This window comes from Bernardetia sp. MNP-M8, assembly GCF_037126285.1.
Taxonomy (GTDB): domain Bacteria; phylum Bacteroidota; class Bacteroidia; order Cytophagales; family Bernardetiaceae; genus Bernardetia.
On the sequence record NZ_CP147012.1, the window covers coordinates 1,384,112 to 1,441,782 of the forward strand.

46 protein-coding genes (2 of these 46 running past the window's edge) are annotated in these 57,671 nt (G+C 33.2%); 7 read left to right on the forward strand and 39 right to left on the reverse strand.

The genetic code is table 11. The features are described from left to right. The 4 genes from V9L04_RS05755 to V9L04_RS05770 form a co-directional block, all read right to left on the reverse strand. Nucleotides 1-1,212: the 5' portion of an OmpA family protein gene (locus tag V9L04_RS05755; protein WP_338793133.1), read on the reverse strand. 153 nt of this gene lie to the left of the window's left edge; 1,212 of the gene's 1,365 nt are visible here — the first part of the coding sequence; the start codon lies at nt 1,210-1,212; the stop codon falls past the left edge of the window. Nucleotides 1,213-1,345: 133 nt separating this feature from the next. Then, nucleotides 1,346-2,209 (reverse strand): hypothetical protein, encoded by an 864-nt coding sequence (locus V9L04_RS05760; protein ID WP_338793134.1) that lies wholly within the window; start codon nt 2,207-2,209, stop codon nt 1,346-1,348. Between the two features lie 313 nt (nt 2,210-2,522). Then, the gene (locus V9L04_RS05765; protein ID WP_338793135.1) at nt 2,523-3,476 is read right to left on the reverse strand and encodes a hypothetical protein; all 954 of its coding nucleotides are present in this window, start codon (nt 3,474-3,476) and stop codon (nt 2,523-2,525) included. Between the two features lie 314 nt (nt 3,477-3,790). Then, on the reverse strand, nt 3,791-6,694 hold the full coding sequence (locus tag V9L04_RS05770; protein ID WP_338793136.1) for an insulinase family protein: 2,904 nt from the start codon (nt 6,692-6,694) through the stop codon (nt 3,791-3,793). A 314-nt stretch (nt 6,695-7,008) separates the two neighbouring features. On the opposite strand from V9L04_RS05770, the gene V9L04_RS05775 reads away from it, so the two are divergent. After that, on the forward strand, nt 7,009-7,800 hold the full coding sequence (locus tag V9L04_RS05775) for a glucose 1-dehydrogenase (RefSeq protein WP_338793137.1): 792 nt from the start codon (nt 7,009-7,011) through the stop codon (nt 7,798-7,800). 106 nt (nt 7,801-7,906) lie between these two features. Here the strand turns inward: V9L04_RS05775 and V9L04_RS05780 are convergent, their stop codons facing one another. The 3 genes from V9L04_RS05780 to V9L04_RS05790 form a co-directional block, all read right to left on the reverse strand. Then, on the reverse strand, nt 7,907-8,908 hold the full coding sequence (locus V9L04_RS05780; RefSeq protein WP_338793138.1) for a putative sulfate exporter family transporter: 1,002 nt from the start codon (nt 8,906-8,908) through the stop codon (nt 7,907-7,909). A gap of 114 nt (nt 8,909-9,022) precedes the next feature. Next, nucleotides 9,023-9,913: an endonuclease/exonuclease/phosphatase family protein gene (locus V9L04_RS05785; protein WP_338793139.1), complete on the reverse strand. Its 891-nt coding sequence runs from the start codon at nt 9,911-9,913 to the stop codon at nt 9,023-9,025. Between the two features lie 138 nt (nt 9,914-10,051). Then, the gene (locus V9L04_RS05790; RefSeq protein WP_338793140.1) at nt 10,052-10,792 is read right to left on the reverse strand and encodes a hypothetical protein; all 741 of its coding nucleotides are present in this window, start codon (nt 10,790-10,792) and stop codon (nt 10,052-10,054) included. A 308-nt stretch (nt 10,793-11,100) separates the two neighbouring features. On the opposite strand from V9L04_RS05790, the gene V9L04_RS05795 reads away from it, so the two are divergent. Further along, nucleotides 11,101-11,721 (forward strand): RNA polymerase sigma factor, encoded by a 621-nt coding sequence (locus tag V9L04_RS05795; RefSeq protein WP_338793141.1) that lies wholly within the window; start codon nt 11,101-11,103, stop codon nt 11,719-11,721. Nucleotides 11,722-11,920: 199 nt separating this feature from the next. Continuing rightward, entirely contained in the window at nt 11,921-13,126 is a 1,206-nt protein-coding gene (locus tag V9L04_RS05800) for a tetratricopeptide repeat protein (RefSeq protein WP_338793142.1), read from the forward strand. Nucleotides 13,127-13,598: 472 nt separating this feature from the next. Here V9L04_RS05800 and V9L04_RS05805 read toward each other — a convergent pair whose 3' ends face one another. The 8 genes from V9L04_RS05805 to V9L04_RS05840 form a co-directional block, all read right to left on the reverse strand. Continuing rightward, nucleotides 13,599-15,584, reverse strand: a complete 1,986-nt coding sequence (locus tag V9L04_RS05805; protein ID WP_338793143.1) for a cbb3-type cytochrome c oxidase subunit I — start codon at nt 15,582-15,584, stop codon at nt 13,599-13,601. A 79-nt stretch (nt 15,585-15,663) separates the two neighbouring features. Continuing rightward, entirely contained in the window at nt 15,664-16,725 is a 1,062-nt protein-coding gene (locus V9L04_RS05810; protein WP_338793144.1) for a cytochrome c oxidase subunit II, read from the reverse strand. 371 nt (nt 16,726-17,096) lie between these two features. Next, a complete protein-coding gene (locus V9L04_RS05815) occupies nt 17,097-18,473 on the reverse strand; it encodes a quinol:cytochrome C oxidoreductase (RefSeq protein WP_338793145.1) in 1,377 nt (458 codons plus the stop codon). A gap of 187 nt (nt 18,474-18,660) precedes the next feature. Next, nucleotides 18,661-19,368, reverse strand: coding sequence for a cytochrome c (locus V9L04_RS05820; protein WP_338793146.1), 708 nt, complete (start codon nt 19,366-19,368; stop codon nt 18,661-18,663). 52 nt (nt 19,369-19,420) lie between these two features. Then, nucleotides 19,421-20,050, reverse strand: a complete 630-nt coding sequence (locus V9L04_RS05825) for a DUF3341 domain-containing protein (RefSeq protein WP_338793147.1) — start codon at nt 20,048-20,050, stop codon at nt 19,421-19,423. A gap of 56 nt (nt 20,051-20,106) precedes the next feature. Continuing rightward, nucleotides 20,107-21,510 (reverse strand): NrfD/PsrC family molybdoenzyme membrane anchor subunit, encoded by a 1,404-nt coding sequence (gene nrfD / locus V9L04_RS05830; RefSeq protein ID WP_338793148.1) that lies wholly within the window; start codon nt 21,508-21,510, stop codon nt 20,107-20,109. A gap of 120 nt (nt 21,511-21,630) precedes the next feature. After that, the gene (locus tag V9L04_RS05835; RefSeq protein WP_338793149.1) at nt 21,631-25,125 is read right to left on the reverse strand and encodes a TAT-variant-translocated molybdopterin oxidoreductase; all 3,495 of its coding nucleotides are present in this window, start codon (nt 25,123-25,125) and stop codon (nt 21,631-21,633) included. 30 nt (nt 25,126-25,155) lie between these two features. Further along, entirely contained in the window at nt 25,156-26,520 is a 1,365-nt protein-coding gene (locus V9L04_RS05840; RefSeq protein WP_338793150.1) for a c-type cytochrome, read from the reverse strand. A gap of 708 nt (nt 26,521-27,228) precedes the next feature. Between V9L04_RS05840 and V9L04_RS05845 the strand changes: the two genes are divergently transcribed. Next, nucleotides 27,229-27,384, forward strand: a complete 156-nt coding sequence (locus V9L04_RS05845; protein ID WP_014798305.1) for a hypothetical protein — start codon at nt 27,229-27,231, stop codon at nt 27,382-27,384. A 146-nt stretch (nt 27,385-27,530) separates the two neighbouring features. Here V9L04_RS05845 and V9L04_RS05850 read toward each other — a convergent pair whose 3' ends face one another. From V9L04_RS05850 to V9L04_RS05875, 6 genes are all read right to left on the reverse strand, one after another. Beyond that, nucleotides 27,531-28,295: a PspA/IM30 family protein gene (locus V9L04_RS05850; RefSeq protein ID WP_338793151.1), complete on the reverse strand. Its 765-nt coding sequence runs from the start codon at nt 28,293-28,295 to the stop codon at nt 27,531-27,533. Nucleotides 28,296-28,467: 172 nt separating this feature from the next. After that, the gene (locus tag V9L04_RS05855) at nt 28,468-28,890 is read right to left on the reverse strand and encodes a molecular chaperone Tir (RefSeq protein WP_338793152.1); all 423 of its coding nucleotides are present in this window, start codon (nt 28,888-28,890) and stop codon (nt 28,468-28,470) included. Between the two features lie 381 nt (nt 28,891-29,271). Then, a complete protein-coding gene (locus V9L04_RS05860; RefSeq protein ID WP_338793153.1) occupies nt 29,272-32,604 on the reverse strand; it encodes a S41 family peptidase in 3,333 nt (1,110 codons plus the stop codon). Nucleotides 32,605-32,830: 226 nt separating this feature from the next. Then, nucleotides 32,831-34,036 (reverse strand): sorbosone dehydrogenase family protein, encoded by a 1,206-nt coding sequence (locus tag V9L04_RS05865; RefSeq protein WP_338793154.1) that lies wholly within the window; start codon nt 34,034-34,036, stop codon nt 32,831-32,833. Between the two features lie 229 nt (nt 34,037-34,265). After that, nucleotides 34,266-34,697 (reverse strand): hypothetical protein, encoded by a 432-nt coding sequence (locus tag V9L04_RS05870; protein ID WP_338793155.1) that lies wholly within the window; start codon nt 34,695-34,697, stop codon nt 34,266-34,268. Nucleotides 34,698-35,449: 752 nt separating this feature from the next. After that, nucleotides 35,450-36,454 carry a zinc-binding dehydrogenase gene (locus tag V9L04_RS05875; protein ID WP_338793156.1) on the reverse strand — a complete coding sequence of 335 codons (1,005 nt, stop codon included), beginning with the start codon at nt 36,452-36,454 and terminating at the stop codon, nt 35,450-35,452. 220 nt (nt 36,455-36,674) lie between these two features. Here V9L04_RS05875 and V9L04_RS05880 point away from each other — a divergent pair, with 220 nt between their 5' ends. Continuing rightward, nucleotides 36,675-37,193 (forward strand): 3'-5' exoribonuclease, encoded by a 519-nt coding sequence (locus V9L04_RS05880; RefSeq protein WP_338793157.1) that lies wholly within the window; start codon nt 36,675-36,677, stop codon nt 37,191-37,193. Between the two features lie 250 nt (nt 37,194-37,443). Beyond that, nucleotides 37,444-37,830, forward strand: coding sequence for a hypothetical protein (locus V9L04_RS05885; RefSeq protein ID WP_338793158.1), 387 nt, complete (start codon nt 37,444-37,446; stop codon nt 37,828-37,830). A gap of 192 nt (nt 37,831-38,022) precedes the next feature. On the opposite strand, the gene V9L04_RS05890 is transcribed toward V9L04_RS05885, so the two are convergent. The 18 genes from V9L04_RS05890 to rplP all read right to left on the reverse strand — a co-directional run bounded on the left by V9L04_RS05890 (nt 38,023) and on the right by rplP (nt 55,690). Continuing rightward, on the reverse strand, nt 38,023-42,798 hold the full coding sequence (locus V9L04_RS05890; RefSeq protein ID WP_338793159.1) for a PKD domain-containing protein: 4,776 nt from the start codon (nt 42,796-42,798) through the stop codon (nt 38,023-38,025). A gap of 329 nt (nt 42,799-43,127) precedes the next feature. Beyond that, the gene (locus tag V9L04_RS05895; RefSeq protein ID WP_338793160.1) at nt 43,128-45,086 is read right to left on the reverse strand and encodes an OmpA family protein; all 1,959 of its coding nucleotides are present in this window, start codon (nt 45,084-45,086) and stop codon (nt 43,128-43,130) included. A gap of 799 nt (nt 45,087-45,885) precedes the next feature. Next, the gene (gene prmC / locus V9L04_RS05900) at nt 45,886-46,743 is read right to left on the reverse strand and encodes a peptide chain release factor N(5)-glutamine methyltransferase (protein WP_338793161.1); all 858 of its coding nucleotides are present in this window, start codon (nt 46,741-46,743) and stop codon (nt 45,886-45,888) included. 68 nt (nt 46,744-46,811) lie between these two features. Further along, on the reverse strand, nt 46,812-47,600 hold the full coding sequence (gene map, locus V9L04_RS05905) for a type I methionyl aminopeptidase (protein ID WP_338793162.1): 789 nt from the start codon (nt 47,598-47,600) through the stop codon (nt 46,812-46,814). A gap of 231 nt (nt 47,601-47,831) precedes the next feature. Further along, nucleotides 47,832-49,163 carry a preprotein translocase subunit SecY gene (secY, locus tag V9L04_RS05910; protein ID WP_338793163.1) on the reverse strand — a complete coding sequence of 444 codons (1,332 nt, stop codon included), beginning with the start codon at nt 49,161-49,163 and terminating at the stop codon, nt 47,832-47,834. A 182-nt stretch (nt 49,164-49,345) separates the two neighbouring features. Next, nucleotides 49,346-49,792 (reverse strand): 50S ribosomal protein L15, encoded by a 447-nt coding sequence (rplO, locus tag V9L04_RS05915; RefSeq protein ID WP_338793164.1) that lies wholly within the window; start codon nt 49,790-49,792, stop codon nt 49,346-49,348. A gap of 279 nt (nt 49,793-50,071) precedes the next feature. After that, nucleotides 50,072-50,251, reverse strand: coding sequence for a 50S ribosomal protein L30 (gene rpmD / locus V9L04_RS05920; protein WP_338793165.1), 180 nt, complete (start codon nt 50,249-50,251; stop codon nt 50,072-50,074). Nucleotides 50,252-50,363: 112 nt separating this feature from the next. Next, complete coding sequence (rpsE, locus tag V9L04_RS05925) at nt 50,364-50,879, reverse strand: 30S ribosomal protein S5 (protein WP_338769661.1); 516 nt, start codon at nt 50,877-50,879, stop codon at nt 50,364-50,366. 22 nt (nt 50,880-50,901) lie between these two features. After that, nucleotides 50,902-51,258, reverse strand: a complete 357-nt coding sequence (rplR, locus tag V9L04_RS05930; protein WP_338793166.1) for a 50S ribosomal protein L18 — start codon at nt 51,256-51,258, stop codon at nt 50,902-50,904. Between the two features lie 142 nt (nt 51,259-51,400). Continuing rightward, nucleotides 51,401-51,952, reverse strand: a complete 552-nt coding sequence (gene rplF, locus V9L04_RS05935) for a 50S ribosomal protein L6 (protein ID WP_338793167.1) — start codon at nt 51,950-51,952, stop codon at nt 51,401-51,403. Nucleotides 51,953-52,111: 159 nt separating this feature from the next. Next, nucleotides 52,112-52,510, reverse strand: coding sequence for a 30S ribosomal protein S8 (rpsH, locus tag V9L04_RS05940; protein ID WP_014798373.1), 399 nt, complete (start codon nt 52,508-52,510; stop codon nt 52,112-52,114). A 111-nt stretch (nt 52,511-52,621) separates the two neighbouring features. Continuing rightward, nucleotides 52,622-52,909, reverse strand: coding sequence for a 30S ribosomal protein S14 (gene rpsN, locus V9L04_RS05945; RefSeq protein WP_338793168.1), 288 nt, complete (start codon nt 52,907-52,909; stop codon nt 52,622-52,624). A gap of 205 nt (nt 52,910-53,114) precedes the next feature. Next, nucleotides 53,115-53,660, reverse strand: coding sequence for a 50S ribosomal protein L5 (gene rplE / locus V9L04_RS05950; protein ID WP_338793169.1), 546 nt, complete (start codon nt 53,658-53,660; stop codon nt 53,115-53,117). Nucleotides 53,661-53,662: 2 nt separating this feature from the next. Next, complete coding sequence (rplX, locus tag V9L04_RS05955) at nt 53,663-54,004, reverse strand: 50S ribosomal protein L24 (protein ID WP_338793170.1); 342 nt, start codon at nt 54,002-54,004, stop codon at nt 53,663-53,665. A gap of 116 nt (nt 54,005-54,120) precedes the next feature. Beyond that, on the reverse strand, nt 54,121-54,489 hold the full coding sequence (gene rplN / locus V9L04_RS05960) for a 50S ribosomal protein L14 (protein WP_014798369.1): 369 nt from the start codon (nt 54,487-54,489) through the stop codon (nt 54,121-54,123). Between the two features lie 173 nt (nt 54,490-54,662). Further along, on the reverse strand, nt 54,663-54,944 hold the full coding sequence (rpsQ, locus tag V9L04_RS05965; RefSeq protein WP_338793171.1) for a 30S ribosomal protein S17: 282 nt from the start codon (nt 54,942-54,944) through the stop codon (nt 54,663-54,665). Between the two features lie 46 nt (nt 54,945-54,990). Beyond that, nucleotides 54,991-55,203, reverse strand: a complete 213-nt coding sequence (rpmC, locus tag V9L04_RS05970; RefSeq protein ID WP_338793172.1) for a 50S ribosomal protein L29 — start codon at nt 55,201-55,203, stop codon at nt 54,991-54,993. A gap of 61 nt (nt 55,204-55,264) precedes the next feature. Further along, on the reverse strand, nt 55,265-55,690 hold the full coding sequence (rplP, locus tag V9L04_RS05975; RefSeq protein ID WP_338793173.1) for a 50S ribosomal protein L16: 426 nt from the start codon (nt 55,688-55,690) through the stop codon (nt 55,265-55,267). An 803-nt stretch (nt 55,691-56,493) separates the two neighbouring features. Between rplP and V9L04_RS05980 the strand changes: the two genes are divergently transcribed. Beyond that, a protein-coding gene (locus V9L04_RS05980; RefSeq protein WP_338793174.1) for an MBOAT family O-acyltransferase crosses the window boundary here: on the forward strand, nt 56,494-57,671 show its 5' portion. The gene runs 286 nt beyond the window's last position; 1,178 of the gene's 1,464 nt are visible here — the first part of the coding sequence; it begins with the start codon at nt 56,494-56,496; its stop codon lies off the right edge, out of view.

Sequence of the window (57,671 nt, forward strand, 5' to 3'; positions counted from 1 at the left end):
TCGTTCTTGTGAGAGTTTATAGTTTAAGGTTGCATCCCCTGCTGTGTCGGTATGACCTGAGAGTTCTATTCTGACAGCCTGATTTTCTTTCATAAATTCTACCAATTCAGAAATTCCTGTTGTATCACTAAAAATGGCTGTCGCTCTTTCAAAACCAATATGCAAACGAACAATGTCTCCCTTTTTTATAGATGTAGTTCCTAGTCTAAATTCTCCTTCAGGAAGTGTGTTGAGTTGGGAGAGTTTAACTAATCCTTGTCCAAAAGTTCCTGCCCAAACTGTTTTGTCTTGTGGGTTTTGCACTAATGTACTGACCATTGTAGAGGGAAAAGCAGAATTCTGAGGATTAAAAACAGTCCATTTGTTATTTTCAAAAAGAGATAATCCACTCAAAGAAGCTGCCCATAAGCTCTCCTTTGTTGGAAGCATGGTTCGGAATTGATAATGTACATCTTTAGATATGGTTTGTTTTTTATCTCCCACAAAAAACTGTGCTGTACTTTCTAAAGTTGAGCTGATTAATAACTCATTTTGAGGAGAAAATGCAATGGAGTTGATAGGCTGGTCTTTCAAAGAAGGATAAATTTTCAGACGATTATCTTCATCTAATGTATAAAGTCCTCGTTCTGTAGCTATCCATTTTGTATTTTCTTTATCGACAACTATTTCAAAGACTCGTGTAAATGCAATTCTTTCAACACTAATCAGAATTTTGAATTTAGAATCAATTCGAAATAATCCTTCTTCTTCTGTTCCTACCCAAATTGTTTTGTATTGGTCTTCTGTTATACAAAGGACTGTATTTTTATTAGATTTTGAAGGAACTTGCAAATGTGAAAAGTTTCCTGCTGCATCAATTTTATAAATTCCTGCTCCATACGTTCCGATATATTTATCGCCATCTTTTCCGATAGCAATACATTTTATACCATAATCTTTTAATTCTGAGTTTTTGGGTGTGTAGATTGTAGAATCTTTTTCAGACCAATGTACCAATCCACCTCCTGTTGCTATCCAAAGCGAATTATCACTTTTATCGAAAGCTAAATCATTGATAAAGTTGTGTGGAATAGAGGAGTTTTTATCATTATATGTATCAAAATGCCAAGTTGGTATGCTTTGAGCAAAGCTAGACAGTACAAAAAAAGTATAAAAAAACAATAGACAAACAACCTCTCTAAAGGTTGATAAGGGCAAAATATAGTTATTCATCACGAAGAAGAAATTAATTATTCAGTTTATAGGATAGGTAGTTTTATGATAGAATAACGTATTTTTTCTATCAATCTATATTTTATACAGATTTTTTGTTGTGCTTTAACCTACTAAAATAGCAAACAGAATGTTAATTTTTGATTGAAAACTTATATTTATCACTCAAAATTCTATCGCCATGGCGCACTTGAAAATAATATTTCTTTGCTCCGAATGTAGAAGCAGCTTGTTTCCATTCAACACGTTTGTATTCTGTATCAAAAACTTCATCCTGACAATAAACAGGTGCTTGGCTTCCTTCTTCAAACAAACAAAGTGTTAGTGTTGCTTGATTTGGGTTTCCATCTAACTTGAAGAAATTCAAATCTAAATCAATAATTACTTGTCCAATATCAGCTTGTGGATATGTACCATCTTCTTCTACCAAAAGTAACTTTGGGCTATACCCATTATCTTTTTTACGACTTGCTTCTAAATCTTTTTTATCTCTATAATAACAATCAAATTTATTGAAAGGAGGTATTTTATCGATAATATCTGTCAGTCCATCCATTACTTCATTTACTTCATTCATCTGCTTCAATTGCTTTATTTTATTAACAATGAACTCATTATCTTCACGGAGTTTGCGTTTTTCTTCTCTAATTTCGGCAACACGTTTGTCCTCTAACGCCAAATAACGATACTCTTTAAACTCTTTTTCTTTTTTAGATAAAGCTCCTTGATAACTTTTGATTGCCTTCTGAAGCTCTTGTGCTTTCCCCTTCAATTCACTTGCTTCCTCACTAGAAGATTCTCTGTTTTTGGCAAGGGCACGAATAGTTTGCTCTAATGTATCAATACGGCGTTTCATCGTTTCGATTTCGGTATCTTGTTCCTTGATAATTTCTCTTGATTCATTAAGAGCTTCTTCTTTTGTGTTGTTACAAGAAGTAAAAAACATACCCGAAAGTAAAAAAACAGGAAAGAATAAAAGGTAGATGTATTTTTGCATTGCGTTGAATTCAGATTTTAGAAAGGGAAGTTTTTATAGAGATAAAAATCTTTGATAGTAAATAGTTTTGTCGTATAAGAGACAAAGTTACTATTCGTTATGCGTTAAAAAAAATGTATATTCTTGTTTGAAAAAACTTATTTTTGAAATTTTTCACATTTTAACTCCAAAATACGCAAAATCTATTAGTTTGAAAATAAACTTTAAAGCTATTAGGGAAAATTTAATAAAGAAAAATCCTTTTTTGACAAAAACTATCAAAAAAGGATTTTTTTAGTTTAAAAAATTAGACATCACTACCTTCTAAAATATCTTATTTTTCGTTTTCAGAAGTAACTACAATTCGGACTCCATTTTCCTTTGTATCACTAATTGTTTTTATCTCATCATCTTTTATAGCTGAAGCTACATTTTCTTTACGTTTTGTAGTATCACCATCTCTAGGTGTTTGAAGAGGAACAGAACTAACAATTATCTTTACTTCTGAATTATCTTCTAAATTATTCTGAGTTTGAGATGATTTTTCATCTTGTCCATTCTGTAATGTTTTGGCAGAATCATACTCTAATAATTCTTCTATTGGAACTTTTGTATCTTCATACGTATCAACTTCATTGGTAGGTTTATCTTCTCCTAGAAAAGATTCAAATTTCTTATGAAAATCGTTGGCTCTTTTCATAAGTCCTTTTCTATATATCAACATAGTAGAAGAGGCTGTTTTGTTATAAATATAGTTTTTACGCTGTTTGAGAAGCCAATCCCACATTTGTTTTTTAGGTTGAGATTCAATGGCTTTTATGGTTTGTTGATTGAGTTTTCCTGTGACTTTTAGATTGGTAAAACCATCAGCTTTGAGTCTTTCTTGAAAATACCTAATTGAAACAGGTGCAGAATAATACATTTCAGCAAAAAAAGCAGCAATTGCCAAATCTTCAATGTTGTTTGCACCTGACATATACCAAAACTGCTCACGGATTTTGAAAACATCATCATCAGTCAAATATCTGAAACGCTGAACGGTTGAGGGAATTTGAAATGTATCTGCCATAGCCAAAAAAGTTTTCCACTCTACACTTCTACTCACATAACGATATGTAGTTACATCATCTGGATTTGGGCGAATGGTATCAATCCCTTCACCTGCATAATTTTCTACGTGAGTAATCCAAGCATTATAAGTTTGTTTGTGCGACTGACTGACTTTTATGATTCCATAAGCTGCCACCGAAGAAACTGAAGCGATAAGAAGTATGAGAAGCGTTTTCATTGGCTAATTATTTTAGTTCAAAAAATTAAGTTGTGCTATTTTGTCGTTTTATTTTTTTAACAAAAACGGTTTTTAGGTGGAAAAGTTTTTTTTATTGATTTGAATCCTACCATTTTATTGAAAAGTAACATCAACTTGAGATTAGAAATATATATGTCGTCGGTGAGACACCGACAACGGCAAGAGATAAATTGTTAGGAAGTCTACAGCTATAAAAAAAAGCACAATTATCATTTATAAAAAATAATAATTGTGCTTTTAGATTTACCAATTTGAATTTTTCATTATTGGTATTTCTACCAATATTTTTTTACTTACTCTCCTTTGTCTTCTTCTGTTGTAGTTTCAGGAAGTAGAACAGCTTTGATATATGCTTTTGTATCCAAATATTTTATAGCTGCATTTTTCACGTCTTCAACTGTCAAATCTTTCAAGATAGATTTATTTTTTTCTATACTTTCAGGAGTTTCATTATAATAATAAAGTCCTTGTAGCGTAGAAAGCCAGTATTTGTTTTGAGTTTGGTTTACTTCATTGGTGCGTTTTTCAGCTTCTTTGAATTTCTCTAAATCAGTAGCATCAATATCGCCATTGCGTAATTTATCTACCTCTTCGATAGAAGCTGCAATCAAATCATCAACATTTTCAGGCGCACAAGGGAATGTAATCATTACATTATAATTTGGAACAGGATATTTATCTACACTTGTATAAGCACCTGCTGAATAAACACCACCTTTTTCCTCACGCAATTTCTCAATAAGTTTGAAACGCAATAAACCTGCAAGAGCATTCAAAGCAACTTCATCTTTTGCATCATATTCTGTCATTTCTCCAGCAAAAGAAAGACGCACATTACTTTGTGGTTCTGAACCTTTTTTATAGATTTTTTCTACCATTCCTTTAGGCGAACGAGTACCCAAATCTTTGAAGTTTTCAGTTTTATCTGTTGATGGAAGAGTCGCAATATAGGTTTCTAAAAGTGACTTCATTTTTTCTTCATCAAAGTTTCCAATAAAGAAAAATGTAAAATCAGCAGCATTTGCAAAGCGTTCGTTATACATTTTGTAAGCTGATTGCCAACCTGTTTTTTCTAACTCTTCTACTTTTGGAAAACCACTACGAATACTTCCATTTGCCATTAATTGGCTGTACTGGTCATAGAAATAATAGTTTGGATTAGAAGCTAAGTTTTGATAAAAACCTTTTTGAGTAGCTACAAAAGAAGCAACAGCATCGTTATCTTGACGAGGATTAGTGAAATAAAGGTGCATCAGTTGAAGCGCAGTTTCTAAATCTTCTGGAGAAGTACTTCCTCTAAAACCTTCAGAATATTCAGAGATATAAGGACTAATACGAACCGTTTTTCCAGTCATAAATTTATCCATATCTGAGCCTGAAAGTTCTGCAATTCCAGATTGAGCAATAATAGAAGAAATATTAGAAACAGCTATGTAATCTTTATCTTCATACAAAGAATGTCCTCCCAAACTATAAGCTGAAACCAAAATTTCGTCATTTTTAAAGTCTGTTTTCTTCAAAATTACTTTTGCCCCATTCGAAAGCGTAAATTCTGTATAACCTATTTTATCGTTGGTCATTTCCTTTGTAATACTTCCTTTTTTAGGAATATTTGCTTCTTCGATAAGTGAACTAGCAATTTCTTTTTCTTCGTAAGGCTTTAAATCTGCGTTTGCAGCTTCATTCCAAATACTTACTAATTTTTCATCATTTGGAAGATTTACACCTTCTTTTTCCATTCCTGTTAAGATAGCAACTCTGTTTTCTTGAGTTATCCAACCTTTAGCCATTTTATTGACTTGCTCTAAAGTGATAGAAGGAAGATTTTTTTCTAAAAACTCATATTCAAACTTTGCACTTGGAATTGGCTGATTTTCTAGATAATTGTAAACATAATTCATTACAATTCTATTAGACTCTGTTTTGTCTTGTTCTTTATAGGCTTTTTCGTAGCGTTTAGAAAGTTGTTTTTTAGCTCTTTCTAACTCAGAACCCGTAAAACCAAATCTTTTCATACGTTCAAACTCTTGTGTAATTGTAGAGAGTCCTCCTTCGATATTATCTTCACGAAGTCCTGCATACAATTGAAGTGCATCCAAATCACGTCCAATCATATCGCCTTGAAAAGCAAAACTATATAAAAATGGAGGACTTGCTTGTTTTTGTAATTCTTCAAAACGAGCATTAAGCATTGTAGTAATAAGCTCGCTTGTATAATTTTCATTCAAATCAGCATAAGTCGTAACTGCTTTTTTAGGCATTTTGTAATACAATTGTAATTGAATTGCTGTTGCTTCTTTATCCGATACTACTTTTGCTAAAGGCTCTTTATTCAAAGGAGTTTTGAAATTTTTACGCTCTGCTGGATTTTTCACTTTCGGAATGCTTCCAAATGTTTCTTTGATTTTGGCTTCCATTTCTGCCACATCAATATCTCCAACGGCTACAATTGCCATAAGGTCTGGACGATACCATTTGTTGTAGAAATTACGGATAGTTTCATATTTGAAAGATTCCAAAATTTCTTTTTTACCGATTGGTAAACGTTCTGCATAATGTGAGCCTTTCAACAAAGTAGGAAAATATTGAGTACGCATACGCTCGTTTGCGCCTTTTCCTCTACGCCATTCTTCGATGACTACGCCACGTTCTTTGTCTATTTCTTCGTCTTCAAACAAAACGCCACTTGCCCAATCTTTCAAAATCAGCAAGCCTTTATCCACATAACCCACGCTATCTGTTGGGATAGGCAACATATAAACTGTTTCATCAAATGAAGTATAAGCATTCAAGTCAGCACCAAAACGAACGCCCATTGTTTCCAAATTATCAATCAAATCATTTTTCTTGAAATTTGTTGTTCCATTAAATGCCATGTGTTCGGTAAAGTGAGCCAAACCTTGTTGGTCTTCATCTTCCAAAATAGAACCTGCATTTACAGCCAAACGAAGCTCAACACGATTTGCAGGCATTGCATTTTTACGAATGTAGTATTTCATTCCATTTGAAAGTGTTCCCACTTTTACATTTTCATCAATTGGAATAGGCGTTTTCATTTCAGAACTTTTAGTATTCTTTTCTATTTTCTGTTCTGTTGTTGTATTTTGTGCATTTGCTGTTGTATAAGCAAAAGGAGTAGCCAAAAATAAGGCTGAAAGCGTGCCTACTTTTAGATAGGATTTTAATGAATATCTCATTAGTGAAAAAATTATAGTAGATGGACAATCAATTTATTTAAGAAAAATAAGAAAATTAATCCATTGAAAACTTATATAAAAATTAATAATTACAAAGGTAAAATTCTTTTCTTAAATAACAACTAAAAGTTTAGTTAATTTTTAGAAAATAGATTTACTTGATTTATTAATCACATTTTGTGATGTCTTCTATTTTTTTATTAAAAATTAAATTTATACAAAAAACATTGTTTTAAAATATACTGTTATACTTTTAGAATTATATTATTACCAATTCTATTTTTTATAAACTTTTAATTTAATTTTTCAAACTTATGTTTAGCTTAAAAGAAAAATCTATTATCATTACAGGGGGCGCAATGGGACTTGGCTATGCTACTGCCGAACTTTTTGCAGAGCAAGGCGCATACCTTACTCTAGTTGATTACAACGAAGAAAAACTAGAAGAAGCTAAAAAGGAACTTTCAAAGAAATATTCAGATGCGAAAATACTTACTGTAGTGGCTGATGTTTCGAAAGAAGATCAAGTAAAAAACTATGTAGATAAAACTATAAAAGAATATTCTCGCATAGACGGACTCTACAATAATGCAGGAATTGAAGGAGAGACAGCTTTACTTACAGAATACGACATGGATGCATTCAAAAAAGTAATTGACATTAATTTGATGGGTGTTTATTATGGAATGCGTTATGTAATTCCTGTTATGCAAAAACAAAAATATGGTAGAATTGTAAATGTAGCTTCAGTAGCTGGTATTCGTGGTGTCAAAAATGAAACACCTTATGTGGCTAGTAAGCATGCAGTCTCTGGTATGACAAAAAATGCAGCTTTAGAATATGGACAAGACGGAATTATGACAAATGCTATTGCCCCTGGTGCAATTGTAACACCTATGGTAGAAGAAGCATTTAAGAAAATTAATCCAGATAATCCAGAATCTGCTAAAAAAGAATATGCAAAAGCAAATCCGACTTTAAAACTAGGTGAGCCAAAAGATGTTGCTACCTTAGTGGGTTTCCTTTTGAGTGAAGAGTGTAGTTATGTGAGTGGACAGGTGATTGCTGTAGATGGTGGACAATCTAGTATTTATGGAGATGTATAATAAAGATATTCTATAATAAATTAGAAAGCCATTTTTATCATTTTTTGATAGAAATGGCTTTTTACTTTTTGTAGTATAAAACTGTATTAAAAATCTAAAATATCATCTATAAAATCACAAGCAAAGAACCCACAGAAATCAATATCCACAATATTATACCTAATGCCAACGGTCGCCAACCTACTTTTTTAATTTTTTCGATAGACAAACTAAGACCAATCAAGAAAAGTGTCGTAACAAGAAGTTTTTTGGCAATCCAAACCAAATAAGGAGAGTATTCTGTTACAAAAGGAATATATGTATTTATCAAAATAGCTACTACAAAAAGTCCGATAAAATAAGGAATAGTGATTTTTGGAGGTATTTTTTTAGATTTATCATTTTTAGTTAGCTGTTCAGACAGATTTTCTTTTTCTGAATTATGTTCCTCAACTTTATTTTTTGTATAAAATTTAGAAACCAACACAGAAAGCAGAACCAAAGGAATAATCCAAAGTGCACGAACAAGTTTCAATGTCGTTGCAATCTTCAACGACTCATCACTAAAGCTCTCTGCTGCACCTACAACCGAACTAGTATCGTGAATAGCAACAGCTACCCACATTCCAAAATCTTGAGGTGAAAGGTTGAAAAAATGTCCTAGAACAGGAAAAACAAGCAATGCAACAGAATTCAGAAGAAAAACGACACCCAAAGACACCGAAATATCAGAATTATCAGCATCAATTACAGGCGAAAATGCAGCAATAGCACTCCCTCCACAAATAGCCGTTCCGACAGAAATAAGTTGAGCTAATTTATTTTCAACTTTCAAAATTTTTCCTAGAAAAAGCCCTCCTGCAAGTGTCAGAAAAATACTACTGACAACCAAACCAATTCCATTTTGACTTGCCGAAATTGCCATTTGAAGATTCAGACCAAATCCCAAACCCACAACAGCAACTTTTAGAAGCTGTTTTGTTGCTTTTGCAGTTTGATTTGGAAAAGGGTTTTTTAGAAAATGGGCAAATAAAAGTCCTGCTACAAGAGCAATAGGACTATCAACAACAGGAATCCAACAGGCAAAAAGACAAGCAAAAAATAGAAAAGGAATAAGTTTATGTTTCAAAATTGTTGTGTATAGGTGTAGTTTGTAAGCTACAAATTTACTGGCTTTTAATGAAAACACTTTTTGCAGGAAAGTTTTATTTTAATAGAAAAAAGATTCTTTTAATAAAAATTATCACTTAAAACCCAACTCTACCCAAATAGGAATATGGTCAGAAATATAACGAGCATCTTTTAGGCTACTGTAATCTTTATAAAAATGAATTACTTCAGCTTTTTTGATATTAAATGCTCTCGTTTCTACAAAAATATTATCATATTCTTCATTTAATGGATTTCCATCTTTTTCTTTCATTCGAAGACTTGTTTTTTGACCTTTGAAAGCTGCCACAAAAGAACGGTTTCTGAGTCCATCAAATGCTTCATGCTTTCCATCAAGATTAAAGTCTCCCAAAATCAAAATATTATCTGTTTTGTATCTATTTGGAATTTCTTCTAAGAAAACTACCTCTTTTTCAGGGTCTTTACTTGTCGGAACAGCGTGAAAACTACCTATCAATACAGTATTTGTAGTTTTGGATTTAGATACAATTTCAAATCTTGCCATATAAGGTTCTCTATCTACTTTAGCTTCAATGCTTTCTTCTAACCAGTCTTTTTTTAGAGAAATTTTAGCATTTTTGGTAGATGTTTTCCATACATACGCATACCGTTCTTTGCCATCTCCTGAAGTAGGTTCACTTATTTTGTACTCCCATTTACTTCCTGTTCTGTTTAGTTCATCAGCTAACTTTCCGACAGCACGAATTCCATATAATGAAGTTGAAACCTCTTGAATAGCTACAATATCATAGTCTTTTAACTTTTTGGCGATATATGCAATCTCTTCATTATCCTTTGACTTTCCAAAATTATATAAATTCCAAGATAGAATCTTGATAGTTTCACCTTTAGAATTATCCGAAAGAATTGGAGTATTATCATTTGAATTTTCTAAAGATCCACAAGACGAAACAGCAGAAAATAGAATAAAAAATGAGAGAAATAAAAGTATATTTTTTTTCATTAGTAGAGTTTTTTATAGAAGAATGGATTCAAATAATTTTGTTTGAATCCATTTATAATTATTTGACTACAATAATACTAATTTTCTATCTCATATCAGAAAAGACTTCCACTTTGCAAATCAAAATTATTTACACAATTAATCTAAAAAAAATGTAATTCCTACTTGAAAAGAAAGCATATCAGTTCTGGTTTTTTTAACATCATAAATAAATTCGTCTGGAAATAATGGGTCTGGATAGATAGAATTTTTTGTCAAATATTTTGCTTTGCTTCCTTGTGTATAAACAGCACGAATATCTAGTTTTATCTCCTCTGAAAGCGATACTAACACTCCTCCAGCACCTCCATAGGCAAAAGAAAATCCATCTTGTTCGATAAATGAATTTATATCTTCTCCATCTTCTTCTTCTGTCGTTCTTGTATAAATATATCTTCCTCCTAAAAGTCCATCAGCATACGGATAAATAAAAGAGTCTACCCAACGAGGCTTAAAACGTACCATTGCAAAACTCTCAAAAATATTATTATTTGTATTCAATGTATAATCAAATCCATTATTATCTATATAATCTTCTGATTGCATTCCATAAATCATATAACCTGCATCTAATCCTAATGAAACAACAGATTCATCTTCAGTAAGTGGCACAAGTAGCATTCCACCAATACCAAAAGCAACAGATTCATTATTTTGAGCAAACTCTTCTAATGGAAAACCTGTTTGTAATCTCAGATTAAATTGCACTTGGGCAAAAGTTTCTTTAGAAGAAAAAATAAACACACTTAAAATAATAAGAAAGGTAAAATAAAAACGAGGTGAGAATAAATTGTGTAATTTTGTAGAAAGTTTATAAAGTGATGCTGCTAGATTTTTCATAAATTGGTAATTAGTTTGTAGTTGATAGTAATGATTAATTTTGAGATGCAACTCTTTTTGAGTTTTCGAACTCTATTTAGTGGTTTTACAATAAGTAAGTACTTGAGCAAAATTATCTATACATTTTTATTAGACACTAAGTTCATAAAGAACCCATAAGATGAACTGAAAATCAGCGTGGCTAAACTACTTTTCAAAACACTCTTTTTAAGTCTGTTTTGTTTAGATGGTCAATAAAAATTAAATACAGTAATATTTTTCAGATTATACTCGTAATTTTTAATTCGTAATTCGTAATTGTTGCTAAAATGTTTGTCAAATTATTTTCTAAAAAAAATCCTCGTTCGGATTTAGAACTTATTGAAGCCTATAAAGAAACCCGAGATAATAAATTTGTGGGAGAACTTTTTGAGCGTTATACCCACTTGGTATATGGTGTATGTCTAAAGTATCTTAAAGATGAAGAAGACAGTAAAGATGCTGTTTTGCTTATTTTTGAAAAGTTATTGACCGACCTTCTACGTTTTGAGATACAAAACTTCCCTCCTTGGTTGCATCGTCTTACTCAAAATTATTGTTTGATGTATTTGCGTCAACGTCAGAGAGAATTTAAACGAAGTGAAGATTATTTTACAAATCAAGATGACAATCGTATGGATTCTGACCCAGATTGGCATCTATCTAATAAAGGCGAAAAACACGAGAAAGAAGAACGACTCACTAGCATCGAAGATGCATTACATACACTCAATCCTGAACAAAAACAATGTGTAGAGCTTTTCTTTTTAGAAGAAAAAAGTTATCAGGAAATTGTAGAGATTACAGGTTTTTCACTTTCTAAAGTAAAAAGTTTTCTTCAAAACGGAAAGCGAAATATTAAAAAACAGTTGGGAATCTTAACTTTAATTTGTTGGCTTCTGTTTATGTAATAAGTAATGTAGCCTTTAGGATGCGCAAAAATGTACAACATACTTTAACAAGTATGCAACAGAAAATTAAATAATTACTATTTTTAATTTTCGCTCAACTAAAAGTCAATAAATTATAGTCGTAATTTTTAATTAGCTTCGCTGCTTTTGCAGGTCGTAATTCGTAATTGTTCTTATAAGTTTCTAAAATGATAAAATAATGAGCCAAACACATACTAATAGAGAAAAAAAGATAAGGAGCATTTTAGAACGCTCTTCAAATATTGATGTCCAAACTTTACAAAAATATATAGATAAAAAACTTAATAAAGAAGAATTGCATGAAGTAGAAAAACAACTTCTTAATTCAGATTTTGCTACTGAAGCTGTAGAAGGTTTTTCTAATGCTGATTTTAAAGTAAATATTGCTGCCAGTACAAATCAACTCAATGCAGAAATTAGAAATTATAATAAGGAGAGAGGTTTTTATAAACGAGATTACAGAGTTTTTTACGCAGCAGCTTCAGTAGCTTTAGTTTTTGTAGTTCTTTTTGGACTTTTTAGGTTAGTTAATACTAATGTTTCTTCGGAAAATATGGCTATGCAAACTAAAGTAGAGCAATCAGAAAATCCAAATACTAAAAATAATGACTTAGCTTTAAATGAAGAAACGACAATATCTGAAGAAGAAGAAAATGCCCTTGTAGAAAAACTTAAATATGAGAACTTAGAAGAGTTAAAGACAAAAAAGAAATCCAACCAAAGTAACTCACAAGCTGAAGACAATTTAGCTCTCAATATGGATAAAGAAGAAAAAGTAGCAAAAGAAAAAGATTTTTCTACTTCTGATGTTTGGATTCGTAAAAAAGAGAAAGTAGAAACTGAAAATAACGATATTAATTTAACTGATTCGGAAAAAAACATAGTTGCTTCTCCTACTGTAAGTGCGAATAGACAAATGAATTATGATTCCTCTAATGCAGCAAACGCAGATCAATTAGCTGATGATGACTATAATTTCTTTTCTGACACCTATAAAAAAGATAATTTAAGAAGAAGTCAGAAATCGCCAAAAGAAATATTGTTTGATGCTATGCAATCTTATGAAAACAAAAAATATACTGAGGCAATTCTTCTTTTTGATTCTTATTTAGTTACCAATCCAAATAATGCACAAGCATTATATTTTGGAGGAATGTCATATTATGAAAATCATAATTATAAAAAATCCATTCCTTTATTAGAAAAATTCTTAAAGCAAAAATCTGATATTGTCTATCAAAAAAATAATCAAGATGCTGAATGGTATTTAGCTAATTCTTATTTAAAGGTAAATCAAAAACAGAAAGCAAAAACTGTTTTACAAAAAATAGCTAATTCTAGTAGTAAATATTCAAATCAGGCTAAAGCATTATTGAAAAAATAATTCATAAATGATATTCATTTTTGTTTTAACAACTAGTAAAATAAAATCCTACTGCACCCTACTTTTTTTAAAAATATTTTTGGCTCTTCCGACAATTTAACGAAATTATAAAATAGTGTGCGTTCGTTTTAGCTTCGCTGAGGGTTACACCGTTCTCAAAAACGAACGAAAGGCTTCCTCAGAAGCGTGATTTAAGCAATATCACGCTTCTGAGGAAGCCTTTCGTTCAACTCTAGGGAGTTGAGCACACTATGTTTCGCTAAAAAGTCGGAAGAGCCATATTTTTTAGTTGCAGCGCAACGTAATATAAGTTAGACTAAAAAAGGTATGATTTTAGATTGCAAAAATCCTAATCTCTTCTTCTTTTTCTTTCATTATTTAGTTTAATAATTCTTCCCAAAGCAAAAAACCTATTCTTACTTAAAAGAATAGGTTTTTTATTATTTATAAAAGATCAAAATCAGATTGAGAATTAGAGTTGTTTGTTCTCATTATCTTCATCCAAATCTGTTGTATCTTTATCTGTTTTAGAATCAATAGTCGTTTCAGGTGTTTTCTGAATTTTAATTCCTTCCTGTTTTTGTTGTTTTTCAAGACTTGCTAATTTCTCTTCAAAAGGCAAGTTAGATTCAGGAGTTTCAGAATATGGAATATTCTGAGGAATAAAATCTTCTTTTGCTCCAGGTTTACTGTAATCGTAAGGCCAACGGAATACTTGAGGAATTGCTCCCACCCAGTTACCGTGTCCAGGAAAACGAGGAGTTGTCCATTCTAATGTATTTGATTTCCAAGGATTTGCAGGAGCTAAACGACCTTTAAACATAGAGTAAACGAAGTTGAATACGAATACAAACTGTGCAAGGAAAGTTAAGATAGCTGCCGTACTAATAAACATATTCAAATCTGTAAACAAACCAAAAGGCTCAAATGCAGTATGAGAATAATAACGACGAGGGAAACCAGCTACACCGATAAAGTGCATTGGGAAGAATATTGCATATACTCCAATAAATGTTGTCCAAAAGTGGAAATAACCCATTTTAGCATCCATCATACGACCAAACATTTTTGGAAACCAGTGATAAATACCAGCAAGCATACCAAAGAATGAAGCAGAACCCATTACAAGGTGAAAGTGAGCTACTACGAAATACGTATCGTGTAATTGAATATCAATCGCTGCACTTGCCAAGTGAATACCTGTAAGTCCACCAACAATAAAGAGTGAAACTAAACCAATAGAGAAAAGCATAGCTGGAGTAAATACCAAGTTACCTTTCCAAAGTGTAGTGATATAGTTAAACGCTTTTACAGCCGAAGGAACTGCAATAATTAGTGTCAAGAACATAAAGATAGTTCCCAAGAAAGGATCCATACCTGTTACAAACATGTGGTGCGCCCAAACGATAAACGAAAGAACAGCAATACCAATAATAGACAAAATCATGGCATGATAACCAAAGATTGGTTTTCTTGAGTTTGTAGCAATTACTTCTGATGAAATTCCGAGAGCAGGTAAAAGTACAATATATACTTCTGGGTGTCCTAAGAACCAAAATAAGTGTTGGAACAAAATTGCGCTACCACCTTGATTTGGAAGTGCTTCTCCACCAATATAAATATCAGATAAGAAGAAACTTGTACCAAAACTACGGTCAAAAATCAAAAGTAATGCTGCTGAGAACAAAACAGGAAATGATAAAAGACCAATAATAGCAGTAATAAAGAATGCCCAAATAGTAAGAGGCATACGATTAAATGACATACCACGAGTACGCATATTGATTACTGTAGAAATATAATTGATACCACCCAAAAGAGTTGAGATGATAAACAATGCCATACTAGATAGCCAAAGTGTCATACCTAATCCAGAACCAGGCATAGCCTGTGGTAATGCACTAAGTGGTGGATAAATTACCCATCCTCCAGATGCAGGACCTGTTTCAATAAATAAAGAGTAGAACATAATTAGTCCAGCAGCAGCAAAGAACCAATAAGAAAGCATGTTCATGAACCCTGAAGCCATATCTCTAGCTCCAATTTGTAAAGGAATCAAGTAATTACTAAATGTTCCACTAAGACCTGCTGTAAGTACGAAGAAAACCATTATCGTACCGTGCATGGTTACAAGAGCTAAGTAAAATTCTTTATCTAATTTTCCACTCGCATCTATCCACTTACCCAAAATAGGTTTTAGGAAAGATAAATCTGCGTCAGGAAAACCGAGTTGCAGACGGAAAATTACAGACATACCTACTCCTATCATTGCCCAAAATATTGCTGTAAACAAAAACTGTTTTGCAATTACTTTGTGGTCAGTAGAAAAGATATAGTTCGTAATAAAATTTCCGTGATGCTCATGGTCGTCATGATGTTCCTCATGGACGAATCCATGATTATCAACATCGTAATGTAGAACATCTTGTCCGCTTGCTTGATGTGTTGTATCAGCCATAATTATTTGCGGTATTTATTGTAAAATAGATGTATTAAAATTTGTTTTTTTATATTCAAGTATTGTTGTCCTAATAGAATTATTTAGAAGCAAGATTAGAAGGAATATTTTTGATTCCTTGTTCTTTTAAATAATCTACATTTTTAGCAGCCCAAGCTTCTTCAGAATCATACCATTTTTGGAATTCATCAGCTTCTAAAACAGAAACTTTCATAAACATAGCAAAGTGGCTTCCTCCACAGATTTCAGTACAAGCTAATGTATATTCAAAAGCATCCCAGTTTGGATCACCTTTTTCTTTTAATTCTACTTTTACATCTTCTGCTGTTTTCGTTGGTGTAAACCAAAACTGTGTTGGCATACCAGGTACTGCATCCATTTTTACTCTAAAGTGAGGTAAAAATACACTGTGCAATACATCACGAGAACGGATTTTCAAAAGAACAGGTCTATTTTTAGGAAGACGCAATTCGTTGTACATAAAATCATCATAGTTAGACTCATCAGCTTCAAAATCCATTCCCATAGAGTTTGTTCCATCAGTCTTCATATAATTGAATTTACCAATTTTTCCATCTTTTCCTCCATAACGTACTTGCCAGTTAAACTGTTTTCCCATTACTTCAATAGCTAAAGCATCTTCTGGAGCAGGGTCAGTAATATCAGACCAAACAGTCCAACCTGTAACAACAAGAGCAGTCAAGACAATAGCAGGAACAATAGTCCAAGCAATCTCTAATTGGTTATTGTGAGGAATAAATGTTGCTCTTTTGTGTTCTTGATAACGATACACATAAGGGAAAAAGAATAATAAAATATGTGTTACTATGAAAACAAAGAAGACAACAGCTGTAGTTAGCCAAAATAAAAAGTCAATTTGTATTCCATGTATAGACGACGATTCAGGTAAAATATATTTTACTTTTTCAGAAAATCCATAAGCGAAAATAGAAGCGAAAAGCACGAAAAAGAATACAATAAATAAAATTGCATTTACTTTATTTGACATTCCCACTCTGCTATCTCTAGCATTTGGTTCTTTGACATCCTTCGCTACACGCACCAGCATGAATACACGATAGATGAGAGCCATTAAGACGAGGAACAGAACGCCGACGGCAGCAATAAGTAATCCGTTCATTTGTATAGGTCAGTTAAAAGTTTTATTAAAATTATAATTCTTATCTATATAGTAATTATATACTGTTAGAAAAAATGTTTTGTTAAATTTTATTAATTATACCGTAATGGATATAAATTTCAACTTCATTTTTCAAACTTAAATGTATATAAATTTATGTAAGTCTTTGAGAAGTAAGCAGTTTGTATTAGAAAAAGGTTTTCAAAAGTTTCAATTATTTTTGAAAGTTTTATAATAACACTCTGTTTTCTCTTTATATGATACAAAAATAAGGTTTTTAAAGCAATTTAAAAACCTTATTTCAGTTTAATTCTTACTTTGATTCACAATTTATAATGAATCTTATTTTGTGTTTACTATCTAAGCAAATCCTAAGTCTCGTGATTGTAAGCCTCTTCCAAGAGTGGGTGATTTTTTGCAACTAGAGGAGCTTTAGCTAAAGACATTCCTACTAAATAAGCAAATATACCTACAAATATAAATGGCATTCCAATTTCTAAGAAACCAAATGAACCATGCTCACGAAGCGTTCCTGGAGTAATCATTTGGTAAAAATCAAACCAGTGTCCGATAATTACAGCAATACAGATTACTTTTAAGATAGTCATTTTACGTTTTGCATTACGTGTCATCAATCCAAAGAATGGAATAATGAAGTTTACAAGTAAAATAACAAGAATATATTTTCTATAAATTGGACTAGAAAGACGCTCTACATAATAAGCAGTTTCTTCTGGAATGTTTGCATAATAAATAAGCAAAAACTGACTAAACCAGATATATGTCCAAAAAATACTAAATGCAAATACAAATTTGCCTAAATCGTGTAAATGGTTTTCATTGATAAATTTCAAGTAACCAGCTTCTCTAAGCATCACGACAGTAAGTGTAATTGCAGCAATACCAGCTACCCACCAACTTGCAAAGTGATACCAACCAAACATAGTACTAAACCAGTGTGTATCAATAGAAAGTGTCCACCACCAAGCAGCAACTGAAGAAGTAACTCCAAAGAATACTACAAATGCAGCAGATAATTTCACCATATTACGGTAATGTTTTCTGATTTGTGTAGGACTTGTTGCTCTATCTTCTGCTAGTGAGTTCTTACGAGTAAAGAAGTGGAATAAATACCAACCTCCAATAATTACAATTGAACCTCCAATGAAAAAAGGAATATTTAAAAATCCTTGTTTTCCTACAATGATAGAATCATATTCAGGTGTATTGAGGGCATACAATGAGCCATCTGTCCAGTGAAAAATTTCATGGTAACCCCATCCAAAAGCGATAAGGAATAAAATTAGACCAACAGGTAAGAAAGAAGCAAATGCTTCGGGAACACGTTTGAAACCTGCCGACCATCCTGCCATAGCAATATATTGGATAGCTACCCAAAAAACTCCAATTACAGAAAGACCTACAAAGAAGATAACATTAATCCAAAGATTTACTTTTACTCTTTTTGTCCAATGATATGCATGATGTCCTCCTTCTGCTGCATGTTCTCCATCAGCATGAACAGCTTCAGGATTTTCTAGCGAAGAAAGTTCATTTCCAGTCATTTCTATGGCAGCATGAGCTTCTTCGTGATGCCCAGAATCAGTAGCCATAAAAAATAGCCCAACTAGGGAAAATAGTACGCCTATCCCTATGATGATAAATATAGTTCGTTTTGCTTTTGCTGAGAAGACAAACTGTTCGTTTAGAGCCTCTCTGTCAAAATGATGATCTTTGTGTGCAGCCATTGCGATTGATAAAGTTTATGTATAGTCTGCGAAATAATTTCTAAAGACAGTTAAGTAATTTTCTATTAATTGAGTAGATTTCCTTACTTATAAAACAAAAATCAAATGAACTCCTAATCTTTATATTTGTAATTACACTACGCAGATTTTCAGTTCGTAATTGATAATTCGTAATTCGTAATTGTTTCTACGGTTTTCCTTGTTGTAATTGTTGTACATAACGCACTACTTTCCAACGCTCTTCTGGATTAAGCTGAACTTTTACAGGCCACATACGACCCTTTCCATAGGTAATTACATGGAAAATCCAACCTTCATTCAAAGTCTTATAACGACCTGCTGTATAGTTTGGAACACCGTTATAAACAGCTCCTACTTTACCGTCGCCTTTGCCTTCTGCACCATGACAGGCTGCACAATATGTCAAGAAAAGATGTTTTCCATCTGCTAGTACTTGCTCGTCATCTTTTGGTAGAGGGCTTGTCCAAGTTTTAGAAGCAAGTTCTACACTATCTCTGTGCATTTCATAAAACATAGACGTTCCTTGTAACTCTTCAGTTTGGTATTTCTGACGTTTTACTGTACCCACAGGAGGCATAAGCATGTTAGTAACTTTTTTTCTTAAATCAGGATTTTCTGCCAATTCTTCTTTTGTATAGTATCCATAAATAGATGCTGGAGAAGTATTGAAATAATCATCAAATACAGAGTACCAATGATTTTCGTTTTCCACTACTTGACTAAGTGGCTCGTAAGGAACAGAATGATACATTTGAGGTGCATATTCAACTCCTGGATAATTTTCTTCTGCTCCACAACTTGCTAAAAGAGTCATCATTGCAACTCCCAAGACAGCGTATAAAGTAGAAAATGTAAATGTATTAAATAGCTTCATTGCTTTTATTTTTTATACTAAATTAATCTGTATAATCAGATAGGTAATAAAATTATTTAGGACGGCTCGTAGAACGCACCCCATGCTTAAATAAATCACCCAAGTATTTGAAGAAAGAAGGGTTATTTTCTTCTTCTGTAAAGTCTTTACGATTTACTTCTTCTGCACCTGCTTCTTGCAAAACAGCTTTGATGTCTGCTTCTGAAAGACTGTTTTTTGCCAAATCAATAGCTACAATATGTTTATCATCTGTACTACGACGGTCAAAAATACGAGGAACTTTATGAGGTTTCAAATCTTGTGAAACCAAGAATGAACCTACCATTCCGAAGGCAGAAAAAAGAACAGTCATCTCAAAAGATACAGGAACAAAGTCAGGAATAGAGATAAAAGGCTTTCCACCAATAATCATAGGCCAAAGTGCGCCCATCATACCTGTTTGCATCGTAATTGCACAAGTAGTTCCTAATGCTCCAAACATAAAGGCTGCCTTTGGAAGCCAAGAATGTCCATATCCTAAGTTTTTCTCCAATCCGTGAACTGGATAAGGGTTAAATACTTCGTAGATAGAGATTCCTTTTTCACGAATATGATCAACACCGTGTTTAAGGTCATCTTCATCACTATATACGCCTAGTATATAGTGTTTATCTACTTCCATTGTATTTGATATATGTGCCATAATTTTAATGTTTATATCTGATTCTCTAATTTGTTTAATTAATTGTGATTAAGAAATTAAACAACATCAAAAGGATCTTTAATGGTATCTCTGTTTTTGTAAACGTGGTGATTAGATGATTTCAATACTGCTTTTACTTCTGCCATGTTTATCACAGGGAAAAACTTAGCAAATAAGAAAAAGAGAGTAAAGAACAATCCAAATGAAAATACATAACACATTACATCCCAAAGTGTCGGACTAAAATATGTCCAAGAAGAAGGAAGGTAATCATTGTGAAGCGAAGTAACAATAATTACAAAACGCTCAAACCACATTCCGATATTTACAATGATAGAAAGAATAAACGTAAAGACGATACTTGTACGAAGTTTCTTGAACCAAAATACTTGAGGAGAAATTACGTTACATGTCATCATTGACCAATATGCCCACCAGTAATCTCCTGTTGAACGGTTGATAAAACAGTATTGCTCATAAGGAACACCTGAATACCAAGCCATAAATAACTCTGTTATATAAGCAATACCTACAATTGAACCTGTTACCATAATGATAATGTTCATTAGTTCGATATGCTCTAAAGTAATATAATGTTCTAATTTATAGACTTTACGAGTAATAATCATAAGAGTAAGTACCATCGCAAAACCTGAGAAAATCGCTCCTGCAACAAAGTAAGGAGGGAAAATTGTTGTGTGCCACCCCGGAATTACCGAAGTTGCAAAGTCCATACTTACAATCGTATGAACCGAAAGTACCAAAGGCGTAGAAAGACCAGCCAAAATCAATGACATAGCTTCATAATGAACCCAAGCCTTTGCACCACCTACCCAGCCAAGACTAAGCGCACCATAAAAAATACGACCAAAACGAGTAACAGCACGGTCACGAATAGTCGCAAAATCAGGCACAAGTCCCATAAACCAGAAAACTAATGATACCGAGAAATACGTTGAGATGGCAAAAACGTCCCAAAGAAGTGGAGAGTTGAAGTTTACCCAAAGAGATCCAAATGTATTCGGAATTGGTAATACCCAATAAGCTCCTAACCAAGGACGACCCATGTGAATAACTGGCCAAATAGCTGCACAAATAACGGCAAAAATTGTCATTGCTTCTGCTGCACGGTTAATGGCAGTACGCCATTTTTGACGGAAAAGCAAAAGTACGGCAGAAATAAGTGTACCTGCGTGACCAATACCTACCCACCAAACGAAGTTGGTAATATCCCAAGCCCATTGTACAGTTTTGTTCAAACCCCAACGACCAATTCCGTTCCAAAGCATATCTCCTAAGAAATAGCCTCCTGCTACAAGCAGAAATAAAGCAAAAGCAAAAGCACCCCACCACAATGGAGCTGGACTATCTTCTACTCTTCCTGCAATATCCTTTGTAATGTCGTGATAGGTCTTACCACCAGTTACTAAGGGTTCTCGTACATCTGATATTATTTGCATGATGATGTAATAATGTTGTGATGATTATCTAATTATTTTCTTTATATATTTTTGAAATTAAGATTTGTAATTAAATATTAATTACAAATCTTAATTATTTTTTATTTATCAGTAATGGATTTAAGACTGTGCAGCCTCTACCATATCTTCAGCTGATTGAGGAGTTACACCAGAAGGAACAAATGCTTCTTCTTGGTTACGAACCTTAGTCAAATACCAAACATTCGGACGAGTATTAATCTCGTGAAGAACATTATAAGCACGTTTGTCTAACTCAGGTTCTAATACCTTCACAATTTCACTGTTTCTGTCATTCAAATCTCCAAAAGTGATTGCATTTGTAGGACACGCACTAGCACAAGCAGTAACTACTTCGCCATCACGTACCTTACGGCTTTCACGTTTTGCAGCCAATTTACCTTCTTGGATTCTTTGTACACAAAGTGAACATTTTTCCATTACACCACGAGAACGAACTGTAACATCAGGATTCAAGACCATTTTACCAAGAGCATTGTTCATGTTATAATCAAACTCTGAGTTATTGTGGTATTTGAACCAGTTGAAACGACGAACTTTGTAAGGACAGTTATTAGCACAATATTTTGTACCTACACAACGGTTATATGTCATTTGATTAAGACCTTCTGAACTGTGAGTAGTTGCAGCAACTGGACAAACTGTTTCACAAGGTGCATTATTACAATGCTGACACATCATTGGTTGGAATACAACCTCTGGATTTTCAGAAACTGCTTTCAATTTAGGATAATCAGAAGCCCCTGGACTTTCACCTGGTGCTAATTTAGTTGATGAAGTATAATAACGGTCGATACGCATCCAGTGCATTTCACGACGATTTTCTACCTCAGTCTTTCCAACAATAGGAACATTGTTTTCCATACTACAAGCTACCAAACAAGCCGAACACCCTGTACAAGTGTTCAAGTCGATAACCATTCCCCAGTGATGGAGATTATATTCAAAAGTATCTGCTGCATACTCATCACGCTCACGCTGACGAACTAACCAGTTATCTTCTGTCCCTGGTTTTGCAGTTTCTTTTTTATCAAATTTAGCAATTTCGTCTTTATCAGAACCGTAGCCATCACTATCAATATCCCAAATTGAAATATCAGTAGGTTCTACTTTCTTACCATCCATAGTAACTTTAGGATCGTATTTTTTAGCTATCAAATTATCCACATCTTGATAATCTTTCAAGATAGCTTCTTGAATAATCGTCTCACGACCTAAATAAGTTTGGTGAGTTTGAGTACGAGCAATCTTTTCAGTATCGCCTGCAGCTTCAATAGTTACGCCTTTTGTACGTGTATATTGGATAAAACCATCACGCATAGAAAGCATTTTGTAAGCATTTTCTCCTCTTGCCTCAACAGAAACTTTTCCTAAGTTATTATTTTTGTTTTTGTCATCATCAGCTTTATGTCCATAGCCTAACGAAATTGCAATCGTATTAGCTGGCATACCTGGCTGAATAATCACAGGAAGAGTATATTCTAAGCCATCAACTTTGATTTTTGCCTGAGAAGTTTTTACTTCAACAGTTTCAAATCCAAGTTCAGCAGCTTTTTGCATAGAAACAAGAACAGCATGTCCCCAAGTCAATTTTGTGATTGGGTCTGGTGTTTCTTGAATCCAAGGGTTATTTGCCATTGAACCTGTTCCCATTACAGGAGAAGGATAAACGACTAACTCTACTTCACTTCCTTGTGCAGGAACAGTAGTGGTATAATTCTTTTTGATATTTGCATCTATGCTAGACCAATCAGCATCTGCATAAACTAATTCTTTTGACATTTCTGTTACAGGAACACCTACAATTTCTTGTGCTGTAACTGTCTCTTGATCTACTACAAAATCATTTTTAGAAAACTCTGTATCTACAATTGTAACCCCATTTGAAAGACTATCAGTTGTAACAGTAGTTTCTGATACTAAAGGAGTAGCTTCTGTTTCAGATGCAGAAGTAGAAGACTTCATTTTGCGAGTATAAACTCCATCATGAAGTACTTTTTTCCAGAAATTCTCAAAGTTCATTCCTTTCATAGAAAGACCTTTGTTTTTCCATGTTTTACGTAAATAGGTGTAATAGTCACCTTCCATTCCTGCCCAAGCCATCAAGCTATCTTGAAACTGACGAGTATCAAAAATTGGATTGATAGTAGGTTGAATAAGACTTAAATGACCAGCTTTTGGTTCTGCATCATTCCAAGATTCTAAATAGTGACGGTCTGGAGTAAGATATGTACAGAAATTTGCTGTTGCATCAACTCTGTCTGAAGTAGAAACTGACAACTTAGCTTTAGGAAGAGCTGCTGCAATATCGCCTCCTCTTGGGTGGTCATAAACAGGGTTACAATTGTAGAAAATTACACTTGCACCTCCTTGTAAATCTTTTATAAAATCTGTCATTTGCTTATCATCACCTTTGCGCTGATAAGAAGGATTTTGCATATCAATCGTTTTGCCGTAGCTTCCTAATTTTTGATTGATTGCATTGACAAGTTGCTGAACATCTGGGTCATTTGATCCAGAAACTACAAGAGCTTTTCCGTTTGCAGCTTTAAGATCTTTGAGAAGTTGTTGATAATTTTTCTCTAAAACAGCATTTTCAAATTTGAAAGAACCACCAGCGTTTCCACCAAGTGCTTTATACAAAGCTGCTACAATTGCACCTTCTTGTGATGGAGCAATTGGCAAACGATAATCTGCTGAAGCTCCTGTATTTGAATAAACAGATTCAATTTGATAATGACGAGACATCGTTTTTTTCTTATCCGAAATCTTACGAGTCTTAGCATATTGTACCGAATGCTCTACTTGTGAAAGCCAAAAGCCTAAAAAGTCAGCATTAATAGAAACAATAAGCTCTGCTTTATCAAAATTATAAGAAGGAACTACTTTTCTTCCAAAACTACGGAAGTTAGCCTCCATCATACCAGAAACAGAAACAGGGTCATACGACACATGTTTTGCTCCAGTTTTAGCACAAAATTCATTTATAAGTTTTTGAGTTGTCGGACTTACAACAGTCTGACTAACTAAACGAAGATTAGAACCAATTTTTGAAGAAATTTCAGCATCAACTGTTTTCCAATCTGTTTTTTCGTTATTTTTTAAAGGATGTTTTACTTTCTCATTGTCATATAATCCTAAAACAGATGCACTAATACGAGCATTTACTTTTCCTTTTGAAAGAGGAGAAAATGCGTTTCCATCTGCAAAAATAGGACGACCTTCACGAGTTTTGATAACTACTGGACTTGCCTCGCCACCATCTACAAATGTAGAAGCATAATAGTTTGGAATAGTAGGAACTACTTCCTCAGGTGCAGTAAGATATGGAATAGCATTTCTGACAGGAGCTTCACAAGCAGTCAAAGAAACTGCTGCTACACTGAATCCCATCACTTTTAAGAAATCACGACGAGAACTTTTAGTAATATCATCGTCATCTTCTTGTGTATTGTCACCATAGGCATCTTTTATTTTAAGATCCTGTGGAAATTCTTTTTCAGCGTTTTGGATAAATTCAGGCTCGTTCTTTAATTGTTCGATGCCCTTCCAATATATGCGTTCACTTAATTTCATTATAGTAGGTTTAAGTAGTTGAGCGATAAATTAATAGTGACATTTAGAACATTCAAGCCCACCAATATCTTCAACTTTGAGTGGTTCTTTAGAAGTAGAATTATGCAACTTGATAAGATTATCATAATAATCATTTCCTTTTGCATTTACATCCCATTCACGGTGGCAGTTGACACACCAACCCATAGTAAGTAGCGACACTTGTTGCACTACTTCCATTTCTTTAATATTTCCATGACACGTTTCACATTCAATACCACCCACTTTTACGTGTTGAGAGTGATTGAAGTAAGAAAGGTCTGGTAAGTTATGTACACGAACCCACTGAATAGGTTCATTTTTTTCAATAGCATTATAAATTTTTTGAATCTCTGGAGAACCACGACGAAGTTCGCCATGACAGTTCATACAAACATTTGCAGAAGGAATGACGGCAGACTTGCCTTTTTCTACTCCTGAGTGACAGAATTTACAATCAATTTCATAATATCCTGCGTGAAGTTTGTGAGAGAAATTAATCGGTTGAGTAGGAGCATATCCTTGCTGAACACCGATTGTCCAAAGTCCTGCAAAAAGTTCTTTTGCGCCTACAGCTACCAGCACGAATAATACGACACCAATAAAACCTGGGCTTGTAAAGAAGGCTTTGAAATCAAATATAGATTGAGTAACTACTGTATTTTCATCTTCTTCTAGTTTTTCACGCTTCAAATAGTTAGAAAGAACTGAAGTAAGAACAACTAATACTAAAGCAACTACCAATAAGATAGCAATAAGAGCGATTACAATTCCTAATAAAAGACCTGAGTTTGCTGCTCCTCCTTCTTGTGTAGTTCCTGTTTGTCCTCCTCCATTATCAACAACAGCAACAGGCACTGGAACAGTTTTGATATAGTCTAAGATAGAAGCAACTTGATCATCAGAGAAGAAATCATGGTTTGGCATCATTTGTCCATACTCTTTATAGAGTTTGGCTGCATATTCATTTCCTCCTGTGATTGTCTTTTCAGGATATTTAATAAAGTTGATGATAGCTGCACGACTTGGCCAGCGACCTTCTGCACCATTCAATGCAGGACCTACCACTTTTTTGTGGACAGCATGACATTGAGCACAGTTTCCATCAAAAAGTTCTTTTCCTTGTGCAATTACTTCAGGACTTGCTCCAGCAGTAGCATCTGCACCATCTGTGGCAGCCGTGTCAGTTGTTTGTGCTGTTGAATCTGCACCATCTTGAGCATAACACTGTGTAGAAAGTGTCATTACAGTAGAGAAGACCAAAAGCATCAAGACAAAAGCAAAAGCACTTCCTGTAACATTTCTTTTAAAGCTTCGTTTGAATGAACGTGCCTTATCAGAATATGACTTTTGTATTAGTAGTTGTTTGAATAACATATTTTTTAAATAATATAGGTGGCAAGCACAAAATAATATGAAGATAAATGATATGAATCGCCTTCTTTCTTTCAAAAAATTGGCTAGTATATTTAGCTATTATGAGACTGTGCTGTTTTCGTTTACAAAATTAGTATGCGTATTGGTTTTTATCAATGTTTATTTCAAATTCTATCGAATTTTGTTTTTTAACAAAAAACATTAACTTACTGATTTACAGATTGTTGTGATTTTTTAAGTTTTCTCAAAATCTAATTTAAAATGATTCTAAATAATTTTAAGTTCTTTTTTCACTTGTTTTTCTAAAAAACAGAAATTTATAGTGATAAATAAAAGGTTAAAGATTGATACACTTATCTAGTAAGACGTTCATTTTCTAATCTTTCTTCTTCTAATTTTAAAGCTCTTACTATTAGAGATAAAAATAGTTTAAAAAAAATTAAACAATTTCAAATAAACTTATTGTTTACTTTATTCTGTCTATTTCTAAGAGCCGTAAATTACTACTCAAAAGTATTTCTTTTATCTTTAAAAACAAAATTAGTTTACTTGTTAGTTCTAGTTAGTTTACGAGTAAAATTGAGTATCAAAAACAGTGAAGAGTTTTATTTAGAGAATAATAGTAAAAATATTCTAGTGTCGCTTTTTTTGCTAGTTTTTTTTCTTATCTTTGCGTCTTAGTTTTCGAAAACGCTAAACCATAAAATTATGTCAGTTACTAGATTAGAACGCAAATTGAAGCGTCGTCGTCGTGCATCTGTTGCACGTGACAAGATGCTCAAAAACAATAACTTTGTTCCTCCAATGCTTAATGTAGATGTTGAGGCAATCAAAGCAGAATTTGAGAAAAACAAAAAAGCGTAGGTCTATCTATAAAGACCAAAACATATAAAAAACCTTCACTCTAACTTTAGAATGAAGGTTTTTTTGTATCGAACAAAAAACCTATTTATTTTCTTATTTTCTGTATAAATAGGTTTTTTAAAGATTTTAGAAGATAATATTCTATTCTAACTTTCTGGAGTTGGAGGAGGAGTTGAAGCATCTGCATCTGTACTAGGAGAAGCATTTTGCGCCAATCCTAATTTAGCTTTCAATTCTAAAAGAGAAGCCGACGAAGAAGTTGAAGAGCCTGCACCCAATGCCTTTTCTACATCATCATCAATGGAAGTATTAAGTGATGCAATTTCACCATACGACTCTGCCAATGCCTCTTCTTGTGCTACTTTTTCTTTCATACGTTCAAGCATAGAAACTGTACCACTAGAGTCGATTTGCGACATCTGTTTATTAATTTTCTTTGTTGCAGAACTTACTTTAGAACGTGCTTTCAGGGTACGAAGCTCATTCTCATAAGTACCTACTTTTGATTTGAGCGTCTGAATATTTTGATTCATTTTCGAAACATGCTGCTCATGGGATGCCATTTCTTTTCCTGTACGGTCAGCTTGCTGTTGTGCTTCTTCTTTCTTACGGAGCATTTCAGAAGCCAAACGGTCAGCCTCAGAAGGGTCTAATTCACCAGTTTGTGCTTTTTGAAGTAACAAAACTGCTTTCTGCTCATAATTTTTAGACTGAGAAAGAAACTGTTGGTGATCACGTTTTGCACGGATAGCTAATGCTTTTAGCTCTGCTAATCCTTGAAGACTTTCGTTAAGGTTTCCTTTTAAATCACGAATCCCTTGTTCGGTCATCTTGATTGGATCTTCTAATTTATCTATTGCGCTATGAGCTTCTGCTTTGCCCATGCTAAAAAGACGTTTGAATATAGACATATTTATAGTTGCTTTAAGGTTCTGTTTATTTTTTGAATTCTTTTTATTTATACTTAAAAGTATAAATAAATTAGTAATTATGCGATGCTAAATAATTGTATAGCAATTTAGCGAGATGAAATTACAACTTTTTGTTTGACTAAAAAGTTAAAAATTATATATCAATTATTAATTAATACATTTCTTTTACTGCATTTGCATCTGCTTTTGCGAACTCTAAAAGATGCTCTGAATATTCTGCCATCAATAATTTGAGTGAATTAATAGAACCTTCAAGTTCGTTTAGGTCTAGATTTTCGATTTGAAGTGTATCCCTAAAAAGCAATTTTCTTCCTGTTTCGTCAAGCGAAAAAGCTCCGTGTACGATTTCTCTATTTTTTTGAAGCAAACGAGTAAGTGTTTTCTCGTCGACGTGTTTTAGTTCAAGAATATACTGCTCAATAATTAGAATAGGATCTTCACAATCGACTACTAAATTACGAATGCCTTCTTCTTCATCGTTAATAATAAAAAGTTGTTCTTCAGCATCTTCTGCTGTGATGTCGTAGCCGAGTTCTAGCAAGTAATCTTTTACAATCTGAAAGTGGTCTTTCATACAAGTTGATAAGTTAAATTTGATTGAATGTTAAGTCTTTTGAAATAATCCTTTAAAATAAGATTTTTTTATCAAAAAAGTAGAATTAAAATAGATTTTTTCTAATTTTTATTGTTTATAGCTGTTTTCTCTCTACTTAATTCTGTCTTTTTACAAAAAAATAAAATTCTGTATTTCTGTATATACGAAAAAAAACGGTTTATGTTTGTGTTTTTTTGAAGAAACAGATTTATAACCAACTTGTCTACTATGCTGCAATGCTATTACTAGACACACATTTAATAAAAAAGGCTTTGCATCAAAAAATGATACAAAGTCTTTTTGTTTTATTACGACACTTGGAACGACGAAGTCCTCAACGAAGTTAAAGTATCAGCTACATTACGGTTTTCCACTACCTGTTTTCTTTTCAGCAATTTGCTTTAATAAAATTTCAACAGATTTTTGTAACTGCTCGTCTTCATTATTTGCTTTTGCATTCGGAGAGTTTTCTACCACAACATCAGGCTGCGCTCCATTATTTTCCATATTCATTTCAGAGCCTTTCACATACCAACCTCTAAATGGCAAACGGACAAAAGAACCATCTACTAAAGCTGCTCCACCAGTAGAAATAACCGCTCCAAAAGTAGGCTGACCTACAAGAGTTCCCAAACCTAAAGTTTTGTAAGCGTGTGAGAAAATTTCGGCATTTGAGTAACTATTTGCATTACAAAGAGCAATAGATGGTTTTGTCCAAACAGGGAAAGGCAGACGTTCTCCATACGGATAATAATCAGAAAAACTCTTTTGATTTTTTTCTAAATCATCTGTTGCACCACGAGGAACAGTATAAGCATGTTGTTTAGTTGTCAAGATTGCCATTAGATAGTCAGTTGTCCAACCACCACCATTAAAACGAACATCAATTACCAAACCTTCTTTTCCTTCTCCACTTGCAGCTAGTTCACGCTCAAAACGCTCAAAACTCTCCCAGTTCATTCCTTCAATATGAATATAACCTAGTTTTCCATTTGAATATTTTTCAACTAATTTTTGGCGTTCTCTTACCCATTCTTCATACAATTCATTACCCAAAGAAGACACAGGACGAATGACAACTTCTCTAAGTTCTCCTTTTACATTTTTGACTCCCAAAACAGTGCGAATATCTGATTTATCAGCAAAAAGATTATAGAAATTTTCAGTCATTTTGACTTCTTGTCCGTCTACTGAAGTAATAACATCACCTGCCATTATTTTGCTAAATTCTTTATCAGCAGGACTATTTGGAATGACACGCATTACTTTTGCTCCTTCTTTTGTCATGACAATTTCAGTTCCTAAAAGACCTGTACGCTCTCTTTGTGTTTCGGCTCTATCTCCTGCATAGTAACCCATGTGACTTGCATTGAGTTCTCCCAACATCAAATTCATCATGGCTTCAAAATCACGTTCAGAGGATGCTTTTTCTGTCCAATTACGGTATTTTTCACCAAGTTCTTGCCAGTTTTCGCCATGAAATTTAGGGTCATAAAAACGTTCATTTATCAAACTCCAAACTTCATTAAAGATTCCTTCTCTTTCTTTTTCGTAATCGATTTCCATACGAGCAGAAAAAGGCAATCCTTCAGCTTTTCCACTTGCAACAGGCACTTTGAAAAGCGAACCACCACGAGCAACATAAAATAATTCCTTTCCATCAGGTGACATACTCACACCGTAAGGCGTTGTTCCTCCTTGTGTAATTGGTTTTCTCTCATCGCCATTCCATTTTACAGAATATAAATCTTGGTCATCAGTAGAAGCAGACCAACCACCACGATTTGTAACAAAATAAAACGTTTCGCCATCATCAGAAATCACTAAATCAGATTCGTTGCCATTCATAGAAGTTACTTGAACCAAACGTTCGTGGATTCTATCAAAATCGATTTCGATGGGTTCTACTTCTTTTTTCTTCTCCTTATCTTTGTCTTTATCCTTTTTGTCATCGTCTTTTTTCTCTTCTTTTTTTGCCATTGGATTATCTGGGTCGTCATAATTTACTTTCTCTTCCCAGTCACTTTTTGTTTTTTGCCAGTCTTTTTTATTCAACCAAACAAACCAAACATCAGCATCTCCATTGTTACGCTGCGAAATAAAACCTAATTTACTTCCATCTTTACTCCAAAAAGGTTCACTGTCAATACGAGGATGATAACTAATATTTGTAGGTTTTTTGCTTCCGTCTGCTGCTGCAATATATACTTCTTCATTGAAATACAAATCTTCTTGACTATATGCCAACCATTTGCTATCAGGCGACCATTGCAATCCACTAGCCGAATTCCAGCCTTCCAAAATAACTTTTTCGTTGCTTATTTTTCCACTCTTTCCATCAATATCAGCAATGATAAGTTTATTGGAGCGAGTAAAACTAATTTTCTTTCCATCAGGAGAAATATTTAGATTATCTTCGTGAGCAGGAGTTTCTGTCAAACGAGTAGTTTTGTATTTTAAAGTTTCAAATAAGCCATTTTTCTTTGCATCGGCAGAGTTTATCATAAAAATGTCTTTCTGTCCTTCTCTATCAGAAATAAATAAAACCGTAGAATCATTCAAAAAATCTCCCTCTTGATCACGAAATGCACTGTTTGTGAGTCTGACTGTTCGTTTATTTTCTTTATCATTTTCCATTAAAAACAATTCGCCACGAACTGCAAAAGTTACTAATTTCCCATTTGGAGAAACTGAATACTCTTGCAAACGATTACTATATGTTTTTCTCTCAATCGGGTCAAAACGATAATCATAAGTTACATTTACATCTAAAGGAGTAATTTTTTTAGAATCGACATCTAATTTAAAAACACCTGTTCCTTGTTCTAAAACGACTGTTTTTCCATCTTTACTCACATCAAAATGACGAACACCATCATCTTTAAAGGTAGTAAGCTGCTGAGTAGTTCCGTTTATTGTTCCTTCATCTGTCAAATTTATTTTATACAAATTATAACTTTCATCAGCTTCACTTACAAAAAATAAAGTACGACTATCTGACCAATCTGGGTGCATATCATTGCCTTGAAACGTCGTTAGCTGTGTATATTTTTTAGTTTTGGTATCGTATAAATAGATATCACGATTGGCAGCACCACGATAATTTTTTCTTTCAGGCTTATTATATCCATCTACATACACCACAAAACGCCCATCTGGCGACATGGAAGGCGTATAACCCAACGCATCTAAATAGCGTTCTGGTGTTCCTCCAGTAGCAGATACTTTCTGAATTTCGTGCGCCCATTCTGCTTGTGCAAAATCACGACGAGAAGTAAATAAAAGCGAGTTATCGTTTGTCCAACCAGCTAAATTATCTCCTGAAGAACGGTAAGTCAAACGCATTGGCATTGAACCGACTGTTTCCATTACAAAAACATCATCGTTTCCATAACGATCGCCTTGAAAGGCAATTCTCTTTCCATCAGGACTAAAATGAGGATTAAATTCGTAGGCTTCATGAATAGTTAGACGAGTAGCATTTCCACCCGAAACAGGCACAGACCAAATGTCGCCTTGAAATGAAAAAGCAACTGTTTGACCGTTTGGACTAATAGCTGGATAACGCAAAAACGGTTTTTCTGCTTGTTGTGCCAAAGCACTTGAAGATACAAAACCAGTACAAGCAATCGCCAAGGCTACACTTATTTTTTTGGTTTTGTTTATAAAATTCTGAATTTGTAAAAAGGACATAGTTTAAAGATTATTATGTCATTGGTTCTTACCAACAACGGCAAAGGTTTATTTTAATTTTTCCACAGACTAGGCAGTCTGTGATACAATTTGAATTAATTATTTGTTTACAAATTACGATACAAAAACTAAAGGCACAAATAATTACCACAATACGTTGTTGGGTCTTGAATTAGGTTACATTTTTTAAAGAAAAACTAGATTTATTGTGATATTTTAAGCATAACTATTTCTGATAGCTAATTTTATAAACTGCTCCTGCATAATCATCAGAAACCAAGAGCGCACCTTCATGATTGACAATTACATCGACAGGTCTTCCCCAATTTTCTTCTCCTTCTAACCATCCTGTTGCGAAAGGCTCATAACTAATGGCTTTATTGCCTTCTAATTTTACTAAAGTAATTCGATAACCTACTTTATTAGAGCGATTCCAAGAACCATGTTCGGCAATAAAAATCTGATTCTTATATTCTTGTGGAAACTGATTTTCTGTATAAAAACGCATTCCTAAAGCTGCCGTATGAGCCACTAATTTCTGAACTGGTGACACAAATTCCTCACAACTTCTTTTATGTCCAAATTTTGGGTCTTTTACATCACCTGCATGACAATACGGATAACCAAAATGAAGTCCTTTTTTGGGCGCATAATTGAGTTCGTCGGCTGGCGTGGTATCATTCATTCTATCTCTTCCATTTTCTGTAAACCATAAATCACCTGTTTGTGGATGCCAATCAAAACCTACAGAATTACGGATTCCTTCTGCAAAAATTTCTAAATCCGAACCGTCAGGATTCATTTTTGTAATAGAGGCATAAATCGGCTTTTCACCCTCACAAATATTACAAGGCGCACCCACAGGAACATAGAGTTTTCCTTTTGGAGAAAAAGCAATAAATTTCCAACCATGATGCTTGTCTGTTGGGAATTTATCGGTAATCAAAATAGGTTTTGGAGGACTTTCTAAGTTTTGCTCTATGTTTTCAAACTTCCAAATTTTGTCTATTTCTGCAACATACAAATTGCCGTCTTTGAAAGCTACACCATTTGGCGTATTCATATTTTCAGCAATCACAAAAACTTTATCAGCTGTCCCATCCTTGTTTTTATCTGTAATGGCATAGACTTTATCTTCACTTCGATTGCCTACAAATAAAGTTCCATCAGGAGAAAGAGCCAGCGAACGAGCATTTGGAATGTCTGCATAGAGTTCTATCTTGAATCCTTTGGGTAGTTTTATTTTATCTAATGGCAAACGGCTTGTAGTAGTGTCATCGGGTTTTTGTGCATTTCCGATTGTATTTGTGTCTTTTGCTCTTGCTTGTCTTCCTTTATCGTTGCAAGAAGTAAAAACAAAAAATGGTAAAATGACAAGGATTAGTAGATATGCAACTACTGCCTTTGAGAGAATAATTTTGTTCTGTTTCATAGTTTAAAAAATTTGCATTTTTGTTGGTAAGCACCAACAAAGGCTGTGAAAAATAATTATAGAATAATGAAACAGTAACTTTACAATTATATGATTGGTTTAGAAAATAATAGATTTGTAATAATTAACTTTGAATATCAAATTATTTTATTTTTTAAAACAAAAAACTCTTCATTCCTTTTTTTGATTGAAATGAGGAATTTTTTGTGCATTATTGTCATATAATTTATTAGCTTTTGTATTCTTTTTTTATTTTAATTGCAAACTCACGAAGATATTTTCTTTTGTCTTTCTCTGCACTCTCGCAATATTTAATAAATTCTTCTTCATTTGTTTCTTTCCATATTTGTAAACACCTCATTCTCTCATATTCCTCATTCTTATCCCATGAATTTGAAAGTAAGTCATTAATATTTTCATAATGTAGTTTGTGTAAAGAATTTAATGACATTCTTCGAATATATTCATCGTCATCTTTGTAATAATCTAAAAGCAATTTTTTAGCTTTTTCTTTATTTTCTATTTTGTAAAGTGAAGCAGCTAATTGCGATTTGGCAGCTTTCAAATTTGTTAGTAATCCTCTTTCACAAATTCTTTGAAGCTGAAGTTCTGTCATTCCTATTTGTCCAATTTCTTCTCCTCCTTTATTAAACCAATTCAAAATTATCCCAATATCCCATTGTTGAGCAATTATGAAAATAATATTATCAAGCGTTTTATTTTCTAATTGGTCAAAGTTGAGATTTTGGAATACTGCTTCAAGATTATTTTCTATTTCTTGCCAATTTGGAAATGAAGGGCTATCAATTAATCCATTTATAATTTGGTCTTTAGAATATAATTTAAAAGCCCATTCCCAAAATTTTTCTACATCTTTTTGATTTTTACTTTCTATCTATTTTTGATTTTTCATTTGCGCTTTATTTTTAGGATATTTATTTTTTATATTTAGTTCAAATTCTAACAAAAAATATTACAGTATAATTCCCTTCTAAATTTTGTAAATTGTATTATCAATACAAATCTATTCCTTATTTTTTCTATAAGTAAAACCTTAATTGTAGAAAAAGAAAAAAACAGATTTAGAAAATACCTCTTTGAATGAAAAAATAGAATTACTAGAAAACAAAATAAAAAACCTAGAAAGGTTCAGCAGAATGAAACCGTCGTTGAGGCTACGCCGTCAACGAGGTTTTAAATAAAAAAAATTGGCTCTTCCGACAATTTAGCGAAATTATAAAAGGGTGTGCGTTCGTTTTAGCTTCGCTGAGGGTTACACCGTTCTCAAAAACGCATGAAACGCTTCCTCAGAAGCGTGATATTGCTTAAATCACGCTTCTGAGGAAGCGTTCAGTTCAGTTCTGAGGAACTGAACACGCAATGTTTCGCTAAAAAGTCGGAAGAGCCAAAAAATCACTTCATAGAAACCACTAATTTCCCAAACCCTTCGCCATCTTTCATTGTATCAAATGCTGAGATTATATCAGAAAACGGAGTTACAGAACCAATAATCGGTTTTATTTTATGTTTTTCTACAAAGTTTACCATTTCTACAAATTCTTTATCACTTCCCATGGTTGAGCCTTGTATTCTGATTTGATTAAAAAACATTCTATACAAATCAATTTTTTGAGGCAAACCTAAAGTAGCACCATAAAAAACAATCCTTCCAGAACGCCCTAAAAGTTTAATAATTTCGGCAAAAGTTTCTCCTCCTGCGCTATCAATAGCACAATCAAAACTTCCTGCTTTGTCTTTTAATTGTTTATTCCAATCTGGGTCTTTGTAATTGACGATTCCTGCTGCGCCCATTTCTTCTAAGGTTTCTAGTTTTTCGTCATCTCCAGAGGTTACAAAGACTTTTGCACCTGCTGCAACTGCAAACTGAAAAGCAAATTGAGCCACTCCACCACCAGCACCCGAAATCAAAACTTTACTTCCTTTTTGGATTCCTCCATGATAAAATGCAGAACGAAAAGCTGTCAGTCCTGCAAGTGGCAAAGCAGCAGCTTCTTCTAAAGAGAGTGATTTTGGTTTTTCGACTAATCTATCTTGATTGACACACAAAAATTCGGCAAATGTTCCGTCTGTTGGCATTCCCAAAATATGATAATCGGCTGATTGATGTCTTTCATCATCTCCCCAATTATTATTTGGATTAACAATGACTGTTTTTGATTCCCATTTTTTTGCATTTGTACCTGCTTTGGCTACAATTCCACAACCATCAGAACCCAATGTAGCAGGACGAATACCTGGATAAAGTCCTTCTCTTATCCATTGGTCTCGTCTGTTTAGAGCTGCCGTCTGCATTTGGATAAGCACTTCATTTTCTTTTGGTTCAGGTGTTTTGATGTCTTGAAGTTGAATTCTATCTGTGTGCGAAGTATCTTTTTCAAGAAGGCGTAGAGCAAGCATAAAAATTAGAGTTTGTGTGAAAATTAATAACTAAGTTTTTGATAAACAGTTAATTTTGAAGTAAGTCATTTTGTTTTGAAATTCCTAAAATTATTTATCAAGTTATTTGAGAATAGAGTTACTATGTATTTTTATTGGTGTCGTTGTGCTAAAAAACTAACAAAGACAATAAAAATATAACTTACTAAAAATCGATTATAAATTTTTAAAAGATAAAATTATGACTTATATTATGGTAGATATTGAAGCTGATGGTGCAATTCCTTCAGATTATTCCATGATTTCATTAGGTGCAATAGTAGTAGATGACTCGCTGGAAAAGACTTTTTATCGATGTTTGCAACCTATTTCAGAAAATTATAATCCAAAATCCTTAGAGATTTCAGGTTTTAGCAGAGAAGAAACTTTCACTTTTGAAGATCCTAAAATAGTGATGCAAGACTTTGCAGATTGGATAAAAGAGGTTTGTCAAGATCGCCCAATTTTTATTAGTGATAATAATGGCTTTGATTGGATGTTTGTCTGTTGGTACTTCCATCACTTTTTAGGAGAAAACCCTTTTGGTTTTAGTTCACAAAATTTAGGTAGTCTTTACAAAGGTATTGTAAAAGATACTTTCAAAAACTTTAAGCATTTGCGAGAAACTAAACATACACACAATGCTCTTGACGATGCGAAAGGTAATGCTGAAGCCCTACTAAAAATCAAAAAAGAGTATGGATTAAAAATTAAGTTTTAAAAAATAGCAATTCTTATCGAATTTATTACAATCGATTGACTTTATAGAATTGCTATTTTACTTATAAACAGAGCATTTGGCTTGAAATATGTTAGTTTTTTATAAAAAATGGAACTTATTTTATTCAATCATACTGTCTAAAATAAATTTAAGCTAAGAGGAAACAGTTATTCAATACTATTGATTATGTTATGTTTGTTTCTACCATTTTATAAAAAGAATATCCTATCATTTCTAATCCACTACTATTTTGAAAAGAAATTTATTTATACTACTGTTTACAAGTCTTTTTTTATGTTTTTGGAGTTGTGTATCTGTTACACCTGTTGCTGCTCAGAGTCTTGACCCAGAAAAACCAAATATAGAACTACTCTCTAAAGAGCAAATTCAAGAATGGAACTCAAAACCTATTCAGGAATGGAATACGTTTTTTGGTTCAGAAGCCGAAACATGGAATCCATTTCAAATGAAGTTTTATGAAGATATATCTGTAAAGGCTCTTTCAGATGAAGAAAAAGAAGAATTAATGAATTATCAAGACGAAGACTGGGAGAAAAGATTTGGGGGAGCAATGGATACATGGAAAATACATCAGCTCCTTTTTTATTCTGCTATTCTAAATTTAGCTGTAAATTAGAAAAAATTATACAAAACAAAAACTCATATTTTTAATAATATGAGTTTTTTTATGAAACGCATAACTTTAGTTATGGGATAGATTAGAGTGTATTTTCCACCTTTCAGATTCTCTTTTCCCACGATGAAAATCGTGGGTTTTGTTATATGTAAATTCTGCCCAATTACTTATATACTTCTAATAATAATCAATCTATTCTAATACGACCTTTCTATTCACCACTTTGTCTGACATAACTATTTGAACATAATAAACACCTTTTGTAAGTCTTCGAACATCAAAAACAAAACGTTTCTTGGTAATCTGTTCTTTTGGGCTTGTCATCAGTTCTTGCCCCAAACTATTATAAATACGAATCATTACCTCATCACTTGTTTGTAATTCTATATATGCATTGAGATAGTCAGAAGCAGGGTTAGGATACACTAACACTTGATAATTAGTTTTAGAACCTCCTCCAGTAATTACAGGTTTGTCTACTACGACTAAATTACGACTTAATGAATCTATACAACCTAAGGTATCTCTAGTAATCAAAATAACTTGATACTCTCCTTGCTGTTTATAGATAGTTTGGGTATTTTGAGTCATAGCAATTTCTCCATTTCCAAAATTCCAATACCACCACACCGAACTATTACTTTTGTCTTTTAAAAATAAAGTATCTTGTTCAAAAAGATTAAGTGTATCAGTTACACTCATTTCAAAATCAGAAGAAGGGCGACTAAAGTCGATATGTACTTTTACAGGAACACTTTCTAAGGCAGAGTCCAAATTGGTAACCCAAATATCTTTTGGTTGGCTTATGAAACCGACATTATATATTCTTCCTGTGTGTACAGGGCGAGAGCTTGTAGGCAAGTCATAAAAGTTAAATAAAGTACCTCCTTGTGGTACAATAGTAGTTGAGTCAAACCTACATACAAATAAATCATTCACAATTGGTTGAGGAGAACGTCTAAAGACGAGCAAACTTTTGGAAGCTGTTCCTTGACATCCTGCTGCTGTTTTAACAGTTAATGTGACCATATAATCACCTTGTGCATGATATGTATGTATTGGATTTCGTTCTGTTGAAGTTGTTCCATCTCCAAACTCCCATAACCAAGATACAGCAGTTGCAGTATTATCTGTAAATCTAACATCTGTATTTTCATTTAGATAAAGTTCTCTTAAAAAATCAAAACTTGGTGCAATGTTAACTACTTGCAAATAGGTTTGTATAGGATCACTCTCAATCAAAGAATCAGCTCCTGTAACGTATAAGATAGGTGGAAAAATAGCATTTGGAGGAAATGAAATCTCTCGTCCTTGTGAAATAGGCAAAGAGTCTAAATTAGAATAAAAATTGAATATTGTCCCTCCATTTGGTCTTATTGTGAGGCTATTTCCTCTACACACCTTTATAGTAGAAGCAATAGAAGGAGTTAGAGATTTTTTTCCAACATGGAATGTCTTTTCTACAACCTTAGTACAACCAAACTGATTCCTAATTGTCATTTTAACAGTATAACTTCCTTGTGCAGCATACATATGACTTACAATTGTTCCCGTTTTGTTAAGCGAACCATCCCCAAAATCCCAAGTTATATTTTGGATAAAAAAGTCACTTGTAGAGCTACTCTGAAATAATACATTATCATATAGAAGTGTATCTTGTCTAGGATTTGCTGTAAAATCAGCATCTAACTTTACCCACTGAATTTTTACTAAAACTTTATTACTTTCCAATGCAGAATCTACATTACTGATATACAAGCTATCAATAGATTTTGGAGGAACAATATAACTTCTTCCTCTTGCTAAAAGTCTATTTTCAGAATCATAAAACTTGAAATTAGTTCCAGTTGCAGAAGGACGTATTTCGATGGGTGTATTATCACAAGATTGTTGTGAATTAGTAAAGACAATAGGGTCAGGCGACTTTCGGACAGCCTGTACTTGCTTTACTATGGTACTCGTACAACCTGCAATATCTGTTATTGTTAAACTGACTGAATATGCTCCTTGTCTAGAGTAAGTGGTAGAAGGATTTTGTGAATTAGAGGTCAATCCATTTCCAAAATCCCACATCCAAGAAACGGCATTCTGACTTGCATCAGTAAAATTAATAGCATTAATTTCATCCAAATTAACCTGAGAAGGAGAACTAAAATTAGCCACAGCAGTACGTGCGCTAAAACGAAGTAATGTATAATCTCCTTCCAAAACTGAATCGGTATTGGTTACGTAAAAAGTACGTCCTAAATCAGCAGGTGTAAGTGTAAAAGAAGTACCTGATTGAATAGGTATTTGTGTGTTAGCTATATCATAAAGTCTGAAGTTTGTTCCTCCTTGTGGTGTAATTGTATAAGAAGTATTTTCACAAAGTGTATTGTTTACTACTGGAGTTGGTGAAATAGATGACAATGTATTAGTTGCCAAAACAGCAGCATCATGTGCATTTCTAAGTGCAGCTAAAGTAGGAGCAAGCATTACAACAAAAGTAACTTTACGAGTTTCATTTATTCCAAAATTTTCTAAAACTGTTCCTACAATATGAGCTACATCTCCTCCTCCACTAGTAGTAAATCCAGCACGTTTTCTTGCCACTCCTGTCGAAATACTTTGATATTTCTCAGTAGAAGTAAAACCGTCATTTACATTAATATTATTTCCACCTACATTTTCAAAATCTAATGCAAAATAGGTTTTATTCGAACTAATTGCTTTTATACCTGCATATCCACTAGTACCCATTCCGAATACATAACCAAATTGACGGTTAGTATCCCAATCTGCAAAATTGCGTGTATAATCTCCCAAATTCCAATCATAATACAAACCTACATTCATAGAGTCCATTACAGCTCCACTTACATTTGTAAACTCATATTCTAAAATAATATATTGATGATGAGGAGTATTGGTGCGTCCTTTTACAGTATGTTTTACACTTACTCCAACAGGAGGGATAATTGTACCTAATGTATCAGCAAATTTTGAAGTAGCTTTTGTAAAAAATGGTGTTTTTTCTGTTATTCTAGGAATATCAATCATTTTAAAATCATCATCTTTAACAATGCCTCCTATATTTGTCAAAACATTATCTGAAACATTTGTAGAAGATTTACCTATAATTAATCCTCCTTCTTGCAAAGTTTGAGAATTATTTGATGTAATTCCTTTTCCCAAACTATTATAAATATCATAAAAACCTGCACGCCCATTTCCTGTAAGTGTAAAATTTATAGTATTAAATGGAATAGCTAAATAAGGAGCATTAACAGGAATACTAAAATATTGATAATCTGAATAGTTTGTATCTGAAAAACCTAAACGAAACTTTACATTCAAATCCAAGGGTGCATTCTGACTAACCACAAAACGAAAAGGAACAGCAGCATTATTTTTCTGTTGCATAGTTGCCATCATGTCTGTGTTAAATACACTATCTAAAATTTCTATATAAGGAGAAGACGTAGAAATAATAACTTTTCCATTTTGAGTAATTGGATTCAAATAATTAATAAAATCAGCTTCTAATGTAATTGTATCTCCAGAAAAAGCCGTTTGTCCATTTCTACCAAAATAAGAAGTATTGTTCATCCTTATAGATTTTGCACTACTTTGTTCATTCAAAGCCCTAAAAGCATTTACTCTGCCTTTACCAAGTTTTTCAAAATAGGGTACATTTGCAGGTAAATGATATTTGTTATCAGATGTTACACGAACAATCTCGCCTGCTTGGTCTGCTGATAAATGAGGAAATGCTGAACGTACTAAAGCAGCAATACCAGCTACAAATGGGGAAGCGTATGATGAACCCCAAGCATAACTATAACTACCATTTGCAGTGGTAGTAAGAACTCTAGCTCCTGGTGCCATTACGTCTACATAATTGCTAAAAGTTGCACCTGAAAATTTATTATCACCTGCGTCAGAGTGTGCTACCGAAAGTACATGATTATAAGATGAAGGATAAAAATCTAATTCTTGTGCTGTATTTCCTGCTGCAGCTACTACCAAAGCATCTTTAACAAGTGTTACATAATCAATGACATCTTGTTCCCACTGAAAACCTAAATTAGGACGACCAATAGAAACATTGATAACTTTACAACCATTTTCAGCTGCATACAAAATCCCATCATACATATTTACAATTTGATAGGAAGGAGAAAGGACTGCCACAGGCAGAATACGACAATTAAAACTTGTTCCTGCTATACCTAAACCATCATCTGTAGTAGCAGCAGCCATACCAGCAACCCCCGTTCCATGTCCTTGAAAATCATGTGAGGCAGGTGACATAAACCCAAAACTATATCCTAAACTATCATCTACAAATCCATTATTATCATCATCTATTCCAGCTTGTCCATATTTTTCAGCATAATTAACTTTAATTTGATTTTTTAAATCTCGGTGTATATAATGTACTCCTGTATCTACAATTCCAATAACTGTATTACTATCTCCTTTATGTAATCCCCAAGCTGCATACAACTGACTTACATCTAGTTGCCATTGTGCTGCCATAGAAGGGTCATTAGGAATATAAGGTGGTGCTAAAATGTAGTTAGGATAGATAGGTTCTGCATATTCTACAAAATCTTGATTTTGATAATAATGAATTGCTTCTTGAAGAGATGAAGAAGACGAAATTTCCACTTCATACCAATCTTGCAGACGAATAGCATTAGCTTGAATTGCTTTGATAGAAGGATTTTTGGAATTTTGAATTGGAACTTTAAATCGTCTTTCTAGTTTTTGAGTTTTGAATTGAGAATCAACCTGTTGTAGCTTATTACTACTATTCGGCTTTATTTTAATCATTAATTTATTACCCAAGGGTTTAATACTATCAAAATTATCAGGAAGATATTGAGCAATACTAATTATTGGCAATAGAAAAAACACTATACAAATGATAGTGGTAAATAATAAAAAAATAGTATTTCTGACTTGTGGTAAATTTATACGCATACCAAAAAATAATTAATATAAAAATTTTTAAAACTAAAAAAGCACTTATAATGAAGATTTACATCACTCTCTATAAAATAAAACATAAATTTCAAAATCTAACTTGTCTAAATAAGGGTTACTAACTAAGTATTAACGTATAGATAGATCTTTAGTTACAAAAATAAAAAAATACATCCGTTTTAAAAACAGTATAACTTACTGATAATCAATAAACAAACTAAAAAAAGACCAATTATCAAAATAGATAATTGGTCTTTTAATTAAAATTTAATCTAGTTAGGTTTTAGATTTAATTTTAGAGTGTACTTTAGAATTTCAAAGTGTTATTATCTAACAAGTTTGAACTCTACACGACGATTAATAGCCATGTTAGCTTGATTAGCTCTTCCATCTACTTCATTAGGAACAGTAGGTCTTGCTTCACCATATCCTTCAGACTCTAAACGATCAGTAGGAATTCCTTTAGAAACTAAGTAATCCAAAGCAGATTTTGCACGATTTTGAGAAAGACGTTGATTGTACGAGTCACCACCACGGTAATCTGTGTGTGCTTCTATACGGATATTCATTTTAGGATAATCTTTCAAGAATTGATATACTTTATCCAATTCACCTGTTGCTTCAGCATTCAAATCCCAACGAGCTGTTGCAAAGTTGATGTTATCAAACTTAATTTTAGTAGCATCAAGTAAATAAAGAATTTTATTTACTTTATCACCAAACTGAGCTTGAGTAAGGTCTAAAGTATCTACTTCTTCCATATAATTTCCTGTTGCTTCAGCAGTCAATGTATAAACCTGACCTGGCTCAAGACGAGCTTCGTATTTACCAGTTCCTGTTTTTTCAACATCACCAATACTAGTATCATCAGCAGCTTTCACTGTAAGTTTTGCATCAACAGGTTGCTCATCAATAGCATCAAGAAGAGTTACAGTAACCTCAACACCTTTAGGTACTAAACGTACTCTTTGGTAAAGATTAGTAATTTCGTCAGCATTAGTGAAATCCCACGTGAATGTATATGGTAGGTAACTACTGTGATCAACAGTCACTTTATATACATTTCCTTCTGTAATTACAGTAGAGAATTTACCAGTTTCTTCGTCATTGTAACGGTCATATCCTAAAGAAGGACGAGTTTGATTTTCAAACTTCATGATGGTATAAACAGGCTCTCCTGTTACAGAATCTTCCACATTACCACGAGCCATCATTACTCTACGAGGAGCAAAACCTGGAGGAACTAATGTCCAAAAAATTTCACGAGAAGCATTCATGTCAGCATCAAAATACATAACTGTATGTGCTCCATCATCTGGTGCCATACTTACATAACCTTCAGCAGAAAGATGATTAGCAAAATCAGCAGCCATTGGCTCACCCCAAGATTCACCTTCCATGCGTGACATAAACAAATCAAAATCTTTAGCATCAGCACGGATACCTTTTGTATGACCTTGCATTTTAGCACCTTCTCTCATAGAAGTATAAAACATTGTTTCACCATCAGGCATAATACGAAATGCTTTGCTACAATCTTCATTCATAGCTCCTACTACTTCTGTACCAGCAGACCATACATCATCAGCCGAACGACTAGAAACCATTGCAGTATAACACCACACTTTTTCTTTTTTAGATTTTTTAGCTTCAGTTCCTTCAGTAGAACCTGCTTCATCAGTATCATTTTCTGCACCTTCAGCACGTTGCATATAATAAAGACGATTTCCATCTGCAGAAACAGTTGGGAAACCTTGGTAATCAGCTGTGTTTACGTCACCTAAGTTTGTAGGTTCACCAAATTCGCCGTCCATACTCTCACGAGTAGCTACATACAAATCCATTCCTCCTTTAGTATCTTCCATGTTAGAAGAAAAGAAAAGGCTCATTCCATCATAGCTTAAAAATGGACCAGCAATTACAGTGCTATCGCCAGCTTTAGAGTTGATTGATTCCAATGCAGTTGGTTTTGTCCATTTGCCATTGTCGTCACGAGTAGTCATATAAAGACCATAGCCTTTCCATCCTTTTCCACGGTTAGACTGGAAAATGAGTGTTTTGCCATCACGACTGATAGCAGGAGAAACTTCGTCAGTGAGAAGTTGATTTACGGCAGGTGGTAAACGAAAACGTTGTGGGTCATGCCATTGTTCGTAGATGCTTGTAGCACCATCTTTTGCTTTGTCGTCGCTTTCGGCTGTCGTATTAGCATCTTGTGCTTTAGCGAATGTACCAGCCAAAAGAAACATGAGCAATAAGCTCAGGTTACGGATTCCTTTTTTCATAATCAGGGTATTAGATTGAGATTAGCGATTAGGTTAAGTTGTTACAAAGAAAATAAATACTATAAAAGACACCAACTTTATATTGAAATAAGTTGAGATAATTCAACATAAACTCCAATAAAATAGATTTTTATTCTAAAATTCTACTAAATTTATTAAAAAGTAATCTAAAAACAAGTTGAAACTAAAATTAAAAATCGCTAGAATTTATTTTAAGATTCAGTTTACTCTATTTCAATTTACCTTTTCAATTGCACTATTTTAGTTAGTTTGATTTCTACTTTTGGTCTTGATATGTATTTAAAAATCTAGTGTACTCTGTAAAAATATAACGCAAAAATACGTAAAAACAAATACAGAATCGCTTTTTAATTAGATACTTATCAAAGAAATAAGCCAAAATCAAGATAAAATTAAATCTTTATTGAATTTTTTAGTATATAAACACTTTGAAAAATTTGTTTAAAATAATAGGGTTTGTTAGAAAGAAATTATTTAAAATAACATTGTTATATATATTATTTCATTTATTTACTAGCAATTAATTATTATAATCTTCTTAGAATACTTGATAATTATTCTAATTGAATTTGTACAATATAACGTCTAATTTTTCTTCCTATGAAAACACAAAGATAGTTGTTCGCAAATTTAAACCAAAAAAACATAATTTAATAAAAAATAGTGGCTTTTTATCTAAAAAAATCATCTTTTTTAAAAAAAATTGATGGATGTTTTATTTCAAAAAACTTAAATGAAATAAAATATGATATTTTATCTTTTAAAACACATTTTGGGCTTAGGTATAACAAGCTCTTATAAATCTTGAATTTTCTTGTAAATCTTTAAAAACTCTATAGTTTTCTAAACCAAAACTCACAAAAAGGTCTTTTGTTTCATTTGCTAGATATTGATTTATTTCAACATAAAGCAAGCCATCTTTATTATTTACATTGTATACAAAAAATTTAACTAATGCCTCATAAAAAACAAGTGGTTTTTTGTCTTCTACAAAGAGAGCCAAATGTGGTTCAAAATTAAGTACATTACTACTCATCTCTCTCTTTTCAGAATCCCTAATGTAAGGAGGATTACTGACTAAATGATTTATTTTTTTTAATTGAGGATACTTCAAAAATACTTCACTGAAATCTTCTTGAAGAAAATCTAATTCTATAAACTCTATATTAGTTATATTATTCTTTTTCGCATTTTGACGAGCTATATCTAAGGCATCTTTTGAAATATCAACAGCTATAAAATGTAAGTGAGGTAAGTTTTTAGCAAGCGAAATACTAATACAGCCACTTCCTGTTCCCACTTCTAAGAAAGTGTGCTTGTTTTTCTCTGCTATTTGTAGTTTTTTATCTGCAAAATCTTTTAAAATTTGATGAACAAGTTCTTCAGTTTCAGGTCTTGGAATCAAAACGGCAGGACTAACTTCAAACTCTAATCCATAGAAATGAGCCTTACTCGTAATATACTGTAAAGGCTCATTATTTTTCAATCGTTCTATACTTTGATTTAATAAATCAATTTCTTTTTGATTTAATAAGTGAGTAGAAAAATCAATTCTATTTATTGATAAAGTGTCTTCTATCAAAAAACGTAAAGTTGATTGACTTTCTCGCTCATCTACTTGAGTAGAAATTAACAAGGGGGTATTTTTTCTTATATACTCCGAAATAAGCATTTGTTAGATTTTATGAGAGTAACTAAATAGAATTAACTATGAAAAATCTTGATAGCTTGTTCGATATATTTAAAGGTTGTCAAAACTTCTGGTTTTCCATCTACCACAGCTACAGTATGCTCAAAGTGTGCAGAAGGCTTTCCATCTCTAGTCATAATAGTCCACCCATCAGAGGCTTGTACAACAGCTTTTGAACCCATATTAATCATTGGTTCAATAGCTATTACTAATCCATTTCTTATTTTATCTCCTTTTTTAGGTTTTCCAAAATTTGGTACTTCGGGTCCTTCGTGCAGACTTCTTCCCACTCCATGTCCAACTAATTCTCTTACCACTGAATATCCTTTTCCTTCTGAATGTTTTTGAATAGCATTACTTATATCTCCTATTCTATTTCCATAGACTAACTGTTCAATTCCTAAATACAAAGCTTCTTTAGTTGCTTTCAATAAGTTTTTCACTTCTAGGCTTACTTCTCCAATTTCATAGGTATAAGCACTATCTGCGTGAAAACCATTAAGTAAAACACCACAGTCAATTGAAACAATATCTCCATTTTTTAGAGGACGATTATTAGGCAATCCATGAACTACTTGGTCATTTACAGAAGTAAGTAAAGAACTAGGACATCCATAAAGTCCTAAAAAGCTAGGAACTGCTCCATTATCTTTTATAAATTCAAAGGCTATTTTATCAAGTTCAAGTGTAGTAATACCAGGCATAACACGTTTGGCTACTTCTGCATGTGTGCGTCCTAGTAAATCTGCACTTGCACGCATTTTTTCTAAATCTTGAGCTGTCTTGTATATTGGTTTTCCCATTTTTCAGTTGAGTTTTCTTATCAAATTATCAAGTATAGATAGCAATAAGAATAAAAGAAATAAGATGATTCAGTTTAGTAAAACTTGAATCAATGATAATAAGTTAGGGTTAATTTGAATTCTATATCATAAAAACAAACAAAGCACCAAGACGATTCTTGATGCTTTGTATTTATAATATCTCACAAAATCGTATTATATTAATAAAAAAAATAACACTTTTGTTTGGATTTATATGTAATTCATTGGTTGAGCTTGACGACCTTTTACATTTCCTGTATTCATTAGTCCGTCATATTCTTTATTCAATAAATAACTCTCAATTTGTTGAAGGGTATCCAAAACTACACCTACCATAATAAGTAGAGAAGTTCCACCATAGAATTGAGCAAATTGATCTCCTACTGTAGCTGCTGCTGCAATAGCAGGAAGAACAGCTATAATAGCAATAAAGATTGCACCTGGAAGAGTAATTCTATCCAAAATTTTACCTAAGTAATTTTTAGTTTCTTCACCTGGTGTAACACCTGGTACAAATCCACCACTATCTTTTAAGTTATCTGAAATTTGCTGAACATTGATAGTCATTGCTGTATAGAAAAACGTAAATGCAATAATCAGGACAGCAAAAAGAATATTATATTCTAATGAAGTAAAATCAGAGAATACGCTTGCAATATAATCAGCATTTGGTGTATCTTCTCCTTGGAAAGCTCCTGCTACCAAAGGTGGCAAAAACATAAGAGCTTGAGCAAAGATAATTGGCATTACACCTGCTGCATTTACTTTAAGAGGTAATGCAGAACGTTTTTTCTGAGTAAGCATTTGTTTTTGAGAACGACCTGCTACTTGCTTTACATATTGAAGAGGTACATAACGCACAGCTTGTACGATAAGAACTACTCCCATTACCACTAGGTAAAGAGCTAATATTTCTAAAACAAAGATAAATATTCCTCCCATTCCTTTCAAAGTAGCTTCTGCTACTATGGCAGTAGGAAAACGTGAAATAATTCCTATCATGATTAGAAGTGAAATACCATTACCAATTCCTTTGTCCGTAATTTTTTCTCCCAACCACATACAGAAAACAGTTCCTGATGTAAGAATGACAATAGAAGAAATTAAGAAAAATGTCTGGTCAATAATAATTGCATCTATAGGAACAGTTCCTTTTAGATAAGCAAAACCTTGTCCGATAGTAATAAGTATAGTAAGTGCACGAGTGATTTGAGTGAGCTTTTTACGTCCCGACTCTCCTTCTTTCTGCATTTTTTGGAATGTTGGAACAGCCACAGTCAGAAGTTGAATGATAATTGATGCAGATATATAAGGCATAATACCTAAAGCAAAAATAGAGGCACGCTCAAAAGCTCCTCCAAGAATACCATTAAGCATTCCTAAAACACCTGTACTTTTTTCAAGTTTGCTAGGGTCAATACCTGGCAAAACAATAAAAGAACCTAAACGAAAGACCATTAATAATCCCAAAGTAAGGAAGATGCGATCTTTGAGTTCTTTTACAGAAAAGATATTTTTTATAGTTTCAAAAAACTTCTTCATAATTCTTTTTCTAGTTTACTAAATTTTATAGGCTCTCAGAAATAATTCTAAACAAGCACTAATAAACATAGTAATTAGTATAAATTGTATTTTAATCCGTAATCTAATAAACAAATGTAAGCAAAATAAGCCAATTACGAACTACATTTGGTAAATCATAATCGGCTTTTCTATCTTGTTTATTATAGAGTAGTAACTTTTCCACCTGCTTTTTCAATACTTTCTTTTGCAGAAGCTGAAAATTTGTGTGCAGTAACTTCAATAGCCATAGTCAGTTCTCCACGATTCAATACTTTGATTAAATCGCCTTTTCCTGCTAAACCATTTGCAGCTAATAATTCTACATCGATAACATTAGTATTTTTCTTTGTAGCAAGTTCTTGGAGAGTGTCCAAGTTAATTGGTTTGTAAGCTACACGACCTGGATTTTTGAATCCAAATTTAGGAACACGACGTTGAAGTGGCATCTGTCCACCTTCAAAACCTAGTTTTTGACTATAACCAGAGCGAGATTGTGCTCCATTGTGTCCACGTGTAGAAGTACCACCACGTCCAGAACCTTGTCCACGACCTACTCTTTTTCTAGACTTTACAGCCCCTTTTGCAGGTCTTAATTGGTGAAGTTTCATCAGTTAGATTAGTTTTTATTTACTCAAAACTCGCTGTTTCCTAATCTATTAATACCAAAACTTAAATAAGTTTTGTTTTGTATTTCTATAATTCTATAGGCTAAACGCTTTGAGCAAAGTATAATGAATTAAAAGACAAAATCCTTATAAAGGAACAAAACGTATGTCTGCCTATTCAATAAGGAATTTGCTAAGTGAGTTGCAAAGGTAGGAAAAAAAAACTTTTTCCAATCATTTTGTCTATAACTTTTAAAATTATAACAACAATGAATTTTGTCCTTATGCTTCCTCTACTTTTACTAAATGTGATACTGCCTTTACCATACCGACGATATTAGGAGTATTTTCCTGTTCTACGGTTTGGTGCATTTTGCGAAGCCCTAAAGCATGCAAAGTTAGGCGTTGTTTTTTTGGGCGTTTGATTGAGCTACGCACCTGAGTAATACGAATTTTCGCCATTTTACTAAATAGTTTTTGGTAATTAAATAAAACAGAATCTTCTAAAAATTGAATTGTCTGACACCTTTAAGGTGTCTTGACAATTACCATTTATCTTTTCTGCATATTCTACTTACCCATTAAAAACTTTGGTAAGATTAACACCACGCTGCTCAGCAACTGATTTTGCATCACGCATACGCAATAATGCATCAAAAGTAGCACGAACTACGTTTCCTGGGTTATTTGAGCCTTGAGATTTAGCAAGTACATTTTCGATACCGATTGCTTCCAATACGGCTCTCGCTCCACCACCAGCAATAACTCCTGTACCTGGTGTTGCAGGCTTAAGCATTACTTTAGCTGCACCAAATTTCCCAATAATTGGGTGAGGTATAGTTTGTCTGATGATAGGTACTTTTACTAAGTTTTTCTTAGCGTCTTCTATACCTTTTTGAATAGCATCTGTTACTTCATTAGCTTTGCCAAGTCCATAACCTGCTACACCGTTGCCATCGCCAACTACAACTAATGCTGCAAAGCTGAAACGACGACCACCTTTTACTACTTTCGCTACACGGTTGATAGTAACTACTTTTTCTTTTAGTTCTATTTCACTCGCTTTCACGGTATTTACGTTTGCTGCCATAATTTATTAGGTTGCAAAGGGTTTAGAATTGAAGTCCACCTTCTCGTGCGCCTTCTGCTACTGCTTTGATATTTCCATGATACAAGAAACCACCACGATCAAAAACTGCTTTATCGATGCCTTTTTCTTTAGCACGTTCAGCGAGTTTTGCGCCTACTTGTTTCGATAATTCTTGATTGATGTGTTTCTCAGCGTCAATATCTTTGAGAGAAGCACTCACAAGGGTATGCCCATTTACATCATCGATGAGCTGGGTATAAATATATTTATTACTGCGAAATACAGAAAGACGTGGTCTTTCGGCTGTTCCGACTAATTTTTTACGAATACTACGTCTAATACGTGTTCGACGCTGACTCTTACGTGCGGTAGTTGCCATGATACTAGTTTATTATAAAATTTCTCAAAATAAGGAACACGAAGTTATCGTATCAAAATTAAATTCTTAGTCAAGATAATTGTCTGCTCCATTTTAAAAGAGCCCGACAATTTATATAAATAAGTAAATAATTTGTCAATGATTATTTACCTGCGCTCTTACCAGCCTTACGACGAACCTGTTCGCCTACAAAGCGTACACCTTTACCTTTATACGGCTCTACTTTACGAAGAGAACGAATTTTGGCAGTAATGTGTCCGAGTAATTCTTTGTCGCTAGATTCTAAGGTAACTTTTGGGTTCTGACCTTTAAGCATTTCAGCACTTACAGCAATTTCTTTTGGCACTTGCAAAAAGATAGCGTGTGAGTAACCTAAATTAAGCTCAAGGATTTGACCTTTTGCTTCTGCTTTATATCCAACACCTACAAGCTCTAAATGAGTTTTGTAGCCATTAGAAACGCCTTCCACCATATTTTGTACCAATGAACGGTACAAGCCATGCATAGCACGAGTCTGTTTTTCTTCGTCTTTACGTTCGAAAACCAACTTATCATCTTCCACTTTAGCAGTGATTCTTGGGTCAATAGTGCGAGAAAGCTCGCCTCTTGTACCTTTGACTTTGATGGTGTTTTCCGAAACGTCTATAGTTACTCCACTAGGGATAGTAACTGGGTTTTTACCAATTCGTGACATTTTCTATCAGATTTATTAGATAATTTAATTACTGTTTTTATAGTTCTGTAACAATTTTCATTTTAGCGATTAACAGAAATTAGTTTTGCTACAAAGAGTATAAATCAAATAATTAAAAACCTAAATGAATTATACGAATTATATGAAATGAGTGCAATATTAATATACGTAGCAAAGCACTTCTCCTCCTACACTGTTTGTACGAGCTTCTTTGTCAGTCATAACGCCGTGTGAAGTAGAAATTACAGCAATACCCAATCCATTGAGTACACGTGGTAATTCACTTGCTTTGCGATACTGACGCAGACCTGGCTTGCTTACACGCTCTAAGTGTGTAATCGCAGGAGTACGAGTAGCAGGATGATACTTTAATGCTATTTTGATAGATGCACCTACAGGAGCATCAACAAATTTATAGCCTTGTATATAGCCTTTATCATATAAAATTTTAGTCATTTCCTTCTTCAATTTTGAAGCTGGAACTTCCACAATTCTATGATTAGCTTTGATTGCGTTTCTGAGTCTAGTCAGATAGTCTGCAATAGGATCCGTTGTCATTCCCTCAAGGTTTGTATTCAGGAAATATGAAAAAAGAACTTAATTTTTTATTCCCTAAATGTTGTAAAGGTTCTAAAGAATTCGAAATTATTCTAGTTCTTGTAAAAAGTATTACCAGCTTGATTTGGTTACGCCTGGTATTTTTCCGTCGTTTGCCATTTCTCTAAAAACGACACGACAGATACCAAAACGGCGCATGTAGCCACGAGGGCGACCCGTCAAACGGCAACGATTATGCAAGCGAACAGGAGAAGAATCTTTTGGAAGTTTGTCAAGAGCGATTTGCGCCTCAACATCTCCGTCCTTTGCAAGTTTTTTGAGTTCTACACGTTTTGCAGCGTATTTATCTACCAATTTTTGGCGTTTACGCTCACGTGCAATCATCGATGATTTAGCCATAATGTATGATTGACTTAGATTTGGATTTGAACTTTATTAGATTTGAACTTCAATTAGGCTTGGTTCTGAAACGATATTTTTAAATTTCTAGTTTAATTTTGTTCTATTAGGAATAAATTAAAGTAAATTTAGATAAAAACATAGATTTAGATAAAGTCAGATTTGTTCAAAATTGATTGAATCCAGTAGTTGCGTTCAGCAATTATTAAGTGCGAAACGGCATACCCAATTCTTTCAAAAGAGCTAACCCTTCTTCATCCGTTTGAGCAGAAGTAACAAAGGTAATATCCATTCCTGTAATTTGCTTGACTTTGTCAATTGAAATCTCAGGGAATATAATTTGTTCTTTCACGCCCAATGTATAGTTTCCACGACCATCAAAGCCTTTATCGCTAATACCTTTGAAGTCACGTACACGAGGCATTGAAACTGTTACTAAACGGTCTAAGAATTCATACATCTGATCGCCTCTAAGCGTTACACGTACACCAATTGGCATATCTTCACGAAGTTTAAAGTTCGAGATAGCCTTTTTAGAATAGGTAGGTACGGCACGTTGTCCAGCGATAGTAGAAATTTCTTCTACAGCAGTATCGATGAGTTTCTTGTCTGAAACAGCTTTTCCAACTCCACTATTAATACAAATTTTTTGCAAACGAGCCACTCGCATGACTGATTTGAATTCGAATTTGTCTTTAAGAGCAGGAACTACTTCATTGAAGTATTTATCTTTTAAACGAGGTGTTGCCATAACTATTTAATAATTTCACCACTTTTTTTAGAATAACGAACAAGCTTACCGTTCTCATCTTTTTTGCGACCGATACGAGTAGCTTTGCCAGAGGCATCTACATGCGCTACGTTGCTGATGTGAATAGGAGCTTCCATTTCGATGATACCACCTTCTGGATTGTTAGCAGACGGTTTAATATGCTTCTTAACCATATTAATTCCTTCTAAGATAACACGTTGCTCACTAACTTTTACCTCAGTAATTGTTCCTTGTTCGCCTTTGTGGTTGCCCGCAATTACGATTACGTTGTCTCCCCTCTTTACATGAAGTTTGACAGATTTTTGAGTGTTTTTCTTTTTCATAATCCGTAAGGATTTGTACAATTAGTACATTAGTGTCTAACACTTAATAATTTAAAGAAGACTTTTTAACAATTTAATTATCAATTTGTAATTGCAAATTAATAATTTAGTTGATATTAAAGTACTTCGGGAGCTAAAGAAACAATTTTCATGAATCTTTTATCTCTTAGTTCACGTGCCACTGGACCAAAAATACGAGTACCACGAGGCTCATTTTGAGCATTTAGTAATACTGCTGCATTTTCTTCAAAGCGAATATATGAACCATCTTTGCGGCGTATCTCTTTTTTGGTACGCACTACGACTGCTTTCGAAACTGCACCTTTCTTAATATTTCCAGAAGGGATTGCAGATTTAACAGAAACGACAATTGTATCTCCTACAGAAGCATAACGTTTCTTTGTACCGCCTAATACACGAATACATAAAACTTCTTTTGCTCCAGAGTTGTCAGCAACTGCTAAACGACTTTCTTGTTGAATCATCGCTCAATAATAATTAGAGAGTGAAACGATGTGCTACTAAAATTGATTATAAATGAATAACCAAAAAAAGTAACGTTATTTTTAGATTGATTTGTTTTAATAGATTAGTTAAAATCTTTTAAGACAAAACTAGAAAGGCTTTTTATTGTAGTTTTTATTAAAAACACATACAATTACTTAGCACGTTCTAAGATTTCGACCAAACGCCAACGTTTAAGTTTGCTCAATGGTCTTGTTTCCATAATACGAACACGGTCTCCGATATTAGCAGTATTGCCTTCGTCGTGTGCCATGAATGTAGAAGTTTTCTTCACAAACTTTCCGTATAATGGGTGCTTCACTTTACGTTCTACCGAAACAGTGATTGTAGATGTCATTTTATTACTTTTGACAATTCCAATACGTTCTTTACGGCTTGCACGCTCAGTGTTTTGTACTGTTGGTTGTTGTTCCATAGTCAGAATACTGTTAGAAATAATTACTCAATATGATAATAAGTAATTACTTAGATTTAGCAATTTTTCTTGCTGTTTGTTCAGTTTTTAGACGAGCTACCATACGTTTTGCATCTCTTATACTTGAAGGGTTCTCAATTTGAGAAATAGCGTGGCTAAATTTCAAGCGTTGAAGAGCAGTTTGTTGTTCAGCTATTTTAGTAGCTAAGGCTGCGTCATCTAGTCCTCTGATTTCTTCTTTTGTTTCTTTAATTGTCATAACTTTTTTGAAATAAGGGTCGGTTAAGATGTTTTAGATTTACCTTAATCGTTACTTAGGTTTATGCTTCGTAATCAATACGAGTTACAAATCTAGTTTTGATTGGTAATTTTTGAGCTGCAAGGCGCAATGCTTCACTAGCTGTTTCTTTATCTACACCCGAAATTTCAAAAAGCACTGTACCTGGTACGACAGGAGCTACCCAATATTCAGGAGCACCTTTACCCTTACCCATACGAACCTCTGCAGGTTTTTTGGTAATTGGTTTGTCAGGGAAAATGCGAATCCAGACCTGACCTTGACGCTTCATTGCACGAGTAACGGCAATACGAGCTGCTTCAATTTGACGTGAAGTAATCCACGCTGGCTCCAAGGCTTTGATACCGAAATCACCAAAATCCACCAAAAAACCACGTTGAGCAATACCTCTAGTACGACGTACTTCTTTATGACGTTTACGAAACTTGGTGCGCTTAGGCTGTAACATAACTCCTTTTGCGTTTAATGGTCTTTAAAAAGATAAATTTGAAAATGATTTTTGAGAAAAACGAATAATTGAATTATGAATTAATCTTACAAAATCAAATCTTTTCAAAATATCAATTATGAATTACGTTTTTATTCTGTTCTTTTTTTCATTCAGAGACAAACAACAAAAAAAGCTTTCTTTTAAAGGATAGATTCGGATTAGGAATCTTAACCTTTTCAAAAAACTTAATATAATGTAGTTCTTTCTACAATGAGTAAAAGAAGTGAGATTAAATTACGCTTTTCAAATCCCTTTAGTATTTAATAAATACTTTAGATGCTATGTGAAACAGATTCACACGTATTGGATTCTTTCTCAAAAAATTCTTTAATAGTAATCTTAATTAAAAGATTTTTTTATTAGTATATTCTAACAGCTTTTTCATTGTGGAATGAAGAAAAGCTCAAGAAAAGCGATTTTGAAAAAGGACTTGTACGCAAATGAACAACTTATTTTGCCATTAAATGACAACAATTTGTTCACGTATAGTATCCTTTAGGGAATGCAAAGGTACAAATAATTTACAGACTTCCAAACAGTTAGTATAAAAATTCTCAATTATTTTAGATTATTTCTCTGTATGGGGAACTTTTATACAAATAGGTTGAATAGGAATGCCAAATATATGAAGGAAAACACAAGAAATAGGCTTTGTTAAAATGACGGAATGTTACTACATTTGCTGAAATAAATTTGTATTATGCTGAATGATAGCATTACACAAAAAAGTTAACCTGTTATAATTATATAGACACTCAATAATGTTATTTAATTCAATTGATTTTGCAATTTTTTTGCCAGTAGTATTTATATTTTATTGGTTTATAACATATAAAAGTCTAAACCTCCAAAACTTTCTAATAGTAGTTGCGAGTTATTTATTTTATGGTTGGTGGGATTGGAGATTTTTATTGTTGATTATCTTTAGTACTGTTGTTGATTATGTTATTGGGCAAGGATTAAAAACTCAAGAAAATCAATATAAAAGAAAAGTATTATTAAGTATAAGTGTTTTAGTTAATTTTGGATTGCTAGTTTTTTTTAAATATTATAATTTTTTTCTTGATAACTTTATTACTGCATTTTCATTTTTAGGTACAGAAATAAAGATTACCTCATTAAATATCATTTTACCTGTTGGAATTAGTTTTTATACTTTTCAAACTTTGAGTTACACAATTGACGTTTACAAGCGAAAACTTGAGCCAACAAGCGACTTTATTGCATTTTCAGCATTTGTTAGCTTTTTTCCTCAATTAGTTGCAGGGCCAATTGAGAGGGCAACCCATTTACTTCCCCAGTTCTATAAAAAGCGCAATTTTGATTATTTGAAAGCAGTTGATGGTATGCGCCAAATTCTATGGGGTTTATTCAAAAAAGTTGTAATTGCTGATAATTGTGCAGAATATGCAAATCTCATTTTTAATAATTCAACTGAATATTCGGGAAGCACATTGGTACTTGGTGCTCTATTCTTTACTTTTCAAATTTATGGTGACTTTTCAGGATATTCTGATATTGCAATTGGAACGTCTAGGCTTTTTGGTTTTGATTTAATGCAAAATTTTAATTTTCCTTATTTTTCAAGAGACATTGCTGAGTTTTGGAGAAGGTGGCATATTTCCCTTTCTACTTGGTTTAGAGATTATCTTTATATTCCTTTGGGTGGCAGTCGTGGCAGTAACTGGGCAAAGATTAGAAATGTATTTATTATTTTTATTGTAAGTGGGTTTTGGCATGGTGCAAATTGGACGTTTATTATTTGGGGAATACTAAATGCTGTTTATTTTCTACCTCTTTTGCTGACCAATATTAATCGAAATAATTTAGAGATAGTAGCAAAAGGAAAACTTTTACCAAGTCTAAAAGAATTATTTTTCATGCTCTCCACATTTGCTCTTACCGTTTTTGCTTGGATATTCTTCAGAGCTGAAAATAT

Bases quoted from the DNA above. Each gene is read 5' to 3' on its own strand.
- V9L04_RS05840 (WP_338793150.1), bottom strand. From the start codon at position 26,520: ATGTTATTCAAACAACTACTAATACAAAAGTCATATTCTGATAAGGCA.
- V9L04_RS05845 (WP_014798305.1), top strand. From the start codon at position 27,229: ATGTCAGTTACTAGATTAGAACGCAAATTGAAGCGTCGTCGTCGTGCA.
- V9L04_RS05865 (WP_338793154.1), bottom strand. From the start codon at position 34,036: ATGAAACAGAACAAAATTATTCTCTCAAAGGCAGTAGTTGCATATCTA.
- V9L04_RS05765 (WP_338793135.1), bottom strand. From the start codon at position 3,476: ATGAAAACGCTTCTCATACTTCTTATCGCTTCAGTTTCTTCGGTGGCA.
- V9L04_RS05790 (WP_338793140.1), bottom strand. From the start codon at position 10,792: ATGAAAAATCTAGCAGCATCACTTTATAAACTTTCTACAAAATTACAC.
- V9L04_RS05855 (WP_338793152.1), bottom strand. From the start codon at position 28,890: ATGAAAGACCACTTTCAGATTGTAAAAGATTACTTGCTAGAACTCGGC.
- rplP (WP_338793173.1), bottom strand. From the start codon at position 55,690: ATGTTACAGCCTAAGCGCACCAAGTTTCGTAAACGTCATAAAGAAGTA.
- rplR (WP_338793166.1), bottom strand. From the start codon at position 51,258: ATGGCAACTACCGCACGTAAGAGTCAGCGTCGAACACGTATTAGACGT.
- V9L04_RS05810 (WP_338793144.1), bottom strand. From the start codon at position 16,725: ATGAACGGATTACTTATTGCTGCCGTCGGCGTTCTGTTCCTCGTCTTA.
- rpsN (WP_338793168.1), bottom strand. From the start codon at position 52,909: ATGGCTAAATCATCGATGATTGCACGTGAGCGTAAACGCCAAAAATTG.
- rplF (WP_338793167.1), bottom strand. From the start codon at position 51,952: ATGTCACGAATTGGTAAAAACCCAGTTACTATCCCTAGTGGAGTAACT.
- rpsQ (WP_338793171.1), bottom strand. From the start codon at position 54,944: ATGGAACAACAACCAACAGTACAAAACACTGAGCGTGCAAGCCGTAAA.
- V9L04_RS05785 (WP_338793139.1), bottom strand. From the start codon at position 9,913: ATGAAAAAAAATATACTTTTATTTCTCTCATTTTTTATTCTATTTTCT.
- V9L04_RS05825 (WP_338793147.1), bottom strand. From the start codon at position 20,050: ATGGCACATATATCAAATACAATGGAAGTAGATAAACACTATATACTA.
- rpsE (WP_338769661.1), bottom strand. From the start codon at position 50,879: ATGGCAGCAAACGTAAATACCGTGAAAGCGAGTGAAATAGAACTAAAA.
- V9L04_RS05860 (WP_338793153.1), bottom strand. From the start codon at position 32,604: ATGTCCTTTTTACAAATTCAGAATTTTATAAACAAAACCAAAAAAATA.
- V9L04_RS05800 (WP_338793142.1), top strand. From the start codon at position 11,921: ATGAGCCAAACACATACTAATAGAGAAAAAAAGATAAGGAGCATTTTA.
- rpmD (WP_338793165.1), bottom strand. From the start codon at position 50,251: ATGGCGAAAATTCGTATTACTCAGGTGCGTAGCTCAATCAAACGCCCA.
- V9L04_RS05835 (WP_338793149.1), bottom strand. From the start codon at position 25,125: ATGAAATTAAGTGAACGCATATATTGGAAGGGCATCGAACAATTAAAG.
- V9L04_RS05880 (WP_338793157.1), top strand. From the start codon at position 36,675: ATGACTTATATTATGGTAGATATTGAAGCTGATGGTGCAATTCCTTCA.
- V9L04_RS05890 (WP_338793159.1), bottom strand. From the start codon at position 42,798: ATGCGTATAAATTTACCACAAGTCAGAAATACTATTTTTTTATTATTT.
- rplN (WP_014798369.1), bottom strand. From the start codon at position 54,489: ATGATTCAACAAGAAAGTCGTTTAGCAGTTGCTGACAACTCTGGAGCA.
- rplE (WP_338793169.1), bottom strand. From the start codon at position 53,660: ATGGCAACACCTCGTTTAAAAGATAAATACTTCAATGAAGTAGTTCCT.
- secY (WP_338793163.1), bottom strand. From the start codon at position 49,163: ATGAAGAAGTTTTTTGAAACTATAAAAAATATCTTTTCTGTAAAAGAA.
- V9L04_RS05895 (WP_338793160.1), bottom strand. From the start codon at position 45,086: ATGAAAAAAGGAATCCGTAACCTGAGCTTATTGCTCATGTTTCTTTTG.
- V9L04_RS05770 (WP_338793136.1), bottom strand. From the start codon at position 6,694: ATGAGATATTCATTAAAATCCTATCTAAAAGTAGGCACGCTTTCAGCC.
- V9L04_RS05805 (WP_338793143.1), bottom strand. From the start codon at position 15,584: ATGGCTGATACAACACATCAAGCAAGCGGACAAGATGTTCTACATTAC.
- V9L04_RS05775 (WP_338793137.1), top strand. From the start codon at position 7,009: ATGTTTAGCTTAAAAGAAAAATCTATTATCATTACAGGGGGCGCAATG.
- rpsH (WP_014798373.1), bottom strand. From the start codon at position 52,510: ATGACAACGGATCCTATTGCAGACTATCTGACTAGACTCAGAAACGCA.
- nrfD (WP_338793148.1), bottom strand. From the start codon at position 21,510: ATGCAAATAATATCAGATGTACGAGAACCCTTAGTAACTGGTGGTAAG.
- rpmC (WP_338793172.1), bottom strand. From the start codon at position 55,203: ATGACAATTAAAGAAACAAAAGAAGAAATCAGAGGACTAGATGACGCA.
- V9L04_RS05850 (WP_338793151.1), bottom strand. From the start codon at position 28,295: ATGTCTATATTCAAACGTCTTTTTAGCATGGGCAAAGCAGAAGCTCAT.
- V9L04_RS05875 (WP_338793156.1), bottom strand. From the start codon at position 36,454: ATGCTTGCTCTACGCCTTCTTGAAAAAGATACTTCGCACACAGATAGA.
- rplO (WP_338793164.1), bottom strand. From the start codon at position 49,792: ATGAAACTTCACCAATTAAGACCTGCAAAAGGGGCTGTAAAGTCTAGA.
- rplX (WP_338793170.1), bottom strand. From the start codon at position 54,004: ATGAAAAAGAAAAACACTCAAAAATCTGTCAAACTTCATGTAAAGAGG.
- V9L04_RS05820 (WP_338793146.1), bottom strand. From the start codon at position 19,368: ATGAAGCTATTTAATACATTTACATTTTCTACTTTATACGCTGTCTTG.
- V9L04_RS05760 (WP_338793134.1), bottom strand. From the start codon at position 2,209: ATGCAAAAATACATCTACCTTTTATTCTTTCCTGTTTTTTTACTTTCG.
- V9L04_RS05795 (WP_338793141.1), top strand. From the start codon at position 11,101: ATGTTTGTCAAATTATTTTCTAAAAAAAATCCTCGTTCGGATTTAGAA.
- V9L04_RS05815 (WP_338793145.1), bottom strand. From the start codon at position 18,473: ATGGCTGCACACAAAGATCATCATTTTGACAGAGAGGCTCTAAACGAA.
- map (WP_338793162.1), bottom strand. From the start codon at position 47,600: ATGGGAAAACCAATATACAAGACAGCTCAAGATTTAGAAAAAATGCGT.